The sequence below is a fragment of the Streptomyces sp. NPDC088124 genome (assembly GCF_040685895.1).
GTDB lineage: Bacteria > Actinomycetota > Actinomycetes > Streptomycetales > Streptomycetaceae > Streptomyces.
In genome coordinates this window covers 1-57,671 of the sequence record NZ_JBFBJB010000035.1, presented here as the reverse complement: position 1 = coordinate 57,671, position 57,671 = coordinate 1, and the positions used below count along the sequence as shown (strand labels likewise).

The following is a 57,671-nucleotide window of genomic DNA, read 5'->3' as shown; positions in this document are numbered from 1 at the left end:
GGGGGTCGAACTCGCGGGCGGATTCGAGCGGTCGGGGCTCCGGGGGCTGCCGACCGGGTCGGTCCGCAGGGGCGTGGGCGGGGCGGGGCGCCCGTCGGCGCGGTCGGCGGGCGAGTCGTCCCCGTGCGCGGGCTCGGGGTCCTCCGGCAGTGGGTGCCACGGGCGGGGGTCCGGGTCCGGCCCAGGGTCCGGTACGGGAGCCGTGGCGGTGGCGGCGTCCGGCAACAGGTACCGGTCGTCCGCCCGGGCCGGGCCGGGCACGGCTCCGTCGACGATGCGCAGGACACCGAAGTCGCGCAGCGTCAGCAGCCCCCGTACGACGGCGAGTTCGGGCAGGTGGCAGCGGACCGTCAGGCCCTGGGCCGCCGGCAGCTCCTCGATCTCCATCCGCCGGCCGGGCGTCGCGCACAGGCCGCCGGCCAGCAGGACGGTGTCCACGACCGTTCCCGGCGTGGTCAGTTGCTCCGTCACGGCGGCCAGGGCCCGTTCCCGCAGCGGCACCACGGCCCGCTCGAAGCCGGCGCGGTCCAGGGTCAGCCGGTGCCGGCCCCCTGCCTGGTCCACGACGGTCTCCGTGACGGCGTCCGACCTGCCCAGCGCGCGCCGCAGAGCCTCCGCCGCCCGGCGCGCGTCCACCCCGTCCGGCAGTCGGCCGGCGAGACCGGCGGCGAGTGCCGCGTCCCAGTCGTCGCCGCCCAGCGGATGGCTGCGAGTCCGGACGACACGCACCGTGAGGTCGGGTGTGATGGCGAGGGTGGTCAGGTCCAGCGTCGTCGCCCCCTGATCACACACCAGCACCGTACGGTCCACGCCCTCGGAGACCGCGCCGTAGTGCAGCGCCACGGCCACCGGGTCCGGCACCACGCGGAGGACGTCCAGCCCGGCGCTCTCGGCCGCGCGCCGCAGTTCGTCTTCCCGCCCGCCGGACGCGGGAAGCCCGAGGACCGCCTCCCGGTCGGGTTCGGCCCCGGTGGCGGCCGTGCCGTCCGGGCGGTCCGGGGCGGGGCCGAACAGCAGAGGCAGCGCCCTCCGCGGATCAAGGACGCCGTCCGTGCCGTCGAGCCCGGTCGCGGTCACGACCGGGCCGCCGTCGGGGCCGATCCGTCCGATCCGTCCGAATCGGTGCCCGAGATCGATGCCGATCATGCTTCCCCGCCCCTCTCCCGCGCGGTCGGCGCGGTCCCTTCGGCCGTGACCCACGCCGTGCCGTCGGCCGTGACGCCGGCCCGGATCCGGGTGCCCGGGACCGGCCGGTGCTCCAGCAGGTGGCGTACGACGGCCGCGCGCACCCGTTCGAGTTCGTTGCGGATCTGCCGTCCGCCGTACGCCTGGTGCTCGGGGTCCGACATCCGCTCGGTGATCCACGGGTGGAGGGTGTCCGTGTCGTGGACCAGCTCGACCCGGTGCCGTTCCCGCACCGACTCGCTGAGCTGGCCCAGCAGCCGGTCGGCGATCCGGACGATGTGCTCGCGGCGCAGCATGTCGAAGACGACCACGCCGGGCTTGAGCCGTCCGTAGATCTCCGGCCTGCCGATCTGCCGGAATTTCTCCTCCACCGCCCTGGTGAAGTGTGCCTCCAGCGCGGCGTAGGGGAACTCGTCGTCGTGCTCGCTCAGCAGGTCCTGTACCGCTTCGGCGCCCGTGTTGGAGGTGAAGATGATCAGGCACTGGGAGAAGTACGCGGTCTGACCGCGTCCGTCGGTGAGCCGCCCGTCCTCCAGGATCTGCAGGAACTTGTCCAGGACCTTGGGGTGCGCCTTCTCGATCTCGTCGAAGAGCAGCACGCTGAACGGCCGTTCCTGCACCCTGCGCGTCAGCTCGCCGCCCTGCTCGTAGCCGATGTAGCCCGGTGGCGCGCCCGCGAGGCGCTCGGCAGCGTGCTCCTGCTGGTACTCACTCATGTCGAACCGGGCGTAGGCGCCCTGATCACCGAACATCAACTCGGCTACGGACTTTGCGAGTTCGGTCTTGCCGACGCCGGTGGGTCCGACGAAGAAGAACGCGCCCCGGGGCCGGGCGGTGCCCGAGTTGCCGAAGTCGACGCCGACGAAGGCGGCCTGGAGGGCCGACGCCACGGCGTCCACGGCCGTGGACTGGCCGACCACCCGGGCCCCGAGCACACCGGCGGCGCCCGCGACGGTCTCCCGGTCGAGCTGGGTCCAGGGGTCGACGCTCACGTTGAGCCGGTGCTGCTCCAGCAGCTTGTCCGGCTTGCCCAGGGGCACCTTGCGCAGCCACGAGGTCCGGGCGAGGGCCTCGATGTCCCAGCCCGCCATACCGTCGGTCGCGCCGACCAGGCCCTCCAGATCCGCACGCGACGCGTCCTGGTCACCGTTGAAGTGCCGTCGCAACCAGGTCAGCCAGAGGCGCCGCTCGCTGGGGTCCGGCGGGCCGATGTGCAGGGCGGCGATCCGCGGGTCCTCCAGGTGGAACCAGCCGGGCAGCCGTCCGACGTCACCCACCGCGCAGAGAACGGCGTTGCGGGCGTGCGGGGCCGGTCCGGTGGCGGTGTGCGGGGACACGGCGTCCGTCATCGCGGCGCGCAGCCGCAGATAGCCCAGGTCCGCGTCGGGCCGGCCGGGCGGGAAGTGGTGGTCGACGTCCTCGAAGACGAAGGCCGTGGCCGCGTCGGGCGAGGCGACGAGGCGGTGCACGGTGGCGACGACGTCGTCGAAGGTACGGGGCCGCCCCGGTGTCCGCGGGGCCAGCAGGCGGTCCCGGCCACGCTGCCGCTCGTCACCGCGCCGGGAATGGGCCGTACGGGGCGCTTGGTCACCCGGCGCTTCCGCCGGGTCGGGTGTCACCCCGCGGTGTCCCCCGGACAGGCCGGACGGGCCGTCGGGCGGAGTGGCCGGCGCGGTGGTACCGCGGGAGCCGTCGGGTGGGGTGACCGGCGGCGTGGTGGCGCCGCGCGTGCCATCGGCGGCGGGAGGACCGGAGTTCAGGCGGTCGAAGCGTTCGGCATGGCCGGGCAGCGGGAAGGTGAGCCCGCCGACCGGGTCCCACCAGCCGACCACGTCCGCGCCGCGCGTCTCCAGCGTTCCGGCGACGACCTGGCGGAAGGACGCGGGCCGGTCCTCGAACCACCAGCGGTCCCTGATCTGCCCGTTCAGGATCACCTGGCGCCCGCGCCGCAGCTCCCAGCCGAGGGAAACGGCCCACAGCGGCATCATGCCGTCCGCGGCGGCCGGCTCGCCGTCCCGGGCCGTGTCACCCGAGTGTGCCGGGCGTGCGGCCGGCCCCGCGGCCGTGCCGCCGACGCCGTTCGCCCGCTTCCCCCAGTCGACCGTGCTCACCGCGTCCACCGCCACTCCTCCGTGCCCGGCACCTTCTTGGCCTCCCGGGACGGGGGCTTGCCCTGCCAGGTGAGTTCACCGGGGACGAAACCGTCCTGCCCGCCGACCACCTCGTGCACCCGGTCCAGGAGGTCCTCCGTGCGGTCGCAGACCGCGCCCTCGGGCGCGGGCTCCAGGGTCACGTCGGGCTCGCCGTCCACGTGGTAGACGAGTACGGGTGTGCCGCCGGTGTCCGTGGCGATGGTCGTCTCGTAGCTCGCGCCGCTGGGCCGCTCGAAGCGCAGGACGAGTCGCTCGCCGTGGTCCTCGCCGCCGAGGAAGGCGAACCCCTCGCCGAACATGGCGTCCTGCAGTGCCTGCCCGAGATCCATCCGGCGGGTATGGGCCAATTGCAGTTCGTCCAGCCGGGCCTCCGCCTCCGGGAGCAGTTCCTCCAGGGCCGCGACCGCGGTGAGGGCCTCGTCCGCCGCGCCCGCTCCGAGCCGCGCGGTGACGGTGCGCAGAGCCTCCTCGATGCGTCCGGCGAGTTCCGGGTCGGCGAGTTCGCGGGCCTCGTCCGCCGCGTCGCCCGCGGACCGCCGGACGATGTCGAGCCGGTCGGCCGCCTCGCCGAGCGCCGCCGCCCGGCGTTCTTCCTCGGCCGCCAGGCGCTCGCGCTCCGCCTCCTCGGCCACGGCACGTTCGTCGTCACGTGCCTCGTCCGCGGCCCGCGCCTCGCGCACCTCCCGGTCACGGCGCAGTCCGTCCTCGACGCGCTGCGCGGCGGTCGCCGCATGCCGGGTCAGCGCGTGCTCCACCGTGCCGAGCAGCGCCTCGAAACGGGTTCGGTCGTCCGGTCCGGACAGGGCGCGCAGCCGGTCGAGCAGTTCCACGCACCGCTGCCGGCCCTCCGGGTCCTGCGTCGCCGCGTCCGGCCCCAGCTCCGCGAGCCGTCGCTCGCAGCCGGCCAGGACGGTGCCGGGGCCGGTGTCCCGCTCGCGGTCGTCTCCTCGCCTGCTCAACAGGACGACGCGCCCGCGCAGTTCCTCGATCGGCCCGCCGAGCTGCTCCGCGCCTCCGACCCTGCCCCGCAGCTGCTCCTCCAGCATGTTCAGTTCGCCGACGAGTGCACCGTCATCGGACGCCCGAACCCGGCCGAGCAGGTCGCGTACCTCGTCGAGGCGGCGCGCGTCGGCACCGGCCTGCTCCCGGCCCAGGCCCGTGGCGTGGGCCTGCCGTTCGGTGGCCCGGCGGGCCTCCCGCCCGGCCTTCGCGCGCTCGGCCACGGCCCTGGCCCGCTCCCGGCGGGCGGCCGCCTCCCGAGCCCGTCTGGCGGCGAGTTCGGCGCGCGCCCTGGCCCGCTGCTCCTCCCGTCGGCGGCGTGCCTCCCGCTGCTCGCGGCGCCGTTGCTCCTCGCGCCGCCGGTAGGCGGGGGCGACCGTGACGGTGCTGTACTTCGGTGATCCGCTCATGTGTCCCTCCGTGCCTGGGTGCGCAGCACGAAGCCCCGCCCCGCGAGTTGTTCCTCGAAGCCCTTCCGGAACCCGGGGGTCGGCGGCACCCCGGCCCAGGAGAGCGATCCATCGGCCTCCAGCGAGAGTTCGACACCCGCGCTGAGGTCGGGCTCGGACGCCAGGTGCGCGTAGCGGCCGGTGAGGGCGACGATGCGCTGGTTGGCCGAGCCGCGCCAGCGCAGACTGCCGTGGCGTGCGGCCACGTAGGGTCCGTCGACGAGGAGGTCGAGGCGCCGCAGCAGGGCGCGCCGGTCCGGGCCGCCCTCGCGCAGGGCCTCGTACCGGTGTCCGGAGTACGCCATGGCGCTGAGGCCGGGCCGGCGCGCGCGCACGGCGTCGAGCAGCGCCACCAGGGCCGCGGCCTGGCTGAAGGGTTCGCCGCCGGAGAGAGTGACGCCCTCCACACCGGGAAGCCCGCAGAGCCAGTCGGCGAGTTCGTCCACGGCGGAGGCAGTGCCGCCCTCGAAGGGCAGCGTCTCGGCCGCCACGCAGCCGCGGCAGCGCAGCGGGCAACCCTGGACCCAGATCACGGCACGGGTCCCCGGGCCGAGGACGGTGCAGTGGTCGAGCCTGCGGGCCACGGAGAGCAACGGCGCCTCGGACACCTCCGTCGCCCCGGCCTCTCCCGTCCCCTCCGGCTCGTCCATCGCTCCGGTTATCCCCGTCCCCTCCGGCTCCCCCATCGCTCCGGTTATCTCCGTCACCCCGGCCTCCTCCATCGCCCCGGTCACCCGCGTCACTCCGGCCTCCCCCATCTCCCCGGCCGCCTCGGTCCTGCCGCGTTCGCCTCCGCCGTCGCCGACCGGGCCGCGGTCTTCGTCCCGCCGGACCGTTCGGCCAGATCGCACCAGGGGCACCAGGGCCGCTCCACCGTGTGCACGTGCAGCGCGTTCGCCGCACAGGTCCGCAGCCGTCCCGGGGCCGTCTCGGAGGCCAGTGCCTCTACCCAGGCCTCCGCCGTGGGACGGGTTCCGCCGAAGGCGGCGCGCAGGAGATCCATGAGCCGCCGGGGCAGCAGGTCGAGAGGTGGTACAGCACGGGGCAGCAGCACGGACGTACGGTCGAGGAGGCGGCACCGCCCGTGCAGGACGTTGTCGTCGTAGGAGAGGTAGGCGCCGCCCTCCGCGGGGTGCCCGGCGAAGGGGTGGAGTCCGCCCATCAGTAACTGGTGGACGAGGACGGCGAGCACGAAGTCGTCGGAACTCCGGTCCGGTGGGGTGCCGGCGGGCGCGCCGATCCGTTCGGGTGCGGTGTAGCCGGCGGTGCTCATCCGCCCGGGGAACAGCTCACCGCCGTCCGTGAACTGCCAGGAGTCCACGTCCGCCATGCCGATCTCACCCCGGCCGTCCACCCAGAGGTTGTCGGGCTTGAGGTCGCCCACCACATAGCCCTCGGTGTGCAGATCGGCGAGGAGGCGGGCGAGGGAGCGGGCGACGGACAGCGCGGTCGCCCAGGTCGCGCGGGGCAGCGGGGCCTGGCGGGCGAACGGAGTGAGCAGGTGGGCGAACGGCCGGTGGGCGTGGCGCATGTCGGTCATCACATAGCCGTCGATCCCGTCGGCGCCCGGGCTTGCGGTGCGTACTCCGACCATCGGCCAGGCGACTCTCGGCGGCGTCACGGAGAGCAGCCGCACCGTGCGCGGCTCGCGGCGCTGCCGGACCAGCCGGGCTACACGGCGACGGTAGGCCGCGGGGTCGGGCGGGTCGAGGACGAGCTTGGCCACCAGCGGGCGGGTGTCGTCGACGCCGTACACAACGCCTTCCGAGCCGCTGCCGATCCGCTCGGTCAGGCGCCACTCGCGTCCGGTGCCGGACACCACCGTGAGAGCCATCGTCACTCCCCGTCGACCAGGGCGCACAGCACGGTCAGGTCGTCGCCGGTGCGTGCGGCCCCCGGTCCGGAGAGCAGGGCACGCAGGGGCTCGGCGTCGCCCCCGTTGGCGCGGAGGGTGGCGGCGAGCCCGCAGAAGAACCGTGCGGACGGCAACGGTCCCGCCTCCGGGGGAAGTCCGCGCACCGAGGGATGGTCGAGGGTCAGCGCGGCGCAGCCGTCGGTGGCCAGGACGACTCCGCTGAGCTCCGGCTCCCACACCACGAACGAGCGCACGCGCAGCGCGGCGCCGGGCGAGGAGAGGAAGACGGGCCCGGGGCTCCCGGACCCGGGCGGCGGCAGGACGAGATGGCACTGCTCGGTCCCGGAATCGCGACCGGTGTCCGCACCGGCAGGGGCTCGGCGCCCGGGACCGTCACCGGCACCCGCGCCGTCGGTCTCGCGGGTGAGCACCGTGCCGAAGCAGTCACCGACCGAGACGAACGCCACCCACGGGAACCGGACGACCGCCGCGGCCAGGGTGGCGGCGAGGGCGCCGACGTCGGCGTGCGGCGCGTGCGGGGCGTCCGCCGGGTGTGCCGGAACCGTCGTCTCCAGCAGGGCCGTCACCGTCCGCAGGTACTCCGCGACCACCCGGGCGCCGGCCGCGGCGGTCCATCGTGTCCATGTCTCCGGGGAGTCCCCGGAGACCGGCACGTCTTCGGCCAGGACGCGGCAGGCCGTGTCGACGGCGATGTGCGCGCCGAGCGCGCTGCGCTCCCGGCCACCGGCGCCGTCCGCGACGGCGAGCACCGTCGCGGCTCCCGGTCCGACCGCCTTCAGGGCGCCCGGGCCGACCGCCTTGAAGGCATCCTGGCAGCCCTGCCCCGCCGCCAGGTGCCCGGTGCCCTGCACGGCCGCCCCCGCGACGATCATTGGTACTTCTCCTCAAGCTGTCGCAACCTCCGCTGCCGTTCCGCCAGGTCGGCCACCTGGCCATGGATCTCGTCGGCGGCCTGGACCGCGCCGATCCGGTCCGAGCTCTGGAACAGCAGGTCGAGGATCTGTCCGAAGTCCAGGCCCTCCAGCATCAGTGCGGCCTTCGGCGCGAGGACGCGGAGCAGTTCCAGGTCGGCGCCGCGCACCCCGATGGCCTGGAGGACGCACTCGCCCCGCTCCTCACCACGGCGCACCTTCTCGGCCGTACCGGCCAGGGCGGCGGGCTCCATCCGCCGTCCGTCGGCGTCGCTCGGAGCGCCGTCCGTCAGCACCCACAGGAACGGCCGCCGCACCTGGACACGCCGGGCCTGCAGCGCCCGGTAGCGCTCCCCGGCGAGGGTGAGCGCGGTCTCCACGGCCTCCGTCATACGGGTGAGCCCGGCGGCCTCAAGCCGAGGCGGGCGCATCCGGTCCACCGGTACGAAGAGCCGGTCGGCCGTGGCCTCCCCGACCGGCACCAGCACCTCCCGTACGGGGTCGAAGACCCGCACCTGTGAGTCGAAGCCGATCAGGCAGACCTCCACCCGCGCGCGCAGCCTCGGCTCCGCCCTGACCCCGTCGAACCAGCGCTCGAGCGCGTCGTTGAGCTCGTCGATGCGCGGACTGTGGGCGGGGCGCCCCATGGAGGCGGAGGTATCGAGGAGCAGGACGACGGGCTGCCGTTCGTCGTAGCCCTCCGCAAGCCCCAAGCCGTACTCACTCATCGCCGGGCCCCCCGTCCTCACGGATCGCCGGCCCACCCGTCCTCGGGCGTCCCCGGTCCACCCGTCCTCGCTCCCCCGGGGTGGTCCCGTGCGCGACGAGAGTCCGCCCCTCGGCGTCCAGGCCCACGACGACCTCCGTTCCCGGTGCCATCCCCGGGATGTCCGTGCCCATGCGCAGCAGCACGCCCTCGACCAGTACGTAGGCGTCGGGCGCCGGCCAGGTGACGATCCGGCCCCGCGCCCCGAGAGCCCACTCCCGCATCCCGGGCCTCGTCACGGGCGGACCGGCCGGGAAATCTCCGACCGGAGCGGTTCGAGAAGCTCGTTCGCCCGGTCCACTCCGGCGTCGGAGCCGAGATCCGCGATCCCGCCGTCCAGCAGTACTTCCAGCGGCTTGCCGTCGCAGCCACCGCAGTCACCGAACCGGTCGTGGAAGAGCACCAGGGCGTGCTGGGGCCGGTTGCGCCGGGACTGCCAGACGAGGCCCACGATGTCGGGCGTCTGTGCGCGGATCTCGCTCGCCCACCGCCTGGCCTGCGGATAGTTGCGCTCGTCCTCCAGGAGCGTGGAGTCCTGGCAGACGGCGGCCAGGTCCCGTTCCCCGATGAGCGAGACCAGGCTCAGGTCACACCTGGTCCGCAGGGCGCTCAACGACCGCCCCCGTACGGTGATCCAGGGGATGTAGCGCATGCTGTACCGGGGGTCGAAGGGCCGCGACCGCAGCACGCTCTCGGCGAGGGCCGTGGTCGGGTCGGCCGCCAGGTACAGGGAGTGGTACGGATCCAGCGCCGTGCCGTCGAAGCGGCTGCCCGCGCGGTGGTCGTGGACGTCCGCGAGGGTCGGGTTGAACTGGTCCGGCGCGTACGTGGACTTGTGCACCCGCCACAGTTCCGTGCCCGCCGGGACCACTTGCCGGTTGGGGGACAGCTCCAGCGGTGTCATGGGGAAGAAGCTGTTCATCAGTCTCCCTCCGCCAGTGCCGTGGCCGCGCCCACCAGTTCCCGGTCGGGCAGCCTGCCGAGGAGCGACGCGGGGGTTCCGCCCAGCCAGCTGTTCCCGCTGAGCCACCAGGCGGCGGCGCCCCAGGGGTCGATGTCGGCGAGGAGTACGCGGTTGACCTCGAGGACCACCGCGCAGGGGCTGCCGTCTCCCGTACCGAACTGGAACTCCGGGTAGCGGTCGCCGCCCCCGGCGTCCGTCAGTCTGATCAGCTCGGGGGGTGGTGCCGTGTCGCCGCACCGTGCCCGCGCTTCGTCGCCGGAGAGGGCCGGCGCCCTCAGGAGCTGGTCCTGCGCGCTGTCGCCGTCGGCACCTCCGGCCACGGTGCCGGGAGACGGCTCCGGGATCACCAGACGCGCCATCAGTTCCCGTGCTCCCGCCACGGCGGACGGGCCGGGCGGCGCCGCGACCAGGCGTACGGAGTCCAGCGCGGCGCGCACCGGATGGTCCAGCGGCAGCGGCAGCAGCGCCAGGCGTACACCCTGCAGTGCCCGGCGGACCGCCCTCGTGTCGTCGGGCGCCGCGTCGGCGAGGGCGGCCAGTCTGGCGAGCAGCAGCGCGTACTGCTCGTCGTCGAGCGCGTCCCTGACGGTGTCCCGGTACTCGCCGATCAGGGCGAGCAGCCGTTCCGTTCCACCGCGGCTCGCGCCCGTACCGTCGTCGTTCACGTGTTCCCCCCTTCTGTCGGGCCGTGTGTCGTACCGTCCGTCATGGTCCGTGTCCTCGCTTCCTTCGGGCCCGGATGTCCCTGGTGGACGAAGGCCGCCCACAGCGGGACGCGGTCGAGTCCGGGGCGTTCCATCTCCCGCAGCAGCTCGCCGCCGAGCGAGCCCGGGTTCTCGCGGTGCGGGTCGAGCATCCACAGCTGCGCCGCCCGGAGCGCGTCGACGGGGCTGAGCCCGTCAACGGTCAGGTGGTGGTGGAAGACCGCCATCAGCAGCGCCGAGGCGCTGTCCACCGTCGTCCAGCGCGATCCGACCACATCCCGCGCTCCGGCGGAGACGAAGGCCGTGGTGAGCGTCAGTGCCTCGTCGTGGTCACGGTTGCTCAGGTCTGTCTCGCAGGCACTCAGCACGACCAGCGGGCCGTCCGGCGCACCGTCCGCCGGGCCGTGCCGCGGGTCCGTGCGGTCGAGCAACCGGGTCACCGTCAGCGAGCCGGGACCCGGTGCGGCGTCCGTCACGGCCTCGGCGGCGGAGGCGCCCCCGGCGCCGTCGGGGGCGGCGAGACTCAGGGCCGAGACCGTGGGCCGCGTGCCCGCCGATCCGTGCGTGGCCACGTGGAGCAGCGAGGCTCCGCCCGCGAGCCGCGCGAGGATCTCGTCGGGCGTCGCGGCGGTCAGCCTCTCCTTGGGCTCGTCGAAGACCTCCCCGCACAGCAGTGCCCGCGGGTAGAAGGCGTCCCGCAAGGCTCTGACCTCGACGTCGGCGTGGACCAGGTCCATGGTCGGGTCGGCCACCAGGACGGGGGCGGCCGCCGGGTCGCGCGGCGCGCGCCGCACCGTGCGCAGGAACTGGCCGCCGGACGCGGCGTAGCTGATGACCGCCGTCTCACACAGATGACGGGGCGCGTCGCCCGGGGAGCGCGCGGCGTGCCAGGGAACGATACCGAGGCGTCCGCAGGGCACCAGGACGGCCCGCAGCGGCCGGCCGTCGATGCCTCCGGCGGCCAGGAGCCGCTCCTCCAGACCGGCGAGGACCGGGCCGAGCGCCTGGAACGCCCAGTCGCACAGTGTCCCGAGGGCGTCCTCCCAGGCCCGCTCGGCGGCCGGGTCGCGGTCCGGGCCGTGGCCGCGGGCGTCCGCCGCGTCGATGTAGCGTTCCAGCGGACCGCTCCCGGCCTCGGACAGCAGAGGCAGCGCGCCCACTCCGGCGCCGAGGTCGCGCCCGACCGCGAGCACCATCCCGGGCATCTCGCCCTCGCCGGGGATCAGATAGACGAGGACGTCCGCGCCGGACTCGGCGACGGCGTCCGCGAGTTCGGCGAGCGTGGGGGTGGCGAGCGGGCCGCCGTCCCCCTGCCGCCGACCGAGGGCTTCGAGGGCCCGGCGGCGCAGCGAACTGGGCAGTTCGCGGGGCACGCCCGCTTCCTCGGCAGGCCCGGCGCCACGCGAGCCGGCCGCCCGCCAGGCCTCGGCGAGTTCGTGGTGTCCGGCCGCGGCGAGCAGTTCGGGCACGGCCGACGAGGTGGCGGCCGCCTGCAGCACCAGGGCCCGGCCCAGTTCCAGAGCGGCCAAGGCCTCGTGCACCCGCCCGAGCGTGAGCGCCCAGCGGGCGGCCCGCAGGCTGCGGCTCGCCCCGGAGCGGGCCGCCAGCAGTCCGTGCTCCGCCCCGGCCTGCAGGAGGACGTCGGCGGCGAGCGCGGCCAGGGCCTCCTGGGCGGCGTCCACGCAGGCGGTGTCCTCCGTGTCCTCCCTCTGCACCCGGCGCAGGTGGTACGCCTCGGCCAGGCGCCACAGCGCGTCGGCGGCGATCCGCTGTCCCCTGCCCTGCCGGACCTCTGCGCGGATCCGCTCCAGCACATGGATCAGGGCGCCGAGGGTGGCCGGGTCCCGGCTGTGGGAGAGGCGCATGCCCAGGGAGGCCGCGTGGGCGTCGAGTTCCTCCGCCGAGGCGCCCTCGGGAGGCTCGGGCGGGAGATCCCCGGACACCGCCACCCGTTCGCCGGCGAGGCCCGCGCGGAGCAGGCCGAGGTCCGGCATCGACACATCGGGCAGGGACGGTCCGCCGGCGAACGGCAGCCCGCTGTCCTTGGCACCGGTGATGCCCTGCTCGGTGTACGGCAGGGAGCGCAGGACCATCTCCGTGTCGCCGGTGACGGCGCCGAGCCGGCCGTAGGCGGCGCCGAGGCAGGAGAGCACCGCGAAGCGGTACGGGTGGTCCTCGGACACGCTCCGCTCCAGCGCCTCGGCCTCCTCGACCAGTTCGCGGAGCCGTTCGGCGTCCTCCGTCTCCCCGGCTTCGAGAACCCGGCTGAACGTGGCGAACGCGCGGCCCAGCACGGATGGGTCGCCCGTCCCCGGGGGCGGCGACTCGGCGATTCCCTCCATGTGCGCCACGACCGTGTCGAGGTGGGCCCGGCCCGCCGCCCGGTCCTGGAAGGTGCCGCCGACGGCGGGGCTGACGGCGAGCAGCAGCGCTCTCAGGCTCTCCGTCGCGGACGTCGCGTCCAGGCCGGGCAGCGGCGTGTCCTGGACCGAACCCAGCCGGGCGAGCAGTCGGTCGAGCCCTTCGGGGCCGCCTTGCCTCAGCACGTGGTCGAGCCCGGCGGTGGTTTCGGCGACACCCCCCAGCGCGGCGGCGAGCCGGCGCATGTCATCGAGGCCGAGCGGGGGCCGCGGGGGCGGGGATTCACCGGTGCCGGGCTCTCCTCCTCGCCCGTCCGCCCCATCCGCCCCGTTCCCCCCGGCCGCCGGCCCGCCCGGTTCGCCCACGCCGGAGGTGCGCGCACCGGAGGTGCCCGCGGGTGGCGTCGAAGGAGTGCCGTGGGAGCCGAACAGGTGCTTCGTCAGGTGCCGTATCCGGTCGGCCGCCGGTGTTCCGGCGGGCGCCATGCCCGTCAGCAGGCCGGCGAGCCCGGCACCGGCGGGCAGGTCGAGCAGGCCCCGTATCCGGCGCAACTCGTCGAGGAACGCGGGCGGCAGCGGCAGTTCCGTCACCTCGGCCGTCAGCGCCTCGGCCTCCGCCGCCGCGGCCGCCGTCCCGGCGGGGCCCATCCGTACGACCCACTCCAGGAGGGCGGAGAGGTCGGGGAGCGCCCCGGGCGCGACCTGCCCCGGCCACAGCGGCACCACATGCGGCAGCAGGAACAGCGCCGCCCACCGCCGGTCCTCGTCGCTCACCGCCGCGCCCAGCGGCGTCCGCCGGTCCCGTGCCTCCCGCAGCAGCCGCTCCGCGCGCTCCCGGTCGGCCGGCGCACCGCCCCCCACGGTGTGTCGCAGCGTCAGCGCCCCTGCCAGCCACACGCTCACCGCAGCGCGCGGGCCGGGATCGTCGTGCAGGAGACGGACCAGGCCGTCGAGTTCGGCGACGGCCGCGTCGTGGTCCGGCGGCGGCAACGCACCGGTCACCACGCCCGGCACCAACCGCCTCGCCCGCCCCATCGCGTCCGCCGCCCACGCACGCAGGCCCAGCACACCGCCGGTCTCCTCGTCGCCCATCGGCACCTGCCTCCCCCGCTCGCTCACCTCGATCACGTACGGGCATCGGCCCACCCCACCGGCCACCGCACCGCCGATCCGTACTATGCCGACCCGTCTCGCCCCCGGTGGCCGTTCCGCCCGTATTCCGTGCTCAACGCCCGGAATCCGCCCGGGACACGCCCAGATCGGCTCGCATCTCCCGCCGCATCTCCCGCAACCGCTCCCACAGCGCGTCGATCCCCGCCTGCACGGCTGCGGGCCCGTCCCCCTGTCTCGGGGCTCCGTCGTCCAGCCGCCGGACCATGCCGTACACCGTGCCCAGGCCGTGGCTGACGCGGCCCGCGTGCTCCAGCACCCGCTGCGGCAACCGCATCTGGGCCTCCGCGTACACGTCCCGGTACCGGTCCCGCGCCTCGGTCAGCCGCTGCCGTACGGAACCCAGCTCCTCGGCACGTCCCAGTGCGTGCAACTGGTCGGTGAGCGCGGCCAGATACTGCCGGCCCGCGGTGTTGAGCGCCACGTAGCAGGCCCACCGTTCCTGGACCTCACCGCGCTGTTCCCGCAGCCGCTCCACGCGCTCCTGCTCGCGCCGCCGACCGCGGTCCGCCGCGCGCTGGGTCAGCAACGCGGACAGCAGCGTTCCGACGACTCCGACGACCGCGGCCACCGGAGCGGTCACGCCACCGAGGTCCACCTCTCCTCCAGCCTTCGGCCACTTCAGCCGATGCTCCGCGCGCTCCGCCCTTCCCGCACACCACCATCGAAGCAGCGGGGCCCCTCCGGGGTGAACACCCGGCCCGGACGACGCCCTGTGTTCGCCCCGCCTCCGACCACCCTGGCATCGGGACGCCCAGGACTCCACACCGCGCCCCGGGGCGTCGCCTGGCCGATTTCCGGTCGTCTCACGGAAGTCGGCGCGTGCGCCGTACCGGAGAACCGGCCGACGAGCCATCATGAGCCCACGGGAGCCGGCGGGTACGGAACCACCCGCGGGGAACAGGGGGACACACGAGCATGGTGAGCGACGAGGCAGGCGGAGGCGTCCGGGGACTGCGGCTCTGGGCCGCCGACGCGATCAGGCGGGCGGCCCCATTGATCTCCGGGACGCACGACGGGACGGTGTCCGCGGGGGACTTCGACGGCCCGGTGGCCGAACTGACGGGCCTGCGGGACCTCCTGGATCACGACCGCGAACTGCTGGGCGTGGTCACCCTGCGCCTCGGCGCCCTGCTCGCCGTCCGGTACACCACCGGGAACGGCACCCTGGAGGACCGCGAGCGCGCGCAACGCCTGCTGAACGAGGCGCGGGACCCCTCGACGCCGTCCGGCGAGGCGGTGACGGAGCAGGACAGGCAGTGGGCGGCGATGCTCCTGCTCACGGTGACGGACCTGTCTGTACCGCTCGGCACGCCGAGTGCCGCCCCGGACTTCTGGCCCATCTTCGACCAGGCGATCAAACCGGGCGCGGGCGTGCCGAAGGAAGAGGCGGCAAGGCTGGCCGCGCTGGCCGAGGAGGCCGCCCGGCTGCCGGTGCCACCGGAGGTGCGGAAGAAGCTCGGGCAGACCGGGGAACTGCTGTCGTACGTGTCACGCTCGGGCCTCTCCGACCCGCGGACGCTGCTGGACATGCTGCCCGCGGACCTTCCGTTCACCGACCACCTCCGGTTGCTTCTGGAACTGTCGAAGGACATGCCCGAAAACCCGGAGACCGCTGGAAACCCCGCTCCCCCCGCCTCTCCTGGAAGCCCCGCGGCCCCCGCCTCTCCGGAACCCGCCGCGGCCCCCACGCCTCCGGAGCCCCCCGCGGTCTCGTCGGCGACCACCCCCGCCCCGGAGTCGGACACCACCGCGCTCGGCTCCTGGCTGACCGCGCTGCTCGGGCCCATGGACGCCCTGCGCACCGGCGACCCGGAGCAGGTCAGCCAGGCGCTGCGGCGGCTCGGCACGAACCTGGACCGGCTGCCGGAAGGCCACGACGAAGCCCCCGAGATCGAGAACCTGATGCGGCTCATGCTGCAGGTGGGTCGGCCACTGGGCGGCAGCCACCAGGACACGGACGTGGCCCGCGGCCACGCGCGGCGGGTCACCGAGCACTTCGAGCAGCAGGCGGCCGCCGACCCCGGCGCCTCCGGACTCCTCATCGGAAACCAGGCACTGAACCTGCTCGCCCGGGTGACCGAGGCGGAGGAGGCGGAGTCCGGGGAGGACCTCGCGGCGCTGGTGGACGAACTGGAATCCTTGGAGCGGTCCGTCCCGGCAGACCACCCGTTCCTCCCGGTGGTGCGGCTCGCGCTCGGCAACGCGCTGACCAGCCTCGGCGCGCACACTCGGGACACCGGAACGCTCCTGCGCGGCTTCGCCCACCAGGAAGAGACCCTGGCCTCCATGACCGCCGCCTCCTACGGCGTCCCCGACACGCTGTTCACGGCGCTCAGGGACGGGCTGCTCACCGCACGGGCCGTCGTGGGCGGGACACCGGAAACATTGCCCGGGTACACATCTCCCCCCGCGGACGCCTCCGCGGAGACCCGCTTTCTCTCCGCTCTGGCGGCGACGCTGCGGCACTCCGTCACCAAGGATCCGGCCGATCTGGACGCAGCCATCGGGGAACTGGAGCGGGTCCGCGACCACGTCCGCCAGGGACGTTCCCCGCAGATCGCCGCCCCCGCGCTCTGGCAGCTCGCGGAGAACCACCGCCTCCGTCTGGACCGCACCCGGGACCCGGCGGACCGGGACGCCGCCACGGACGCGGCGCTGGAGTCCCTCCAGGCTCTCGCTGGTGACGTCGTACTCCAGGCCGGCCCCGACCACGGTCTGCTGACCGCCCGGTCCGGAGCCGACCGCGGCATCCGGGCCGCCGTGTGGGCCGCCTCCCAGGGCCGCGCCGAGGAGGCGGTGACCGCGCTGGAGCTGGGCCGGGCGCTGGTGCTGCAAGCGGCGTCCACCTCGCGGGCCGTTCCGGACCTGCTGGAGTCCGGGGGCCACCACGACCTCGCCCGGGAGTGGCGGGCCACGGGCGCCGCCGGTGACGGGGAGCCCGGTGTGCTCCCGCGCGAACTGCCCAGTTCCCTGCGGCGCCGCGCCTTGGTGGCGCTCGGTCACAGGGATCCGGGCGGCGCGCTGTTCCGGACGCCCACGGTGGAGGAGCTCAAGGCCGGGGTCGCGGCGGGCGAGGCGGACGCGCTGGTCTATCTGCTGGCCGGCGAGGACACCACGCCGGGCATGGCGATCGTGGTGGGCCCGGACACCGGCACAGGTGTACGGGCGCTGCCCCTGCTCTCCGGCGAGCACAGCGGCCCTCTGGAGCGCTATGTCGACGCGGCCGCCCGGCACCAGTCCCTGCCCCGCGACGCAACCGCCGAGCAGGAGTGGGAGGAAGCCCTCGCCGAGCTGTGCGACTGGGCGACCGGAGCGGTGATCGTGCCCGTCATGAGCGGCGTCGCCGAACGGCTCGCCGCCAATGGGGAGCGGCGCAGGGACCGTTCGGGCCCGCCGAGGATCGTGCTGGTGCCGTGCGGGCGTCTCGGCATCGTCCCGTGGCACGCGGCACGATTGCCCGCCGGGGCACCGCACACGTACGCGTGCCAGGCGATGGTGTTCAGCTACGCGGCATCCGGCCGGCAGTTCCTCGACACGGTCCACCGCGCCCGGCGCGCCCCCGCCGCCGATCCGGTGCTGGTGGCGGATCCCAGCATGAGTCTGCCGCACGTCGAGCTGGAGGTCGCGGCGCTCCACCGGTCGCTGTATCCGGGAGCACGGCTGTACGGGGACCTGTACGACCTCCCCGTCGAACCGGAGGCCCCCGGAACCCCGGACGACCTGCTCGACGTGCTCGCCGGTACACCCTCCGTGCTCCATGTCGCCTGCCACGGCTCCGCCGGTACGAGCCCGACGGCGTCGGCGCTGCAACTGGCGTACCCGGAGGACGGTTCCGAAGCGGCACCGGACGGGGCCGGGCCCGGCACGGGACCGGACGCCGGCCTGCTCACCGTCTCCCGGCTCCTCGGCCGCCAGCCGGCCGGAGCGGACGCCGACGACGGACCGTTGGTCGTGCTCAGTGCCTGCCAGACGGACCTGAGCACCCGCGATCACGACGAGGCGCTCACCCTGACGACCGCCTTCGTGACGAGCGGCGCGCGCGACGTGGTGGGTTCCCGGTGGGCCACCCGTGACTCCGCCTCGGCTCTCATGATGGCCGTGTTCCACCATTACGTGTCCGTCGAGAACCGCAGCCCGGTCGACGCGCTCAGAGCGGCGCAGATGTGGATGCTCGACCCGCACCGCGAGAACCCGGGATCGCTCGGCAGCGACCTGCTCGACGAACTGAACAAGGGCCCGCGACTGAACCACCCGGCCGACTGGGCGCCCTTCATCCACCAGGGCCACCCGGGTCCCGCCACGACCGGCGCCTTCTCGGACAGCGGCGAAGGTCGGCAGCCCGTTTGAGATGGCCCAGAAGGAGATCTCCGCCCGGCCGGGGAACCAACCCCGCTGATTCTCCACGCAGTTGGCGGCATCTCGGCCCACCGCGCTGCCCGGGGCTCGCGGGCGCGCCCGACCGTGCCCCCTCGGCCGTCAGCTGCCGAGCGCGGTACGCGGGATTCGCCCGACAGCTGTCGGATACCGGGCCTGAGGTGACCGCCGGCTGCCCCGGCGGTCCTCAGCCCTGACTCGGCCGGCCGTACTCCTGTGCCATCGGGCCCGCGAAGTCGTACAGGATGACCTGTTCATCGCCGACCACCCAGGCATCGTGACCGGGCGGGCAGACGAAGACGTCCCCGGGCCCGATCTCACACTCGGCGCCGTCGTTCATCCGGAGGCCCATCCTGCCCTGGACCACGAAGCCGTTGTGCTGGACCTCGCAGCTCTCCGTGCCGGCGAGCGGCCCCAGGGACTCGGTCCAGTGCCAGCCGGGCTCGAAGGTGGCCACGGCGAAGTCCAGCCCCGTCAGGTGGAGAACTTCGAGGTGACCCCGCGGAAAGTCGCGCCTCTCATCTGCCTTGTCGATCGTCTTGACTTCCATCATTGCCGTCATGAGGGATCCCTCCAACCGCCCCCCTTGTCCTTCCATGGTGCTGCCGCCGGAGGGCCGGTCGCCACCCGTGGCGGCAAAGGTCCCGGAAAGCGGCCGGGCGCACGGGAAGCACCGCCCGCGTCACCGTGGTACCGGCCGTCCCCCACCACCGGCCATGAACCTTCAACTCCCGGGCAGTGTTTCCGTCCCGGGACGGGAACGGGTCTTGCCCCTTTCGCGTTCCGTGTGCGATCTTTGAGGCATTCCCGCCATGGAAACGTTTCCACGAGGAGGTGGAGCCGGTGACCACGATCAAGGACGTCGCGGCACGGGCCGGGGTATCGCTGGGTACCGCGTCCCGGGTGCTCAGCGGCAGCAGCCAGACCTCGCCCGACTCCCGGTCCCGCGTTCTTGCCGCCGCGACCGAGCTGGGCTACATCGCCAACGGACCCGCCCGGTCCCTGCGGCGTTCCCGTACCGACGTACTGGGGCTGCTCGTCTCGGACATCCGCAACCCGTTCTTCTCCGAACTCGCGCACGCCGCGGAACAGGAGGCGCGGCACCACGGCTACACCGTGCTGCTGGCCAACGCGAACGAGGACGCCGGACAGGCCGACGCGTACCTGCGGACCTTCGCCTCGCAGCGCATCGACGGCCTGCTGTTCTCCCCGCAGGGCACGGTCTCGCCACAGCTCGCGGCCACCCTTGCCTCCGGGCTGCCGCTCGTCTTCCTCAACCGTACGGTCGAGGGCGTCGACGCCCCGCTGTACGGCACCGACAACGCGGAGGGCGTCGGCCATGTCCTGGCCTGGCTGCGGCAGCGCGGACATCACGACGTGGCGTTCATCGGCGGCCCCGACACGATCTCCACGGGCGCGGAACGCCGCGCCGCCTACCTCGCCGGGCGTGAGAAGCACGGGATCAGCACCGACGACAGGCTGCTCGACGCCGGTGACTTCCTGGCCGAGGGCGCGGCCGAGGCCATGTGCCGGGTCATCGACCGGGGCGTCCCCTTCACGGCCGTCTTCGGCGCGAACGGCCTGACCACCCTCGGGGCCGTGCGCGCGCTGCGCGAGCGGCTCGGTGCGGAGCAGGCCGCCCGCGTCGAGGTCGTCTCCTTCGACGACCTCGACTGGTTCGAGTTCGCGTCACCGCCCATCAGCGCGGTCCGCAACGACGCGTCGTCGATCGGCCGCCTCGGCGTGCGCGGGCTGGTCGACCTCCTCGCCGGCCGACCGGCATCCGGGCAGCGCATCGCCACCTCCTTCGCCGACCGGTCACGGGGAGGCGTCCGATGAGCACGCGCGTCGTCGTGGACGGCGCCGGCAGAGACGAAACCCCCTTCGAAAGGATCAGCCGATGAGAGTAGCCCTCGGAGCGGACCACGCCGGGTACCCGCTCAAGGCGGCCGTGCGCCGGGCGATCGAGGACCTCGGCCACGAGATCGTCGACTGCGGCACCGACAGCTCCGACCCGGTCGACTTTCCCGACATCACCCGGGCCACCTGCGACCCGGTGCTCGCCGGAACCGCGGACCGGGCCGTGCTCGTGTGCGGCACCGGTCAGGGCGCCGTCATGGCCGCGAACAAACTGCCCGGCATCCGCTGCGGTCTGGCTCACGAGCCCTACTCCGCCCACCAGGCCGTCGAGCACGACGACGCCAACGCCATCGCCATGGGCGCCTGGCTCGTACCGCACGCGCTCGTGCCGGACATCGTCCGCGAGTTCCTCGCCGCCACCTTCGACGACGACGAGGACACCCGCCGCAGAGTCACCAAGCTCAACGCGCTCGACACACTGACACCGCCGGCCTGACACCGCCCGCGGGCGAGGTCCCGCGCGTCCCCCTCCGTACGACGGCTCCGAACGCCGCCGTGCGTCGCCCCGGCATACCCGGAACCACCGGAGAGGAAGCCCGGCGCTGCCCCGCCGGCCCGGGACTCCCGCATCACGCACCCGCGGTCCGGAGACCACCTGCAAGGAGAATCCCCATGTCCACCAGCACCGTTGCCGGACGGCCAAGCGCGCTCGGCACGAAGGACCGCGTCAAGACCGCGGTCGCCGCGGCCGTCGGCACCAGCGTCGAGAACTACGACTTCATCGCCTACGGAACCGCGTCCGCGCTCTACTTCGGAGCCGTCTTCTTCCCCGAGAGCGACCGGTTCGTCGGCACACTCCTGTCGTTCGCCACCCTCGCGGTCGGCTTCGTCATGCGCCCGCTCGGCGGCGCGATCGGCGGCTACTTCGCCGACCGGCTCGGCCGCAAACCCGTCCTGGTCGCCGCCATGATCGTCATGGGCGCCGCGACCTTCCTCATCGGTGTGCTGCCGACCTACGAGCAGGCCGGTGTGGTCGCGCCGATCCTGCTCGTGGCGATCCGCATGATCCAGGGCCTGGCGTTCGGCGCCGAATGGGGCGGGGCGATCACCATGGCCTACGAACACGCCCCGTGGCACCGCCGCGGGATGTTCGCCGCCATCCCTCAGTCGGGCAACCCGCTCGGCATCGCGCTCGCCAGCGGCGTGTTCGCCTGGAGTGCCACACTCGACGGCGACTGGCAGTGGCGAACTCCCTTCCTGCTCAGCGCCGTTCTCGTCATCGTCGCGCTGATCGTGCGCTCCCGGCTCTCCGAATCCCCCGAGTTCCAGGAGGCCCGGGCCAGCGGCAAGACCGAGAAGAATCCCCTTCTCGCGACCCTCCGCGACGACTGGCGGAGCATCCTGCGGGTGATCGCCCTGCGCGTCGTCGAATCCTTCGCCTACTACTCCACCGCAACCTACCTGCTCAACTACATCACCGAGCGCAACCCCGATCTGCGCCCCGTCGCTCTCGGCGCCATCACGGCCGCCAGTATCCTGGCCATCGCGGTCACCTTCCTGGCCGGCGCGCTCACCGACCGCATCGGACGGCGTCCCCTCTACATCGCGGGCTGCACGGCGGCGATCCTCTTCGCGTTCCCGATGTACCTGCTCACCAACACCGGCCATCCGATACCGGTCGTGGCCGTGTTCATCATCGGAATCGGGCTCATCCACGCCTCGCTCACGGGGACACAGGGATCCCTGCTGACCGAGCAGTTCCGCACCGCCACCCGCACCTCGGGAGCCTCGCTCGGCTACCAACTCGCCGCGGCCATCGGCGGCTTCGCACCTCTGCTCGCCGCCGCCCTGGTGGGCGCCTTCGGCTGGCCGGGCGCCGCCCTGCTCTACCTCGGCGCCGCCGTGATCGGCCTCGTCGGAATTCTCGCCACCAAGGAGACCTGGGGCCGCGACGAGCGCGAGCGCGTACTCGCCCTCGTCGCCGAGGAACGCCGCACCTGACCTCACATCGCTCGGCAAGGTGCCGGTCGGGGGCCTGCCCCCGCGGCGATCTCGGCGGGCGGGGGACCGTGTTCCGGGCGGAGCCGTACCGTGTGGTCCATGAAGTCTGTCACCGTGTCGATCGACGTACCGCAGACACCCGAGCAGGTCCCCGACTTCCTCGACGTCATGGCTCATCACGAGCGGTTCACCGACCACTACCTCACCAACTGGCGCTACAGCGGCCCCGGTCGCGGCATCGGATCGTGCGCCACGGTCACCGCCGCGCTGGGCGGTACGACGACCGACGTCACCATCGAGGTCGTCGAGGCCGATCCGCCGCGGCGCATCGCCGAACGCAACGTCAGTGCGGGCGGCCGGCGCCTGGCGCACGGCACGTACACCATCGAGCCGCTGCGGACCGGCGGGAGCCATGTGTCGTTCACGTACGCCTGGACGCGCGCCCCTCTCGCCGACCGTCTGCTGGCGCCCGTCGTCCGGGCCGCGATGCGGCGCGCCAACCGTACGGTCGTGCAACGCCTGGCCGCCGAGCTGGCCCGCCACGCGTCCGCGTAGGACGACGACGGCCTGCATTCCCCTGTGATGCAGGCCGTCGTCGCGCCGGACCCGTCGCTCCCGGCGTTCCCCCCGGCCGACCGGTGACTGGCGGCGTTGAACCGCGGCGTGGGTAACGCTAGAAGCGTCATATCCCTGCGGCAACGGTGCACGGTGCGCAGAGGCCGGCCCAGGGGTGTGCACGGTGCTCAATCAGTCCACGGGGTGGGCCCGGGTGATGTGAAGGGCGTGGACGACGTCAGGGATGCCCGAACCGGTGGTGAGCAGGTCGCGGCCGAGCAGGCCCTCGGCGGCCCGCAGATGGGCCCTGACCGTGTTGCGGCTGACACCGAGGCGCCCGGCGGCGCGCTGGGCGTCGGTGTTCGCGTCGATCCAGGTCCACAGGGTGGTACGCAGGTCCCGGCGAGAGGTGTCCTGAAGGGGGTGCAGAAATGCCCGCGCCCAGGTGCGCGCCGGGTGAGTGCCGAGCACGTCGTCCAGCGCCGGGGCCGGCAGCGGCTCCCGGTCGGCGATCTCACCGGCGGACCGCGTGGCGGTCAGGGCGAAGGCCAGGTCGAGTACGGCACGGGTGCGGACATCTCCCAGGTCCAGCCCGAGAGTTGTCTCCACCCGCTTGAGATGGCTGGCGACCGTGTTGCGGCTGATGTCCAGCAGTCGGGCCACGGCGGAGCGCGGGAACGTCACGGCGAGGCGTGTGATGTCGAGAGTCGGCTTCGGCACGGAGTCCAGTGGCAGCAGGAAGGTACTCGCCCAGGCGAGGGCGGCCCGGCGGGGCAGCAGCCGCACCAGGTGCGCCTGGCCGAGGTAGGCGGCCACCCGGTCGGGCGTGGTGCGCGCGGCGGCCAGGGCATGCAGGGCCTGGCCGTACGCCTCGGCCGTCGAGTCGAGCGGGTACGGGCCGCTGATGCCCAGCGCGTACGCGGAGTTCTCGCGCACCAGCCGGCGCAGCACGGTGCCCTGATCGTGTGGACCGCCGGTCTCCGCGTCCTCGGTGACCAGGCAGATGAGGTGCTCCTTGAACGCCGGGCAGTGTGCCATCAGGCCCGTACCGTGATAGCCCGAGCGGTCCTGATGGAGCTGGACGAGCCGGTCCCGGTCCTCTGTCGGACAGTGCAGCAGATAGACGCGCAGCCGGTCGGCGTCCAGGAGTGCCGGGACCGCACCCGTCGTCATGCGGCGGGCCAGGGTGAGGTCTCCCGCCAACAGGGCGCTCAGCACCGCGAATCGCAGCTGCCGCGCCTTGTACTGGTAGCCGTGGAACGTCGTGTCGGCGTCCCGCGCCTGGCCCAGCAGGGCTATGACGCTCGCCGCGTGCGAGATCAGCGACGCCGCGTCCCGCGTCGGCGTGGAGGTGCCGGCCACCACCAGCACGGGGCGCGGGCTCCGCGTCCCGAGTGCTTCGAGACGTACGTGAAGCGATCCGCTCTCGGTGGCGGCCGCCGCCGCCCGCCCGCCGGAGAGCCGTGCGAGCAGCGGCTCGATCGAGCCCGGCAGCCCGTGGGGGAAGCCCTCGGTGGAGGCCTGCACCACGCCCGTACCCGCCACCAGAGCGACCTCCGTGCGGGTCTGCCGGCCGAGCCAGTCCACGACCGCTCGCGGCTCCAGCCCGGTTCCCCGGGTCATCTGGCGTCGCACCTCACGCAACAGCTCGTCGAGCCGTCCCGCGCTCCCCTGACCATCCACCGCCGTACTCCATCCTGCCCCGTCACGCGTCACCACCGCACCTGACGCCGATGCGTGGCCCGTACAGGATCTCGCGGCGGAGGTGACGGTAGGGCAGCGGGCGGCGGCAGCTGTGTACTGCCGCCCGGCCGCGCGGCAGTACACACAGGTGGTGTGGATCAGTGTCCGGCCCGGCCGGCCTCCTCCTCCGCGACGTGGGCGATCACCTGGGCGATCTCCGCCTCGTCCAGCACCAGCCGGAACCGGTTCGCCAGGGTGTCGAATACGTTCACGAACGAACGTCGGCACTCCTGCAGCAGCCCGTCGGCCGTCTCCGCGTCGACATCGAGACGGCCGGCCAGCAGACCGGCCACGGCCCGGCGCGCGACCGGATTGCCGAGGGCGGCGGCGGGAGCGGTGTCGCGGCGCAGCGGCTTCCACCGGGGCACGTCGGTGTGGGCCACCACGGTGACGGTGTGCGGCAGGTCCCGCGAGGACGTACCGACGAGGAGGCGCACGGGGCCGTCGGACAGCACTCGGCGGGCCCGGGTGACGTCCCAGTGGGCGAGGTCGTCGGCGGCGACGGGGATCGTGACCGTACGTTCTTCGCCCGGGGAGAGTTCGACGCGGGCGAACCCGACGAGCTCCCGCGGGCCCGACCGCACCCGGGGGTGCTCGGCCCGGGCGTAGATCTGCACCACCTCGGCGCCGGTGCGGGATCCGGTGTTGCGCACCCGCACGGACACGGCGACGGTATCCTCGTCCGAGAGCGTGGCCCGGTCGGCGGTGACGTCCGACAGCGCGAACGTCGTGTACGACAGCCCGAAGCCGAAGGGGAACAGCGGGGCGATGTCCCGCTCGTCGTAGCCCCGGTAGCCGACGAGGGAGCCTTCGACGTAGACGTGCCGGCCGCCTTCGCCGGGATAGCCGAGGAACGCGGGGATGTCGGCGACCCGCCGCGGGAAGGTCGTCGTGAGCTTGCCGGCGGGCGCGTGTTCGCCGTAGAGCAGCGACGCCACCGCCGAGCCCATCCCCTGTCCGGCGTAGAAGGGGACGAGGACCGCGTCGACATCGGGGAGCCAGGGCATGGTGACGGCGTCCGGGACGGTGAGGACGACGACGGTGCGCGGCGCGACCGCCGCCACCGCCGCGATGAGTTCGTCGTAGCCCTCCTCCAGCGCGAGGTCGGCGCGGTCCGCGTTCTCGCCGTCGGAGTTCTGCGGGGTGTGGGCGAACACGATGGCGACACCGCACGTCGCCGCCGCCGCGGTGGCCTCGTCCAGCGCGGCCTGTCGCTCGGTCCCGGTGTGCTCGCCGGCCGGGACTCCGGCGAGGTGGCGGACGGGGCCGCCGGTCCGCCGTCCGATCTCCGTCAGCGGGATGTCCACCCGGGTCGGCGTCATACGGGCGCTGCCGAAGCCCTGGATCACGGGCTCGGTCGCTCCCGTACCGAGGACGAGTACGTCCGTGGTGGCGTCCGCGTCAAGAGGTAGCACGCCGTTGTTGGCCAGCAGCACGGTGCCGGCGCGTGCGATACGGGTGGCGAGCGCGTGGTGGGCGTCGGTGTCGAACGGGGCCGGCTCGCCGGCGTGGGCGGTGACCCGGTCGACCAGTCGCAGGACCCGGCCCGCGGAGCGGTCGAGGGCGGCGCCGGGCACCGCCCCGGACTCCACGGCCGCGCGGAGGCGGGCGGTGCGCTGGGCGCTCTCCGGCATGTCGAGGTCGTTGCCGGCGAGCACGGACGCGGGCCGGTCGGTGATGCCGTGCCAGTCCGACACGACCAGTCCTTCGTAGCCCCACTCGTCCCGCAGCACCTGGGTGAGCAGCCACGGATGCTGGGCCGCCTGCAGGCCGTTCAGCCGGTTGTAGGAACTCATCACCATCCACGGCTCGGCGTCCCGTACCACCCGTTCGAACGCCCGCAGGTAGATGTCGCGCAGGGCGCGCTCGTCGATCACGGAGTCCATCGAGGTGCGCTCGATCTCGGAGTTGTTGGCGGCGAAGTGCTTGATGCACGCTCCGACACCGCGCTCCTGCAGTCCCCGCGTCACAGCGGTGACCATGACGCCGGTGAGCAGCGGATCCTCCGAGTAGTACTCGGAGGTCCGGCCCGCCAGCGGCGTCCTGCGGATGTTCATGCCGGGTCCGAGCAGGACTCCGACCCCGAACGAGCGGCACTCGGCGGCGAACGCGTTGCCGAGTTCCCGCGCCAGCCGCGGGTCCCAGGACGTGCCCACCGTGGACGCGGTCGGGAAGCACGTGGCGGGCTCGGGGCCGCGCTGGACGGGAGCCGCTTCGCCGCGGCGCGTGACCAGACTGATGAAGTCGGCGAAGTCGGCTGCCGCGCCGGGTCCGTCCGCCGCCTGTTCCCGGGAGAACCGCAGCCCGTTGGGGCCGTCGGCCAGGACGATCGAGGCCACGTCGAGTCGCGGGACGGAGTTCGTACGCCACATGCCGTTGCCCGAAACAAGCTGGATCTTCTCGTCCTCGGTGAGCGCGGCGAGCCGCTCGTCGGTCGGCGGCACGGGCTGGTTCTCGGGCTGCACTGCGGGGTCTCCTACAGGTCGTGCGCCGGCCGGGGAACCGGCCGGAGGGGAAGGGGTCACCGGCCCGGCGTGGCGAGGGGGAACTCGGCCCGGTAGGCGGCGCGGCGCTCGCCCTGCCGTTGCGGGTGGGCGACCGGGGCGGCCATGAGCAGACGGCGGGTATAGGGATCGCGTGGTGCGCCGGTCACGTCGCGCACATCGCCGAATTCGAGCAGGCGACCGCGGAAGAGCACGGCCACCCTGTGCGAGATGGCGCGGATCACGCCGAGGTCGTGCGAGGTGAACAGCAGCGCGACACCGGTCTGTTCCTGGATCTCCACCAGCAGGTCGAGGATGCGGGCCTGGGTCGAGAGATCCAGTGCGCTGACGATCTCGTCGCAGACGATCAGCTTCGGCCGCCGGACCAGCGCGCGGGCGATCGCGATGCGCTGGCGCTGTCCGCCGCTGAACTCCGCGGGATAGCGGTCGAGGGCGTCCGCGGGCAGCTTCACCTGGTCCAGGAGGGTACGGAGATCCCGTTCGGCCTCGGCCGGCCGTGCGCCCGCGGCGAGGACCGGCTCCAGCACGATGTCGCGGACCGTCATCGCGGGGTTGAGCGAACCCTGCGGGTCCTGGAACACCACCTGAAGGTCACCGGCGAGCCGGCGCCGGGCGGCGCCGGTCAGGCCGCTGATCACGCGGCCGTCGAGCCGGACCTCGCCCGCGGCGAGCGGCGCGAGCCCCAGAATGGCACGCCCCAGCGTGGACTTGCCGGAACCGGACTCGCCCACCAGCCCGACGGTCTCGCCGGGGCGGACCGTGAGGGACACGTCGTCCAGCACGCGCGTGTGACGGCGTCCGCCGCCGCGGACCCGGTACTCGACGGTCGCCCCGCGTACCTCCAGGAGCAGCCCGTCATCCACCGCGCCGTCCCGCTGTGTCTCGTTCACGAGCGCACTCCTTCCGCCTGCGTCACCGGGCTGGTGTACCGGCGCGGCTCGGCCTCGTCGAGGGAGGCGTCGAGCAGCTCCCGTGTGTAGTCGTGCTGCGGATCGGCGAACAGGGTCCGTGTGTCTCCGTCCTCGACGACGGTTCCGCCGCGCATGACGACGACCCGGTCGCAGATGTCGGCGACGACCCCGAAGTTGTGGGTGACGAGCAGCAGACCCATGTCGCGCTCGCGCTGCAGGTCGCGCAGCAGGTCCAGGATGTCGGCCTGCACGGTGACGTCGAGCGCCGTCGTCGGCTCGTCGGCGACGATCAGATCCGGGTCGGTGGACACCGCGCCCGCGATGAGCACGCGCTGTGCCATCCCTCCCGATATCTGGTGCGGATACAGGGTGAACACCCGCTCCGGCGCCGGGATGCCGACCCGCGCCAGCAGTTCCAGCGCCCGCTCGCGGGCCTGCGCCCGGTTCAGGCCCAGTACCCGCCGCATGGGTAGGGTCAGCTGGGAACCGACGGTGCACAACGGGTCGAGGTTGCTCATCGGCTCCTGCGGCACATAGGCGATGCGCCGTCCTCGCAGCCCGACGAGGGTGTCCGGTGTCGTCCGCTCCCCGTCGAACGCGATCCGGTCGGCGCTGACGACCGCCTGCGGCGGCAGCAGCCCCAGCACGGAGAACACGCACTGGCTCTTTCCCGATCCGGACTCCCCCACGAGACCGAGCACCTCGCCGCGCCGGACCGCGAACGAGACACCGTCGACGACGGTGCGCATCCCGTCACCGCTCGGATAGGCGACGGTGAGCCCGGAGACATCGAGGAGGGCGTCGGCGACCGGCTCGGCGGCGGATTCGCCGCCGGTCGCGGCGGTCGGTGCGGACACGGCGCGGGCGCGCTTCCTCCGGGACACCGTGGCGCTCGGTACGAGGGCGTCGCGCACGGCGTTGCCCAGCAGGGCGAAGGACCCGACCGTGAGGGTGAGGAGCAGGCCCGGCCAGACCACGCTCAGCGGGGTCCGGAAGATCTCGACGAACGCGTCCTGGACCATGGAACCCCAGGTCACGGAATTGACGCTGCCGAGACCGAGGAATTCGAGGCTGGCCTGGATACCGATGGCGGTGGCCGTGATGTCGGCGAGCATCACGATGATCGGGCCGCGGATGACCACGAGAATGTGCCGGAACACGATGCGCAGCGGGGAGACGCCGGAGACCTGCGCGGCCTCGACATAGGCCTCGTTCTTCACCTCCAGCGCCAGGGCTCTCACCAGGCGGTAGAGGAACGGCGAGATCAGGACTCCGAACACCGTCATCGAGACCGGCACGTTGGGTCCGATCGCGCCGTACAGGGCGATCAGCACGATCAGGCTCGGGATCGCCAGCAGTGTCTCGGACACCCAGGTCAGCAGGCTGTCCGTCCAGCGCCCGAGGTAGGCCGCCAGCAGACCGGTCACGATGCCCACGAGCGCGGCCACCACGACGACCACGACGGCGCCGACCAGGGTGGCCCGGCCACCCCAGATCAGCCGGCTCAGCACATCGCGGCCGGCGCTGTCGCCGCCGAGCAGATAGGTGGCGTTCGGAGTGGAGTTGACCTGGGAGAGGGCGGGCGTCGTCGGATCGTGGGGGGCGATCCAGGGAGCCAGCACGCTCACGGCGATGACGGCGAGCAGCACGATGGCGCTGCCGACACCCAGCGGATTGGACAGGAAGCGGCGGAACGCTCCGGGGCGGGGCTGCCCGGTGGTGGCCGCGGTGGTCTCGATGCTCACGACAGACGAACCTTCGGGTTGAGCCACGCCTGTACGAGGTCGAAGACCAGGTACACGACGAAGATGATGGCGACGGTCGTGACGACCACGCCCATGAGGACGGGGATGTCCCCGCTGGTCGCCGCGCCGGTCGCCAGCGAACCGACACCGGGCACGGCGAAGACCTTCTCGATGACGACGACACCGCCGAACAGCGCCACCACCTTCATCGAGAGCAGCGACAGCCACGGCGGGGCCGCGTTGCGCAGGACGTGACGGAACAGGACCTCGGTCTCGGACAGCCCGCGCGAGCGCAGCGTACGGACGTAGGGTTTGTCCAGCTCGTCGGAGACGGCGCCGCGGACCATCGAGGTGATCCGGAGTTCGCCCAGCACGATGGCGGCTGTCGGCAGGACGATGCCGAGCGCCCACGCGCCGACGCCGTCGCTGAGGGGGGCGTAGCCGGTGGCCGGGAAGAACCTCAGGTTGATGGCGAGTGCGATTACGAGCATCAGCGCGAGCCAGAACTTCGGGACCGCGCTCAGGGTCTCGGTGACGAGTTGCAGCGTCCGGTCCACCACACCGCCCCGGCGGACCGCGGCGAGGACACCCAGCACCGCGCTGACGACGGCCAGTACCACCATCGAGCAGATCATCAGTGTGAGGGTGACGGGCAGCCGGTTGCCGATCGCCTGGGTGACCGGCTCCGAGGTGAAGTACGACGTGCCGAGATCGCCGGTGACGGCGTGCGCGACCCAGTCGCCGAACTGTTCCCAGACCGGCCGGTCCAGGCCCAGCTCGGCGGTGCGCGCGGCGATCTGCTGTTCGGTGGCCTGCTCACCGACCAGCGATCGGACGACCGTGTGGCTGCTGCCGAACACAGCGAAGAACGTGGCGCTCGTGACGAGCGCGAGCAGGGCGACGCCGAAGGCGAGGCGCCTGCAGAGGTAGCGGATCACAGATCATGTCCTTGCGTTCGGGTGACCGGTCGAGCCATGACGCCTCACCGTGCCGGGGCGTAGGAACGCAGCGGCGGTCCGGCGACACCCGGCTCGGGTTCCACCGTGGTCCCCGGAGCCGTGGCGTAGATCAGGTCGCGGTGGTACCAGGGGGCGAACCACGCGTTCTCGACGAGCCAGGCGTTGGCCTTCCTGAACGCCGCCACCTGCTCCTGCCCGCTCGTGGTACGCGCGGTCTCCATGAGCCGGCTGAACGCGGGATCGGAGCTCTTGAAGACGTTGAGCGCGTTGTCGTACGCGATGCCGAGTCCGTCCCAGGCCGACGTGGGTGCCTGCTGTCCCAGGATGAGAATCGGGTATTCGCCGCTGAATTGAGCGTCGACGGCCGTCTCGTCGGGCAGGGAGCGCCAGTCGACACCGATATTGATCGATGCAAGGGCCTGTTCGACGAAGGGCTGGTACATGCGGTAGCGCGAGTAGTCCATCATCGGAATCCGGAAGCCCTTGCTCCAGCCGGCCTCCGCCATCAGTTTCCGTGCCCGCTCGACGTCGTAGCGGTAGGAGTTGTCGAGCGCCGGGTCGTAGGCCGGGCTCTTGCTTCCGACGATCTGTTCGCTGACCGCGCCCTGTCCCAGGTCGAGGGCGTCGAGCATGCCCTGCCGGTCGAAGACGATGTTGATCGCCTGCCGGACCCGTACATCGGCGAGCGCCGGCGCGACGCGGCCCTTGCGGTCCAGGATGGCCAGTCCGACCCAGTCGACCCGGTTGGGATGGACCGTGACACCGCTGCGCCTGGCGTAGTCCATCACGTCGACGTTCAGCCGGGTGCCGTCGATCTGCCCCGTCGTCAGCGCGTTCAGCCTGGCGCTCACATCGGACAGGACCCGCATCTCGATCTTGTCGTAGGGCCACGCCCGGCTGTTCCAGTAGTCGGGATTGCGGGTGAAGACGTACCGGTCGCCGCGCACCGTGCGGCCGCGGTCGAGCAGATACGGGCCGGTCCCGACCGGCTCCGTCGCGAGGGACGCGCGGCCGAGGGCGGACGGCGCGGCCATCGCGCCGAGCGAACCGCTGAGGCTGTTCAGCAGGGTCGGGTCGGGCCGGCTGAGCCGGATGTCCACGTGCCGGGTGTCGGCCACGGTCACATCGGCGATGGAGCTGGAAAGGTAGTGGTCGTGGCCGGTACCCGCCCGGAAGTGCTTGATGTTGGCGGCCACCGCGGCGGCGTCGAACACCGTACCGTCGGTGAACTTCACACCGTCACGCAGTGTGAGGGACAGCGTCGTCTTCCTGGAGTCGTACGACCACGCGGTGGCCAGGTTCGGCGCCAGTGAACTGTCGGAACGGCGCAGCAGCAATGTGTCGTACACGGGAGACCACAGCTGGGGGAATTCGCCGTCGAACCGCAGTTCCGCCGGGTCGTAGGAGGCGATGTCCACCACCGTGCCCAGGGTCAGCGACGAGGAATCGCGCACTCGGCCCGCTCCGTCCGACGTGCATCCCGCCAGCAGAAGCATCACCGCCAGGAGCGCGGCAGTGGCCGCGCCTCGTTTCCTGTACTTCATTGATCTCTCCCGGTGCCAGGACGGTGTGTTCGGCCCACGTTCGCCAAAGTGTCACGCCCGTTTCTCGGAACATTGAAAGGGGAATTCGACAATCGATCAAGCCGAGTTTTTCGATGATGGGCATCTGTTTGTCAGATGCAGAGGGATCACACCGAAGCCGTCCCGGAGAAAACACACCGCATGGCACCGCGGAGATGCTTTCACAAGGCGAAAAGGCCACGGCGAGAGGTCCGGGTGGACCGCCCTCTCGCATGAGCCGCCGGGCCCGGGGCCCGGCGGGCACGGGAACGGTCCTGCCGGGACGGGGCGGCCCGGCAGGCACCGGAACGGCCCTGACATCGTCCGGGCCGTTCCCGGCACGCGACCTGCCCCAGGGGCCACATCGGCGATCGCTCCCGTCGTACGGCCGCTCAGAGGTCGCGCGGATACCTCTTATCCGCCCGGCGCGCCGCGGTCCACCCCGGTCCAGGCCAGCGCGACCGCCCCGTCGAGCAGTGCTCGCCGGGCGGTGCCGCCCACGCAGTACGCCGCGAACTCGTGCTGGTGGTTGGTGGCGGGCAGGGAGCCGATGCCGATGTAGGGGTGGATGGCCGGCACCACCTGGGAGACGTTGCCCATGTCGGTGGAGGCGCGGTTCATGCGGACCGCCTGTCCGGGCGGCGCGAACTCCCGGCCCAGGGCAAGGGCGTTGGCCCGGTAGTGCCCGAGGGCGGTCTCGTCCGTACGGAACTCCGCGTACGGTTTGCTCTCCGGCTCGACCGCCAGCTCGCACCCGGTGGCCAGGGCGCCCGCCTCGAAGGCGCGCATGATCCGCGGCTCCAGCTCGGCGAGTTCGGCGAGGGTCTCCGCCCGCACGTACCACCGGCCGGTCGAGCGCTCGGGGATGGCGTTGGGCGCGTCCCCTGCGTGGGTCACCACGCCGTGCACCCGGGCCGAGGCCGGCAGTTGCTGGCGCAGCAGCCCGATGGCGACCTGGGCCACCGTGAAGGCGTCGGCGGCGTTGATCCCGGCCTCCGGGTAGGCCGCGGCGTGCGCGGACTTGCCGGTGTAGGAGATCTTGGAGTGGCTGACGGCGAACGGCCGGGCCTCCACCACGTCGACCGGCGCCGGGTGCACCATCATCGCCAGGTCCACGTCGGCGAAGGCGCCCCGGTCCAGCATCTCGATCTTGCCTCCGCCGCCCTCCTCGGCGGGGGTGCCGTAGACCTCGACGGTGAGGCCGGCGTCGTCGGCGACGGCGGCCAGGCCGAGCGCGGCACCCACCGCGGAGGCCGCGATCAGGTTGTGTCCGCAGGCGTGCCCGAGGCCGGGCAGCGCGTCGTACTCGGCGCACAGGGCGACGCGGGTGGGGCCGCTGCCGAACCGGGCCAGGAACGCCGTCTCCAGGCCCAGGTAGGACGATGTGACGTCGAACCCCGCCCGGTCCAGCAGCTCCGGTACGGCCGCCGCCGCCCGGTACTCCTCCCATGCCGTCTCCGGGTCGGCGTGCAGCCGCTCGGAGAGGCTGATCAGCGCCTCGGCGTGCCGGTCGATCTCGCGCCGGGCGGCCTCCTTCAGCGGCGCCGTCACAGGTCGCCCGGTACGCCGTACGACGGCGCGGAGGAGGGATCGAGCCCGCGGCGCACGTAGTCGTCGCGCTGCGGCAGCCACACGCCGAGCAGTTCGGCGAGCCGGTCGACGGGGTCGTCGGCCCAGTCCACCCGCAGGTCGGTCACCCGCCAGTCCACGTCCGCGACGACCGCCAGGCCCGCCGAGAACACCGGACCCTCCTCACCGCCTGCGTCGACGGCGGCCTTCAGGGCGGTGATCAGCCGTTCCTCCAGCTCCCCCGTGGCCTGCGCGTAGGCATCGAGGAGGACGCCGGGGATGTGCTCGCCGCACAGCATGTTCCCCGCCGCCACCGCGCCGTCCGCCGTGGCCGAGGCGTGCTTGCCCAACGTACGGGAGCCGCTGTGGGCGAACCCGGGGCCGGTGCGGCCCACCACCGTCAGCTGCCGGTATGCGATGGTGTCGGCCGCCTCGGTGACCTCGCTCAGTGCCCGTCCCGCGTCTCCGTGCTCGGCCAGCCGCTCCAGCAGCCTGGTCCCCAGCGTGGGGTCGGTGATGTTCTGCGAGGCCGCGGCACCCACGCCGGGCCGCAGATGGGCCACCCGGGCGGCGACGGCGGGGCTGGACGAGCTGGCGGCGATGCCGAACCGTTCACCGTCGCGTACGACGAGGGAGAACGTCATGCCCGGTCCTCCTCGGGGATCACCGCGATCGCGTCGATCTCGCACAGCCACTCCGGGCGGGCCAGCGCGGAGACGACGATTCCGGTCGAGATGGGATGCACTCCCTTCGTCCAGCGGCCGACGGTGCGGTACACCGCCTCGCGGTAGCGCGGATCGATCAGATAGATGGTGAGCTTGACCAGGTGCTCGATCCGGCTGCCCGCCTCTTCCAGCAGCATCGCGATGTTCGCCATCGCCTGCTCGGCCTGCGCCTCGGCGTCAGCGATGCCGACCGACTCACTGGTGTCGAGGTTCTGGCCGATCTGGCCCCGGACGTACACCGTGCTCCCCGCGACGACGGCCTGGCAGAGGTCGTTGTCGAGGTTCTGCTCGGGATAGGTGTCACGCGTGTTGAACGGCCGGACCCGGGTGTGCCCGCCGACGACGATCGGGGCCCTCACCTCGCGGCCCTCGCTTGCGGAGATCATCAACTGCTCCTCAGTTGTCGGTACCGGTGTAGGAGAGGTAGCCACGCTGCGTCGCTATGTGGTCGGCGACGTACCTGGCGTCGTGCCACACCCCCCAGATGAAGCTCGACCCGCGGCGGGACAGCCAGGGCAGCCCCAGGAAGTAGACGCCGGGCTCGGCGGAGACTCCGCGCCGCTGCTCCGGCCGGCCCTTCTCGTCGAAGACGTCGGCGTCGGCGTCGAGCCAGCCGTAGTCGGCGGCGAAGCCGGTCGCCCAGACGATCGAGGTGACCCCGGCCGCGGCCAGGTCGAGCTCCGACCGCGGGTCGGTCACACACTCCGGGTCCGCCCCGAGGACGTGGGCATCCGGCTCCTCGGGCAGGTCGAGCCCGTTGCGTTCGACGTACGCGTCGGCCGCCCGCAGCAGCTCAAGGTACTTCTCGTCGCCGAGCGCGATGTGCGCGGCGAGGTCCGGCGCGAAGCGCAGTACGCCGTCGTCGTAGGACGCGGTCATGCCCACCAGTTCGATACCGCCGGCGGCGAGGGCGCGGAAGTCCACAGTGTGGCCGCCACGGGCGCCGCTGACCGCGATGGTGACATGGTCGGCACCCTGCGGAGGCGTCCCGGCGTCCCAGCGCCCGAGCACACCGAGCCACCAGCAGAAGTCGCGTCCGCGGTACTGACGGGGAGGACGGTCGTGCGGCCCGACGGAGAGGAAGACGCGGCGACCGGAGCGGCGCAGCTCGTCGGCGATCTGGACGCCCGAGGAGCCGGCGCCGACCACGAGGACGGCGCCACCGGGCAGTTGGTCCGGGTTGCGGTAGCCGCTGGAGTGCGTCTGCACGGGTACGGCGCCGTCCGGGACGATGGGCGGGAACACGGGCCGCTGGAACGGACCGGTCGCGGCCACGACGAACCGCGCGTCGATCGAACCCTCCGACGTCTCGACCCGGAAGCCGGGCCGGCCGTCGTGTCTGCGCACCGAGGTCACCTCGACACCGCACCGGACCGGGGCGCCGATCTTCTCGGCGTACGCGACGAAGTAGTCGGCGACCTGCTCCTTCGAGGCGAAGGCGTCGGGGGCGACGTCGGGGAACTCCAGTCCGGGGAACCGGTCGTGCCACGCGGGCCCGTTCGCGACCAAGGAGTCCCACCGCTCCGTACGCCAGCGCTCCGCGATGCGGTGCCGTTCCAGGACCACGTGGGGTATGCCGTGGGCCCCCAGGTGCTCGCTCATCGCCACGCCGGCCTGCCCCGCCCCGACGACGACGACTTCGGTTTCTTCACTCGGCATGTATGCCTCCACTCCAGCGATAGTCCATCTCGGTGTCGTGTCGACCTCGCTACCGCAGGAGACATCCTTGGACAGGCCCATAACCCCTGTCCAACAGATGTTTTTGTTTCATGTCATCTGTTTCACAGATGACCGAGGTTCGGGGCGACCGGCACCCGGCCGGTGGTTCCGGGAGGTCAGCGGCTCTCGTGCGCGGCCCGCCGCGCGGAAGCGATGAAGGCCCGCGCCCGACGTGTCAGCCGGACGCCCTTCACGGACGCCAGGACGATCGGCAACGGCTCGAAGCGCTCTTCGAGTTCGAGGGTGACCACCTCCCCGCCGTCGTAGGTGAGGGAGTGGGCCGGCCGCTGGTTGAGCACCGACCAGCCCATGCCGCTCCCGACCATCGCGCGTACCGTCTCGAACCCACTGCTCCGGTGCCGCACCTGCGGCCGGACTCCCGCGGACTGCACAAGTTGCTCCAGGTACCTCCCGCTGTGCGGGAGGTCGAGCAGGACCATCGGCTCGTCCGCGAGCTCCCGCAGCGAGATCCGGGTACGCCGCGCCAGCCGGTGGCCGCTGGAGACAAGTGCGTACGGGGCCACCGACTTGACCTCGACGTGCTCGATGTCGTCGTCGAGGTCGTAGGCGTACATGAGGGCGAGCTCGCATTTTCCGCTGCGCAGGCTCTGCTTCAGGGCGGCGTGCTCTGCCTCGATCACCGAGATCCGGATCTCCGGATGCTGGGCCTCGCACGCGCGGACGAGGCGGGGCAGCTCGAAGGGTCCCAGGGTGGAGAAGCAACCGATGGACAGGTCGCCCGTCAGCACCTCGCCGGCGTTTCTGGCCATCTCGACCAGCTCGGCCGTGTGCTCCAGATAGCTGCGCAGCTCGCGCTGGAAGTCCTCACCGGCCGCGGTCAGGGTCAGGCCGCGGGCGTGGTGACGCAGCAGCAGTTGGACACCGAGCTCTTTCTCCAGTTGGGCAACGGCTGTGGACACGGCCGACTGGGAGACATTGAGCTGCCGGGACGCCGCGGTCATGCTGCCGAGTTCGGCCGCCGCGGCGAAGTAGCGCAATTGCACCAAGGTGAAGCCCACATTGGGGATGCTGCTCATGGTTACCCGCTCTCGATGCCCAGGTCGGCGTCAGGACCTGCCTCCACTGTGTCGACGGCAGTCTGCCCGATCGGCGGCGTGGGAGCGGCGGAGCGCCCCCGGCCGTCCCGCCCCGGACGAGGGTCAGGCCCTGGGTACGGGAGCCGAGCCGACCCAACGGCGATAAGCGTCCACGTCCACATTGCTGCCGCACACGATGGTGACCACGTGCCGGCCGGCGAACCGGTCACGGTCTTCGAGCACCGCCGCGACACCGAGCGCGGCCGACGGTTCGACGACGAGGCCGGCGTGGTCGAGGAGCAGCCGCATACCGGCGATGATCGACGACTCCTGGACCAGGACGGCGTCGTCGGCGACCAGGAGGAGGTCGTCCAGGACGGCCGGGATGGGACACCGGCCGGCGACACCGTCCGCGATGGTGTCGGTCGTGTCGGTGGTCACGACATGCCTGCGGCGCCACGAGTGGGTCATCGCCGGTGCGCCCAGCGGCTGGACGCAGATCACCTCGACGTCCGGCGCCAGGGTCTTCACGACATGCCCCACGCCGGTGGCCAGTGCCCCGCCGCCGAGAGCGATCAGGACGGTGTCGAACTGCGGTGCGGTGTCCACCAGTTCCAGGCCGATGGTCGCCGCGCCCTCGCAGGTCTCGATGTCCAGGCTGTCCTCGACCAGCCGGATGCCGTCGTATCGTGCGATGGCCGCCGCCCGCTCGCGAGCCGCTTCGTGATCGCCGTCCACCAGCTCCAGCCGGGCGTCCCAGGCGCGGATACGATCCAGCTTGGCCCGGGTCGCGGAGCGGGACGCCACGACGGTGACGTCGAGCCCCCGGCCGCGACCGGACCACGCGAGGGCCTGGCCCAGGTTGCCCGCGCTCGCGCACACCACGGCACGCGCGGCACCGCCGGCGAGCAGGCTCGCGACCACCTCGGTGCCGCGGGCCTTGAAGCTGCGGACCGGGTTCGCCGTTTCGAGCTTGATGCTCACCGCGCACCCGAGGCCGGGCTCCAGCGCCTCGCAGCGGTACAGCGGAGTGTCGAGAAAGACCGGGTCGATGACCCGGCGGGCCGCCCGGATCCGAGCTGTGTCGAGACGCGTCTCCTGCACGGCACCGCAGCGTAGCGCCACTGATGCTGTTTGTCCTCGGCGATTCCCGGGAGTTGCGGAGCGGGCGTCGGGGTGCGCTACGCCATGTCCCCGTCGGCCCACGCACGATCGGCAACGTCGCCAAAGCAGCTCCGCGCCGCGAGTATCTCCCCCGGTGCAGCTCAGGCGGGAAGTTCCGTGACGCCGAGGGCGAAGTCCCAGCCCCCCACCCCGTGACGGGCGAGGCCCATCGTGAGCACACCCGCTCCCTCCAGCCAGTGCGCCATTTCCAGGCCACCGGCGTCCATCGGGCGCAGCCCGAGGCTCTTGATGAACACCTCCACGGCCACCTTGGCCTGTGCGTTGTCGCCGGCGATGAAGACATCGGGCCGGCCGTTCTCCAGGACATGACGGAAGACGGTGTTGAATCCCTTCACCACGCCGGCACCGGCCGGGGCCACCTTGGCGACTTCCTGCGCGACCGAGGTGACCTCGCGGTGGGCCAGACCGTCGAGCGTGGAATTGAAGGGGTTGCTGATGTCGACGATGACCTTGCCCGCGAGGGCGTCTCCGTAGTGGGCGACGGCCGGAACGACGCCGTCGGACAACAGGGCCACGATGACGATGTCCCCGGCCGGAACGGCGCCCCACTCTCCCGTCGTGGCGCCGCCGCCGAGAGCCTTGGCCAGGTCGGCGGACTTGGCGTGATCGCGGCCCATGACCTCGACGGTGTTGCCGCCCGCCACCGCCAGCGCGCCGATGGTACGGGCCATGTTCCCCGTGCCGATGATGCTGATGCTGCTCATGAGGTGTGCTCTCTTCCTTGTTCTCGAACTTTTGCTTTGTTCAGCACGCGAACTCGGGCGCGCGCAGCACTTCAACGCGGTGCGAACGTCCGCACTCGGGGCCGGCCCCTTGGCCCGTGGACTGCGTTCCAGCGGGTATGCCCGCACATGCCGGTGCGTCCGTTCAGATCACCGTGGTGCCGCCGTCGGTGGTCAGTTCCAGCCCGTTCACATAGCTTGAGTCGTCCGAGGCGAGGAACAGCGCGACCGTCGCGATCTCCTCGGGGCGGCCCATCGTGCCCCGCGGGATCAGGGACTCGAACTGCCGCTTCGTCTCCTCGTCGAACAACTCCTCCTGCTTGGCCGTGGCGACCTGGCCGGGGGTCAGCACGTTCACCCGGATCCGCCTGTCCCTCAACTCGTTCAGCCACACACGGGCCCAGGCCTGCTGCACGGCTTTGCTCCCCGCATACACACTCCACCCGGGGAAGCCCCTGAGCGAAGCGTTCGACCCGGTCATGAAGATCGATCCACCGTCGTTGAGCAGCGGCAGCGCCTTCTGCACCGTGAACAGCGTGCCGCGCGCGTTCAGCGAGAACGCGCGATCGAACTCCGCCTCGGTGATCTCGCCGAGCTTGCCCTGTTCACCCATACCGGCACTCGCCCACAGCACGTCGATCGAGCCCTTGTCCCGCCTGACCGTCTCGTACAAACGGTCCAGGTCGTCCAGGTCGGCCGCATCACCCTGCACGGCGGTCACGTTCCGGCCGATCACCTTGACGGCGTCATCCAGCGCCTCCTGTCGCCGGCCCGTGATGAAGACATGAGCCCCTTCCTCGACGAACAGCTTCGCGCCGGCCAGCGCCATGCCGGTCGACCCGCCCGTGATCACCGCGACCTTGCCATCGAGCTTTCCCACGACTACTCCTTTGTAAACCGATCTGTGTACTTAAACGTATCCGACGCCCAGTGGGGGCGCAAGCTATGTACACCGATCGGTACCGCACTGGGCTATGATGGAGGCATGACGAAGCTGGAGAAAGGCCCCCAAGGCCAGCGCCGCGGCAGGGGTGCGCGCGAGCGCATCCTCAGCGCATCACAGCAACTGTTCCGCGCTCAGGGCATCAACGGCACCGGCATGGACCAACTCTGCGCGGTGGCCCAGGTATCGAAGCGCACGGCCTACCAGCACTTCACCGGCAAGGACGACCTGGTCGCCGAATACCTGCGCCGATTCGATCCCGACATCATGGCCGGAGTGTTCGACCGCACCGACCTCACGCCCCGCGAACGACTCCTCGCCGCCTTCGAGGTCCCCACATCCGGCCCGGAGGAGCTCACGCCCCTGTGCCCCTACATCGCGGCGACCGTCGAAATCCACGACCCCCAACACCCCGCGTCCCAATACGCACGCGACTACAAGCTCGCCGTCGCCGCGCGGCTCACCGAAACGGCCCGCGAGGCCGGCGCCACCAACCCCGAACAGCTCGGCGAACAACTGGCGCTGCTCCTCGATGGCGCCTCGGCCCGCACCCGAGTCCTCAACACCGAATCCTTCCCCACCGCCGCCGCCATCGCCGCCGTCCTCATCGACAACGCCCTCCCCGCGACAGACCGGGCCCGGGGAAGCGAAAACGCAACGGCCGGGTAGCCCGAGGGTGCGACTCCCTCGGGCTACCCGACCGACGTGAAGGTGTAACTCGCTTCGTCCTGCCAGTGGGGAGGTGTGAGCACGCCGTCGATGACGTAGATCGTGCCGTTGGCGGTCTTGATGTTGCCGCAGGTGACTCCGGCGGTGTTGTTGACCTTGAAGGAGGTGCCGGACCCTGATGTGGTCAGCGTGGAGCCTTCCTTCGTGGTGAACGTTACGTGGGGCAGCTGGTCGGGGGTGATCTTCTGGCCCACCACGTGGTAGGTGAGCTGTTTCTTCAACGCCCCGGTGTTCGCCAGCAGTTTGTCGAGCTGCTCCTTGCCGAGGTTGTTGAAGGCCGCGTTCGTGGGGGCGAACACGGTGATGTCGTGGTCCTTGTTGAGGGTGTCCGTCAGTCCGGCCTTCTCCCGCTCTGGGACACCGCTACGGCTGCTCGCCCCGGCCGACTGAAGGATCCGGGATGTCCGGGGACTTCGATGCCCGTGCCGTGAGGAACGCCTCGGCCTGCCCGTACGCCGCTCAGTCGGCGGTCGGGGTGAAGGAAGAGGCCGACGAGAAGCGCGAGAAGCAGCGAGTTGCCAGCTCGAAGAAGTTGTCCTCCGGGCCGGCAGGTGTCTCCAGCAGGCGTTGCCATATGCCGGTCAGTCGCGCGGTCGGCTCGGGCCTGTTCAGGTAGCCGTCGGCCACTCCGGCGCCGCCGATGTAGATCTCGCCGGCCGTCCTGGGACCGGCCGGCCCCGTGTGTCCAGCACGTGCAGGGTCCAGCCGGGCAGCGCGTCTGATCGCGGACAGCATCCTGGCACCCACCCGCGACCACAGCGCACTCCTCGGCCGCTCCCGCTCCCGCCCAGGACGGTGTTCCCCATGCACAGCACCGTTTCAGCGGTTCTTCAGCGCGTATTGAGAGCCTCTTCCACGCAGCCTGGCTCGGTGGTTTCGCCCCTCGGCGCCGGGCGGCTGCCCGGCCCGTCTGCCGTGCCCCATGTCGGCCGGCCGATCACCCGACCTCGGGTCTTGCCACTGCAGGGTCGTAACCACCGCCTGAAGGAGCACACCTTGGACGCGCCAGTTCCGGCCTCCCGCCGTACTCTGCTCAGACTCGCCGCCGCGGGTGCCGTGGGTGGCACACTCGCCGTCACTCCCCTGCCGGCGTTCGCGGTGTCCCGGTCCGCAGGCGGCCCGCTGCCGCGCACCCTCTCCGTCACCGCCCCGGGCGTGTACCCGGAGGGCGTCGCCTGGGATCCGCGGAGGAAGGCATTCCTCGTCGGGTCGAGCGCGCAGGGCACGATCTCGGTGGTCAGGGCGGACGGTTCGGTGACTTCGCTGGTCGCCCCGTTCGCCCAGGTCTCGGTGCTCGGCATCACGGTGGACGCGGCGCGTAACCGGGTGCTGGCCGCCTATACCGACTACTTCTTCCGGCTGCTCGGCATGGTGGACCCCTCGCGGCCCCCGGTGTCCGGGGTCGGTGTCTTCGACCTGGCCACCGGTGCCGTACAGCACCTGGTCGACCTGTCCGCCGGTCAGCCGGAGCCGCGCGCCAACGACGTCACCGTCGACGAGGACGGCACCATCTACGTCACCGACACCGGGGTCGACACGGTCAGCGTGGTGAGCCGCGACGGCCAGGTGATCCAGGTGATCCAGGACGACCGCTTCGTCACCTCCGACACGGGGCCGAACGGGATCGTCCACCACCCCGCGGGCTTCCTCCTCATGGCCAAGTACGACGGCGGCCGGCTCTTCCGCATCGACCGCCCCCGGTCGGCGCGGCCGGTGGTCGGCGAAGTCCGCCTCGACCGTGCGCCGATCTCCCTCGACGGTCTCGCGCTGCGCCCGGACGGCTCTCTGGTCGCCGCGGTGAACGACCTGTCGCTGTCCGGTGGACGCGCGGGCAGGGACGCCGTCGTGGTGCTGCGGTCCACCGACAAGTGGCGTACAGCGCGCACGGTGGAGGACCGGTCCTGGCCGACCGAGGACCCCACGACCATCGCCGTGACCCCGTACGGCGACTACGTGGTCAGCGGCGGGCTCCGGGAGATCCTTACCGGAGTCCCCTCCGCCACGCCGGGCCAGTTCCACCTGCGTCGCCGCTGACGGCGCGCCGGCGCGCCGACCGGAGTCCGCGTGCACGACTCTGCGCGCCGCGTTCCGTACACACTGCTCCGTATCCACAGCACATACGGCCCTGCCTGCGGCGTTCGCCGCGTACGGCTCCGTACCCACCTCACCAGCTCAGACCTCCCGGGAGCCACCCATGTCACCCGTTGCCCATGACGCCCCGCCGCCCGAAACGGCCCCGCCCCGCGGCCTGTTCACCGCCCTTGCCCGGCTGACCGGGGCCCGGGCCCGGCTGCTGCTCGTCCTCACCGTGATCCTCCTGGCCGGGGCCGTCGTCCTGGGCAGCGGGGTGGCCGACCGGCTGCGCAGCGGCGGCAGCGGAGGCGTCGTCGACCCCGCCTCCGAGTCCTCGCACGCCGCGGACATCCTGGAGCGGGAGTTCCCCGGCGCCCGCCCCAACCTCGTCCTGTTGGCCCGGGCGGGCAGCGGGGTCGACGACGCCGGCACAGCACGTCAGGGAAGGGAACTCGCCGCCCGCCTCGCCGACGAGAAGGGCATCACCGGGGTCACCTCCTACTGGGACACCGGGGCACCGGCGCTGCGCTCCGAGGACGGCCACGAGGCCCTGGTGGTGGCCCGGCTCACCGGGGACGAACTGGAGGCCGAGCGCACGCTGGAGGAGCGGATCACCGGGCACTTCGACGGACGGCAGGGCGACCTCACCGTCCGGATCGGGGGCAGCGTCGCCGTCCAGTACGAGCAGCAGACCCTCATCAGCGAGGACCTGCTGCGCGCCGAGGCCATCGCGCTGCCGATCACGCTGATCATCCTCATGATCGTGTTCGGCAGCGCCGTCGCCGCCCTGCTTCCGCTGGGCATCGGCATCATCGCGATCCTCGGCACCAACGCGGTGCTGCGCGTCCTGACGTCCTTCACCGACGTCTCCGTCTTCGCCACCAACCTCACCACCGCACTGGGCCTCGGCCTCGCCATCGACTACGCGCTGCTGATCGTGCGCCGCTACCGGGAGGAACTCGCGAACGGCCGGGACATGCCCGGCGCGCTCGCTGTCACCCTCAACACCGCGGGGCGGACCGTGCTGTTCTCGGCCGCCACGGTCGCCGTCTCACTCGCCGCGATGCTGGTCTTCCCGCTGTACTTCCTGCGCTCCCTCGCGTACGCGGGGATCAGCGTGGTGGTCCTGGCGGCCGTGGCGGCCCTGGTCGTCCTGCCCGCGCTGCTCGCCGTCCTGGGCCGCCGGATCGACGCGCTGGACGTCCGCAAGCTGTTCCGGCGCCGCTCCCGCGAGCAGCCTCGGCCCACCGAGGCCGGGGCGGGCTGGGCCCGGCTGGCGCGGTGGGTGATGCGGCGCGCGCCCCTGGTGGCCACCGGCACCCTCGCAGGCCTGCTGCTGCTCGGCGCGCCCTTCCTGAACGTCGACTTCGGCACCGCCGACTACCGGCAGCTCCCCGCGTCGGCCGAGCCCCGGGTGGTGCAGCAGCACATCAAGGACGGCTTCCAGGGCAACCCCACCGGAGTGATCGAGGTCGTCACCAAGCAGGCGTCATCCGCTGAACTCGGCAACTACGCAGAGGAGTTGTCCCGGCTTCCCGGGGTGCTGCGGGTGGACGCCCCGACGGGTCGCTACACCGGGGGCAAGGCCGCCGGGCCCGCGCAGCCCGGCCGCGCCTCCGGCTCCGTCTCGTACCTCACGGTGGTGCCCGCCGCGGAGGCGGTCTCCGACGAGGGCAAGGAGCTGGTACGGGACGTACGGGCGGTGGACGCGGCGTTCCCCACGTACACCTCCGGTACGACCGCGGCCATGATCGACAGCCAGGCGGCCATCGGACGAGGCCTGCCGTGGGCCCTCGGCATCATCGTGCTCGCCACGCTGGTGCTGGTGTTCCTGCTCACCGGCAGTGTGCTGGTGCCGGTCCAGGCGGTGCTGCTCAACGCGCTCAGCCTGACCGCGATGCTCGGGGCGGTGGTGTGGGTCTTCCAGGACGGGAACCTGTCGGGGCTGCTGGGCTTCACCCCGACCGGGAGCATCGAGACGGCGCTGCCTGTGCTGATGTTCTGCCTCGCCTTCGGGCTCTCCATGGACTACGGGGTCTTCCTGCTCTCCCGGATCAAGGAGGAACACGAGCGCGTGCTCGACCACAAGGCCGCCGTGGTGGAGGGCATCCGCAGCACCGGGGGCGTCATCACCGCCGCCGCGCTCGTCCTCTCCGTCGTCATGGTGGCCATCGGCACGTCCCGGATCACCAACACGAAGATGCTCGGGCTGGGGGTCGCCCTGGCGATCCTCATGGACGCGATGGTGATCCGCACACTGCTCGTGCCCGCGGTGCTGACGCTCACCGGCCGGGCGACCTGGTGGGCACCGGGGCCGCTGCGCCGACTGCACGCGCGGTTCGGCATCAGCGAGGGCGGCTCGGAACGTCCTCCCCCCGTGGCGGACGCGACCGGCACGCCGGACGCGCCGGCGGCGAAGCGGGAGGAACCCGCGCCCGCGGTCGGCGCGGTGGGCGGGAAGCCGGCCGGCTGACGTCTGCGGCGAGGCGAGTTCGGGATGCGGGAGGACCTCAACAGGTCCTCCCGCGCTTGCTCCGGCGGGGTGCGCTCGTCCTGGCGGGGCGCAGCGGCTTTGGCACGGCGCAAGTCCTCGTCGTTAGCGTCCGGAGCACCACGTCAGGCGGACGCCGGAGCAACCCGGAGCACCTCTGGGCAAGGGGGTTCGATGACAGCCACTCAACCGTTCAGGCCACGGTCGCGGTCGGTACGCCGCGTCGTGTTGGGAGAAGGGAACGACATGGCCTTCGACACGATCGTCGTCGACTACGGGGGCGTGCTGACGAACCCGCTCGTGGAGACCTTCGCCGCTTTCGCCGAACTGGCCGGGATCGACTCGGGCGCCCTCGCCCAGGCGCTCCTGGCGTCGACTGGACGCCACGGGGAGATGCCGATGGCGGCACTGGAGACCGGCGCGATCACGGAGCGCCGGATGGTGGACCGGATCCTGGCCGAACTCCCCGAGGACGCGGGCCGCGTCCTGGCGGACGGGCGGAGCTTCGGCGAGCTGTGGTTCCGCGGCCGGCGCCCCAACGAGCCGTTCCTGGAGTTCCTGCGCGGCCTGCGCGGCGACGGGTACCGGCTCGCCCTGCTCACCAACAACGTCCGCGAGTGGGAACCGCTGTGGCGCGCCCAGTTCCCCGTCGACGAGCTCTTCGATGTCGTCGTGGACTCACACCGGGAAGGCGTACGCAAGCCCGACCCGGCCATCTACCGGATCCTGCTCGAACGGCTCGGCACCACTCCGCAGCGCTGCCTGTTCGTCGACGACACGGAGGAGAACTGCGTGGCCGCGGCGGAACTCGGCATCCGCTCGGTGCGGTTCGCCGACACCGACAGCGCCGTCCGCGAGATCTCCGCGTTGCTCGACCGCCCCCCGGCCAGGGCCGCCGAGACCGCGAGAGGTGAGCTGAATTGACCGTTCCGGTTCTGGTGGTCGGCGCCGGGCCCACCGGACTCACCGCCGCCGCCGTATTGCGGGACCTCGGCGTGCCCTGCCGCGTCGTCGACCGGCGCCCGGGTCCCGGCATCGCCCCGAAGGGGCTGGTGCTGTGGAGCGGCGCCCTGGAGTGCCTGCACCGCCTCGGCGTCGCCGAGAAGATCGCCGAGACGGCGCTGCCGCTGACCGGGGCGTCGTACTGGTCGAACGGCCGGCGTCTCGCCGGGGCGCGCTTCGGCGGGCTGACGGGTACCGCCTTCCCCGGCCCCCTGTGCGTACCGCAGCCGGTGACCGAGCGGGCGCTGCACGCCCGGCTGACGGAGCTGGGCGGCACCGTCGAGTGGGAGACCGAGGTCACGGCGGTCACCGTGAACCGTGGCGGCACCGCGGAGTCCGCGACAGTGACGCTGTGCTCGGCCCGTGGCGAGGAGACTCTCACGGTGTCCTGGCTGATCGCCGCCGACGGCGCCCGCAGCCTGGTGCGCGACAGCGTCGGCATCCCCTTCGAGGGTCACACCTTCGACCGCATGTTCCTGATCGGGGACGGCCGGCTGGAGGGGGTGCCCGCCGAGGCCGAGGTGCAGCACCACGTCGCACCGGACGGCGTACTGGTCATCGTCCCCCAGCCCGACGGCCACCGCGTCTTCTTCGACATGGAGCCGGACGGGCAGACCGAACCGCCCTCCGAGGAGTTGCTGCAGCGGCTCCTCGACGAACGCGGTCCTGGCGGGCTGCGCCTGCACGGCACCTGGTGGGCCAGCCGCTTCCTTGTGCACGCCAAGGTCGCCCCGCGGTTCCGGGAGGGCCCGGTGCTGCTTGCGGGCGACGCGGTGCACGCCCACACCACCGCGGGCGGCCAGGGACTCAACACGGGTGTCCAGGACGGCTACGACGTGGGCTGGAAACTCGCGAGCGTCGTACGAGGCACTGATCCGGCGCTGCTCGACAGCTTCGAGGCGGAACGCCGCCCGGCGTCCGTCAGGGCGGTCGCGAACGGTGATCAGCAGACCCGGATGTGGCTGCTGCGCAATCCGGCGGCGCGGCTCCTGCGGAACACGGTGCTGCGACTGCTGTCCGCCACCGGCCTGCTGGAGAAGAAGGTGATCCCCCTGCTCGCCCAGCTCGACCTGGACCACTCCGGGAGCCCGGCGGTGGCCGATCTCGACGGTGCCCCGTCCGTACCGCGCGCACTTCGGCTCGGCCGACGCGCCCCCGACCTGGCGCTCGCCCCGGTGCACGGCTCTGAGGCGGAGTCGCTCCACGCGCACCTGTCGGCCGGCCGGCACACCGTGCTGGTTCACGGCGACCTGGCTGCCGGGGAACTCGCCGCGCGAGCCGCGGCGATCGTGGGGAAGCGGGGTGCCGGGGACATCGTGCGGGTGCTGTGGATCCAGCCTGCCGGCACGGCTCCCACCGATCTCCCGCAGGACGGCACCGGGCTCGCCGTGGCGCGGGAGACGGGCGACGCGCTGGGCGGAGCCGGTGCCCCGTGGTGCGCGTATCTGCGGCCCGACGGGGTCGTCGCGGCCCGTTCGGGCCTGGCCGACCTCGACGCGCTCCTCTCCCGGCTCCCGTCCCGGCCGCCTCGCATCACCCGGTACCGGCCGTAGGGCCTTGACGAGGTTCAGCACACCGCTCGTGCTATCTCCCTGGAAGGATCGACCATGACCATCCCCATGTCCGCGTCCCCGTCCCTTTCCTCGCATGCGCCCACGCCGATCCCCATGACCGTACCCGCCTCCACCCCCGCGCCCGCGACGGCCCCCGTGTCACCCGGGAACGACCACGTGGAGCTGAGCTACGACGCGACCGTTCCACGCGCCCTGGTCCACAGAGCCTCGATAGCCGAGGTGTTCGTCACCGACTCGACCGAGACGGGCGAGGACACCTTCGTCGTCGCCGCACAGCTCCCGCGCGCCCATATGATCGGGGAGAGCTTCCCGCTCTACGACTTCAGCCTGATGGTCGAAGTGGTGCGTCAGGCCGGGGTCCTGATCGCCCACCGCCACCTGGAAGTGCAACTGGGCTCCGCGTTCATCTTCCGGAACCTGACGCTCCGTACCACCGCCTTCGCATCACTGCGGATCGGATCGCGACCCGCCAACGCGCGGATCAACGTGAGCGTGCGGACCCGGCGCAACAAGGCCGGCCGTCTGCAGGGGTTCAGCTTCACCGGGGACATCGAGGTCGACGGACAGCCCGCGATGCAGGGAGAGGGCGGGCTGCTGATCCTGTCCAAGTCCGCCTACCAGGCCATGCGCAGCAGACGGCTGTCGCCCGACCGCTCCGGCTTCCTGCTGCCGCGCTTCACGGCGGCCGAGCCCTCCCATGTGGGACGGCGGGACTCCCGGAACGTGTTCGTCACCGAGCCCGTCGCCGACGCGGGACGGTTCAGCTGCCAGTTGGTGGTGGACACCAGCCACCCGCACGTCTTCGACCATCCGCTGGACCATGTGCCGGGCCATCTGCAGATGGAGGCCGCGCGTCAGCTGGCCGTCGCCGCCGTCGCCCGGCTGCACGCCCTGGACCCCTACAGCCTGTCGGTCGCCTCCCTCACCTCCGACTTCGCCGACTACGCGGAGCTCGACCGCATCACCAGGTTGCGAGCGACCGTCGACGGATTCCGCTGGGACGAAGACCTGTGCACCTTCACCACTCCCGTCGTGGTGGAGGCCGTGCAGGAGGACACCGTCACCACGGCCATGCAGCTCGAGGTGGCGCAGTGGGTCTGAATGACTCGGACGCTGGAAACCCGGGTGAGTGTCCGGGGCTGTTCCGGCCCGCGGTGATGCTGTCCGGCCGGTGTCTCGGGGGCGGGTAGACCGATCTTGTGCCCGTGATGTCACGTTGTTCCCTGTACGAGGGCGGTGCCGGCCAGGGGCGCGCGGCGGCTGGCGTACCGGGTTCCACGGGCCCGGGGACCGCGGGTTCCTCCTCTCGGTGCCCGGCGGGGCCAGGCAGTCCGGTCGGGTGAGGTGGGCCCGCGCGATCGCTGCCGACGCGGGGCGGCGGCCCCCGGGCCGGGGGTGCGCGGCGGGTGAGCGGTACGAGTGAGCCGAGGATCGTCCCGCCCCGGCAGCTTGCCGGGGCGCCAGACTTGTGTTCGCCCGCCACGGTGACCGACCGGTTGTACCAGGTGTTCTTGCCCCTCGTGTATGTGTTCCCGGGAGTGAGGCCGAATTCGCTGGTCGGGTAGGCGGAGGTCTGGGCAGTGGCCGCGGGCGCGCCCAGGAGCGTGCATGCGGTGAGTGCGGCGGCACTGAGTACAGCGGCAAGGTGAGTGCGCGTGAGGCCCCCGGGAGTTGCGCCTGTCACGGCTGTCGGTTCAAAAACGCCTCACAGAATGATCTCCGAGCTGATTGGATCCCTCCGGAACTGACGATCCGGGAGTGTGAGGTGGCTCGACCGAAGCCGTGGGAGCACGAAGGCTCCCGACGCAAGCCCCGCCGGCTACCGGAAAAGACACCTGCCATCGCGACACACGACGGGTACGAGCAGCCGCCGGATTCCGGAGTCTCCGTCCGCGCCGCGACCGACGCCTCCCAGGCCGCCCCCGATCTCGACCGGTTCACCGAGGTGTTCGACCACACCGTCGACAACAGCCGCGGCGCCTTCGCCCCCACACACCAGTCCCTGGAAAGCGCAGCCAACTGGTGCACGAACACGGCGCCCCCAACTCCGCCGCCGCGCTGACTTCGTAGGCCATCCGCCTCGAAAGACTGATCGAGGACATCCGTATCCTGCCCGACGAGCTGACGGCCGAACTCACCACAGGAGCCCTCGTCGAAGCCCGGACACAGACAACCCTCCGGCCCCCTCCGACCGACACCAGCACATCCGTGTCGGCCGGGCTCTTCCTGTCGTGTCGGCGCGGTGCCGTCAGCGGGCGTTCGTCGTGGTCGTCTCGGGCCGCGGGACGGGCGGGGCTGATTCGGGGCCGGAGCCCGATTCGGAGTCGACCGGGTCCGGTTGGGCCAGGGAGCCGGCGACGAGGAGGATGCCCAGGATGAGCAGCAGCGGCACGCACATGGCCGCTCGGTAGGAGACGGCTGCCCCCACGGCCCCGACCAGGGGCGGACCGATCAGGAAGCCCACGTAGTTGAAGAGGTTGACGCGGGCCACGGCGGTGTCCACCGCCCCCGGCAGCCGCTGCGCACCGACGACGAAGAGCTGGGGCAGGATCACGGACAGCCCCGCGCCGAGGACGGCGAAACCGAACGCGCCGGTCAGAGGTTCCGGCGCGGCGGCGACGAGGGCGAACCCCACGGCGGAGAGCAGGGCGCCCACCCGCACCACGGCCACCGCTCCCCAGCGCTGCACCCAGCCGTCCCCGAGACTGCGGCCCAGGAGTGTGGCCGCCATGTAGAGGGCGTACGGTACGGTCGCCATCGCCTCCGAGCTGTGCAGCGTGTCCTCAAGGAACTTGGCGCTCCAGTTGCTGGCGGTGGAGTCGGCGATGACAGCCACGGTCATGATCAGGCAGAGCGGCAGCAGCGGTTTCCACGGGACGCCGCGCGGGCGAGCGGGCCGTGGGGAGGAAGGTTGCGCGGACGAAGACTCCGTGGACGGCTGTGCGGCCGGTTCGGCCGCGGCACCGCCGCCGGTCACCGTGCCGGGCCCGTCCGGCTGCCGGGTCAGTCGCGGGCCGACCGACACCGTGAACGGCAGCAGCAGGGTGACCGAACCGGCGAAGAGGACGAGCAGGGAGAGGTGCCAGTTGGCTCCGGCCCAGGCGAGCACGGCACCGAGGATGCCGCCGAGGCTGGCGGAACCGTGGAAGCCCAGCATGATGCTGCGGCCGTAGCCGCGCTGGATCCCGACGCCCGTCATGTTCAGGCTCGCCTCCATGGCGCCCACCAGCAGCCCGAAGGCGCCCAGGCAGGCCATGAGCTGCCAGACCGACTCGCCCGCCCCGACCCCGACCAGGCACAGACAGATCAGGGGCTGGAGGACGCGTACCACCACGGAGGCGGGAACCTTGCGCACCACACGCGAGACGGTGACACTGCCGACGCCGGCCAGAATCGGCACGGCGGCGAGAAACATCGGGAGCGCGGCGTCGCTGAGCCCGTACCGGTCCTGGATCGCCGGGATGCGCGTGACCAGCAGGGCGAAGACCGCCCCGTGGACGAGAAAGACCAGGAGCAGCGCGGACCGGGCCTGTCGCAGCCGTACCGGGATCTCCATGGCACCCCTTCACTGTTCGCTGCCACTCACCCGAGGGCAACTCCGGGCGCGACCATATGGGGCGACGCTGAAGCGCGGCTTAAGCGACGGGCAGGACGACGGTTCTCCGCTACGGCCCGGGCTCCGGAGGGTGCGAGGAACCGCTCGGCGGCCCGCTGACGGCCTTCTCCCCGATGTGACGGGGTGGACGGCCGAGGTGCGGAGGCCGACGTCGATGCCGCTCCTGATGGTGCGGTGCGGCGACCGCGATCCTGGGAGCACACCGGCCCGGACTCACCGCGCACGGGCGGGCCTCACATGACGCGTCGTACCTCGCTGCTCGTGAGCCCGTCCGGGTCGGCGCCGAGGCCGAGCACGATCTCGTCGCCGTCGACCGCGTCGACGGCGAAGTGGAGGGCGACGCGTGAGCAACCGGTGGACGCGAGCCAGTCGAGCAGGGGACGGGAGGAGGCACGCGGTTCGTCCGGGGAGAACGTCTGGATGCTCCACGCGGCGACGTTGGGGAAGTCACCCTCGGTCCACGCGTGCAGGCCGACGAGGGCGGCCCGGTCCGGGGACACGGTGGCGGGGAGCAGTTCCTGGATCGGCGTCGCCGTGGCCGGTGAGGGCGGCGACGGCATCGGCTCCAGCGGCGATCGCGGCGCGGGCCGTGGCGGGTGGTGCCGCTCGTCCGGGCGGCATGCCCGCGCGCGGCGGGCCGCGTCTCGCGAGCCATCCGTGCTTTGTGCTTAAGGTGACGCTCGGAGGTGGAGGATGCGAGTGGGACTGCACGCGCTCGGTATCGGTGACGGTGCCCGCCCCGAGGTGATCCGTGCGGTGGCCACAGCCGCGGAGACGCACGGCTTCGCGAGGCTGTGGTGCGGCGAGCACGTGGTGCTCGTGGACGCGCCCGCGTCTCGCTATCCCTACTCCGCAGACGGCCGGATCGCCGTGCCCGCGGACGCGGACTGGCTGGACCCGCTGCTTGCCCTGGCCTTTGCGGCGGCGGTCACCAGCCGGATCGAACTCGCCACCGGCGTACTCCTGCTCCCTGAGCACAACCCGGTCGTGGTCGCCAAACAGGCCGCCACACTCGACATGCTCTCCGCCGGGCGGTTCAGCCTCGGGGTGGGGGTCGGCTGGTCGGCCGAGGAATTCACAGCGCTCGGAGTCCCCTTCGCCAGGCGCGGGCGGCGCACCGACGATTACGTTGCGGCGATGCGCACCCTCTGGGCCGAGGACCCGGCCTCCTACACAGGGGAGTTCGCCCGCTTCGACGCGATCCGGGTCAACCCCAAACCGCTGCACGGCGGCCGGCTCCCGGTCGTGGTCGGCGGCAACAGCGACACCGCCTTGCACCGGGCGGTCACGCTCGCCGACGGCTGGTACGGCTTCGGCATCCCGGCGGCCGACGTGCCGGCACGTATCGCCGTTCTCGCCGACGAGTGCGCCCGCCGCGGTCGCGCTTTCGACGAGCTCACGGTCGCCGTAGCACTGAGCGACGGCACCCCGGACCACCTCCCCGCACTCGACACAGCGGGCGTCACCGAACTCGTCGTCGTCGGCGCTCCCCCGCCCGCTCCCGACGCGGCGGCCACCTGGGTTGCGGAACTCGCCCAGACCTGGATTCGCCCGGCGGAATAGTGAGGACCGGCCGGGACACCGGCTCGGGTCCGGGACCGCGTGGCTGATCAGTGCCGGCGTGGTGGGCAGCAACGCGGCCATGGGCAGGACAAAGGAGTCCGACACCCAGGACAGCTCCGCCGTCGTCGTGTGCAGGGCCCGTCTCCCTTACGTGATCAGTGGATTCCGGCCGTCACCCTCGGGCACGCACCGATTCACCGCCGGCCACGGGCGTGATCCGCCGGAGGAACGGCACGAGCGTCGAGATCTCTGAGGATTTGCGACACCTGCCCGACGGGCCGGCCGATCGACCGCGAGCGCGGACCCGACCCCGCCGACGCGGCCCTGCGACCGCTGCGAGTCCGGGCCCGACGAGGACGACGGCACCGGAGAGTGACCACGGTTGGGGGCGACGTGCCCGGTCGAGGCCGCGGTCCTCGCCGGGCCGCCCACGCGATGGTGCGGGCGCAAGGGTGCCGGCGCCGGCCGGAGCCGTCAGCTGCTCGGGACGGCGCTGATCAGACCCTTGCCGTTGATCTTGCGGCCCTCTTCCAGGCCGGCGATCAGGGAGACGGCACCTTCCAGGAGAACGGTTTCCCCGATGGACATGCGGATCTCTCCGGCGACGGCCCGGTCGGCGACATGGGCGAGAATCCGGGGGTCGGGCCTGCAGAAGAGGATCTTGTGTCGGCGGACGAACGCGGCGTGCGCGAACTTCGCGGGGGGTGGCGTTGATGTCGAGGTAGACGCCGGTCCTGTCCAGCAACCGCATCGCCGTCCTGACCGGCAGGGAGCCGACTGTGTCATAGACGACGTCGAACGTGCCCTGAAGCTCCCCCTGACCGGCTGGGTCGACGGTGGTGTAGTCGTAGACCCGGTCGACGCCGAGGTCGTGGGCGCGTGGCATCGAGGCGGGACCGCTGGTTCCGATGACGGTGGCGCCGAGGGACTTGGCGAGTTGGACGACTGCCTCGCCGACACCGCCGGTCGCTCCGTTGACGAAGACCCGCTGACCTGTCCGGAGGCGGGCACGGTCGATGAGCCCGGCCGCGGCCATGACCGCCGGAGTGGCCAGCGCGGCGGCCTGCTCGAATGACAGACCGCCGGGCTTGACGGCCAGGTGGGAAGCGGGGACGCCCCCGCCCGACAGCCTGACCAGGATGGCTCGGGGCGCAAGATCACTTGCCGGCAGCGGTCTACGTCGGCCGGGGTGGCTCTCGTCCGGGAGGACCACAGCCATACCGGCGGTGTTTCCCGGTCCTTGGAGAGGCGCTCGACTTTGAGGCGGACCAGGGAGCCTTCGACGATGGGAAGTTCACCGTCGTGCTCCAGCCAGGCGCCGGTCCCGGACGGCCGCCCGGAAGCAGGAACCGCCGTCCCGCATCCCGCTACGACGTCGGCAGGACCGTCAAACGCCCCGAGACCCTCAAGGCCATCGGCAGGCCAGGTAGATCCTGGTATATGCCGACTCTGCGACGCCCGAGGGTAAGGATCAAGCTCACCAGACGATGACACCGCCGCCCTCGGCTTTGGCTCGCACGGAAGCGGCAACGATGTTGTTGAAGCATCCGGTGACGTACTCCGCGCCGTAACCGCTGACTTCACCAAGGTGATCGAGGTACGGGCGTATCGCTTCGCACTCGGCCAGGAAGTCGTCGATCTCCCCCGGCTCGACCTTGAGGTTGTCGCCGTCGAGCCGGGGAAAGAAGCGAGCCCCCAGCGCCCGAACCGCTTCAGAGCCCCACAGCTTGCTGCGCGATCTCTCGAATCCGGCCATGGTCTTGCTGTAGTCGTCGTCGGGATCTTCCAGAAGGGTCCACTCGCCGTTGGCTCCGTATACGTAGGTATCCGCATTGAGGCTCATGCGCTGATTCTCCGGAGCAAGACCGTGCCGCGTCGACTGGATTGCAGGTGCGCGACAGCGCCACGGCTGTCCCACAGGGCAGCTGCTTCGGGACTCTGGTGGCTCTGCATCATGTCCGAAGACAAAGAACAAGGTCAGTGCCTGTTCCTCAACCCCGAGTGTGCCGTTTGCGTCACCAGGAGGCGTCACGCGGTGACATCTCCTGAACGCGACCGTCGGCGCCATGCCCGTGGTATTTACCGCGACAGGCCGTGGGGTGGTGCGGATGCCAGTCGTGCCGCTGGTGGTAGTGGTGCGTGCCGAGGGCAGGCTTCGAAAGCCTGGATCACCAGCCCTGCGAAGCGTCGGGCGGCCTTGACCTGGGTGGCGGTCGATGTGGCGTGGATTCCCTTGTTGGCCATGAGTATGAGAATCAGGTCGTCCAGGACGAAGTCGGACCGCAGGTTCCCAGCTTCCTTGGCTCGCTGTGCCAGTTCGGCGACTGCTTTCACCGTGTACTCACGGCCTGCGGCGACATCCTTCACCCCCGGGTAGGTCGACAGGAAGGCTTCGGTGAAGCCCCGATCGCGGGCGTGCAGCTCACAGATCTTCTCGATCACCAGGCACAGGCCGCGCCACGGATCAGGATCTGCGCACCCCTCGTCGACAATGGCGCGGCATGCCTGCAGCTGGTCCGCGAAGGCATCGGCGACCAGCGTCTGCTTGGTCGGAAAGTGACGGTACAAGGTGGCAGGTCCCACCCCGGCACGCCGCGCGACCTCACGCATCGGCACGTCCAGGCCATCGGTGGAGAACAGCGCTCGGGCTGCGTCGAGGATGCGTTCGCGATTGTCCAGCGCGTCGGAACGCAACGTATGAGGCAAACGGTCGGTCACCACTCTCACTTTACCTAAGCGGACGGGGGCGTCCGTTACCGTCCGAGCCGTAGAAGCTCTCGCGCTTGAGCAGTCCGAAGACCTGGAGACCACATTGAAGGCAATCTCGATCAAGACGTTCGGAAGTCCTGACGGTCTGGCTGTTGTCGACCTGCCGGTACCCGCACCTGCTGCCGGGCAGGTGCTGATCGCCACCGAGACGGTGGGCGTCGGTGGTGTCGACACCCTGATCCGAAGCGGGGCTCTGGCCGCCTACGGCTTCAAGGAGGGCCACATCCCGGGTGGCGAGGTGGCGGGCACCGTGACCGCGGTCGGTGACGGGGTCGACGTGTCGTGGATCGGCCGGCGAGTGTGGGGCTTCACCGGCACCGGCGGAGGCTACGTCGAACAGGCCGTCGCGCCGGTCGAGCAGATTCTCCCCCTGCCCGACTGCCTGTCGGCCGCCGCCGCGGTGACGCTCGGCAGCGCCGGTGCGGTGGCCCACTTCGGGCTTGGTCACGCCCATTTCGCTCCCGGCGAGACGGTCTTGGTGCGTGGCGCGGCCGGCGGTATCGGGATCATGGCAGTGCAGCTCGCGGCTCGCGGTGGTGCCGCCGCGGTGGCGGTCACGACATCGTCATCGGAGCGCGGCGAGCGGCTGCGCCGTCTCGGCGCCACCCACGTGCTGGACCGCTCCGGTGGCGGAGGGGACGCGGCTCCCGCCGGCTATGACGTCATCATCGACGTTGTGGCCGGTGAGGACATGCCGTCGTTCTTCGACCGGCTCAACCCGAACGGCCGCATGGTGGCCGTGGGCGCTGTCGCAGGTCAGCCGCCCGCGGACTTCGGCACGAAGATCATGGCGGCGTTCCAGAAGTCGATGTCCTTCGCCGCTTTCAGCGCAGCTACCGTCACTTCAGCCGACCTGAGCGCCGTACGCAGCAAGCAGTTCGCAGCAGCCGGCCGTGGCGAGATCGAAGCGGTGGTGCACGAGCTGCTGCCGTTGGACGAAGCTGTGCTGGCACACCAGAAGATGGACGCCGGTGAAGTATTCGGCAGGATCGTGCTGACCCCGTAGCCCCGCGCTCGCTCCGTCATGATCACATCCCGGCCCGGCGCGGCGCCTGGTTGCCGCACGCTCTGAGCTTGTCGTCGTTAAACGTCGCGTTCCGAAATACGACTTGCACTTGGTCGCTCTGCTGGACGTTCGCCGGACATGTGGACGGTCCCTGCTTGATCCTGTGCCTTGACCAAGCGCGCACGTGGCTGATCAAACTGTTCGCATCAGGCCATTGGAGACGGGCGATCCTCAGCGACGACCTCCTCGTCGTCACCCAGGCCATCGCCGAATTCCACCACCGCTTCCCGATGCAGGCACCCCTGCGAGGCACCAGCCGCACCTGGCTCAGCACAAGCGGTGAACCGCCGACCACGGCTTCACCTTCGGCGATGTCCGCCCCACCTTCACCGGTAACGAGCTCTGCTCGGGCAGTGCCTGGCTGCACAGCGTCAACTTGACGAGCATCGGCGAGTCCTACCACCCGACGGACGCCGGCCAGTCGGGCGGCTATCTGCCCGTGTTCAGGGACGCCACCTGATGAGGGGCGCCGCCTGATTCAAGGACGCGGCCCGCTCGCCCCGTTCGAGACAAGTGCGTTGGCCGAGAGGGAAGGGGAGGCCCCATTCGTCGGGTCCCCCTTCCCGCACATCACCGAGAGGGGCACCGAGTTGGACTCGGTCCACACCGGTTCGTGGACCTCGGCATTGATCTCCCCGTTGAACGTGCGTTCGGCGGACTCGGTCGTCGCGCTGACGAAGTCCTGCTTGGATCTTCCCGCCTCCGGCCGGGAACGACAGCGTCTTCGTTCGGCCCGCGTGTCCTGCAGCAGCACCGGGGCGTCGTCCGCGGCGGTCAGGTCGACGGGGAAGGCATGTGCGCGCTGGGCACGCAGCGCGGCGGCCTTCCGCTCCGCCGCTTTTGCGATACCCGGGTCCATGCGGAACGGCGGCGCGGCCTGGCGGTGCGCCGCGATCGCGCGGCGCCAGCCGTCCGGAGGCGTCCGGCGCTCCCCCGGCGCGGCGGGTGCGGTCGGCTGCGGGCCGGGGCGGCAGCTGTCCCGGTGGGGCCGGCTCTCACTGGCGCGGCCAACGAGCGAGTGCAGGGCGCGGACGTTCGCGCCTCGATCCGCCCCGGCGCCTCGGCCCTGATCTGCTCGATCAGACCGGGCACCTTCTTGGCCTGCTCCACGGCGAGATCGGCGGTGCCGGCCGC

48 protein-coding genes and 4 pseudogenes (1 of these 52 running past the window's edge) are annotated in these 57,671 nt (G+C 72.0%); 16 read left to right on the top strand and 36 right to left on the bottom strand.

Translation table 11 applies throughout. From position 1 onward, the window contains the following. From AB0P17_RS26960 to AB0P17_RS26905, 12 genes are all read right to left on the bottom strand, one after another. Positions 1–1,146: the 5' portion of an Hsp70 family protein gene (locus tag AB0P17_RS26960; protein ID WP_365814513.1), read on the bottom strand. The gene continues 930 nt to the left of window position 1, outside the view; 1,146 of the gene's 2,076 nt are visible here — the first part of the coding sequence; its start codon is at positions 1,144–1,146; its stop codon lies beyond the left edge, outside the window. Continuing rightward, the gene (locus AB0P17_RS26955) at positions 1,143–3,305 is read right to left on the bottom strand and encodes an AAA family ATPase (protein WP_365814512.1); all 2,163 of its coding nucleotides are present in this window, start codon (positions 3,303–3,305) and stop codon (positions 1,143–1,145) included. Before AB0P17_RS26955 ends, AB0P17_RS26960 begins: the two co-directional genes overlap by 4 nt. After that, positions 3,293–4,747 (bottom strand): hypothetical protein, encoded by a 1,455-nt coding sequence (locus tag AB0P17_RS26950; RefSeq protein WP_365814511.1) that lies wholly within the window; start codon positions 4,745–4,747, stop codon positions 3,293–3,295. Before AB0P17_RS26950 ends, AB0P17_RS26955 begins: the two co-directional genes overlap by 13 nt. Next, complete coding sequence (locus tag AB0P17_RS26945) at positions 4,744–5,529, bottom strand: 4Fe-4S single cluster domain-containing protein (RefSeq protein WP_365814510.1); 786 nt, start codon at positions 5,527–5,529, stop codon at positions 4,744–4,746. Before AB0P17_RS26945 ends, AB0P17_RS26950 begins: the two co-directional genes overlap by 4 nt. After that, positions 5,526–6,620, bottom strand: coding sequence for a hypothetical protein (locus tag AB0P17_RS26940; protein WP_365814509.1), 1,095 nt, complete (start codon positions 6,618–6,620; stop codon positions 5,526–5,528). Before AB0P17_RS26940 ends, AB0P17_RS26945 begins: the two co-directional genes overlap by 4 nt. Before the next feature lie 2 nt (positions 6,621–6,622). Next, positions 6,623–7,534, bottom strand: a complete 912-nt coding sequence (locus AB0P17_RS26935) for a protein phosphatase 2C domain-containing protein (RefSeq protein WP_365814508.1) — start codon at positions 7,532–7,534, stop codon at positions 6,623–6,625. Continuing rightward, complete coding sequence (locus AB0P17_RS26930) at positions 7,531–8,301, bottom strand: hypothetical protein (protein ID WP_365814507.1); 771 nt, start codon at positions 8,299–8,301, stop codon at positions 7,531–7,533. The genes AB0P17_RS26935 and AB0P17_RS26930 overlap by 4 nt, the downstream gene beginning before the upstream one ends. Then, positions 8,294–8,578, bottom strand: coding sequence for a hypothetical protein (locus AB0P17_RS26925; RefSeq protein WP_365814506.1), 285 nt, complete (start codon positions 8,576–8,578; stop codon positions 8,294–8,296). The genes AB0P17_RS26930 and AB0P17_RS26925 overlap by 8 nt, the downstream gene beginning before the upstream one ends. Further along, positions 8,575–9,261, bottom strand: a complete 687-nt coding sequence (locus AB0P17_RS26920; protein ID WP_365814505.1) for an RES family NAD+ phosphorylase — start codon at positions 9,259–9,261, stop codon at positions 8,575–8,577. The genes AB0P17_RS26925 and AB0P17_RS26920 overlap by 4 nt, the downstream gene beginning before the upstream one ends. Continuing rightward, positions 9,261–9,968, bottom strand: a complete 708-nt coding sequence (locus tag AB0P17_RS26915) for a hypothetical protein (protein WP_365814504.1) — start codon at positions 9,966–9,968, stop codon at positions 9,261–9,263. Before AB0P17_RS26915 ends, AB0P17_RS26920 begins: the two co-directional genes overlap by 1 nt. Then, on the bottom strand, positions 9,965–13,459 hold the full coding sequence (locus AB0P17_RS26910; RefSeq protein WP_365814503.1) for a CHAT domain-containing protein: 3,495 nt from the start codon (positions 13,457–13,459) through the stop codon (positions 9,965–9,967). Before AB0P17_RS26910 ends, AB0P17_RS26915 begins: the two co-directional genes overlap by 4 nt. Before the next feature lie 133 nt (positions 13,460–13,592). Further along, the gene (locus tag AB0P17_RS26905) at positions 13,593–14,135 is read right to left on the bottom strand and encodes a hypothetical protein (protein WP_365814502.1); all 543 of its coding nucleotides are present in this window, start codon (positions 14,133–14,135) and stop codon (positions 13,593–13,595) included. Positions 14,136–14,455: 320 nt separating this feature from the next. Between AB0P17_RS26905 and AB0P17_RS26900 the strand changes: the two genes are divergently transcribed. Continuing rightward, positions 14,456–17,887: a CHAT domain-containing protein gene (locus AB0P17_RS26900; RefSeq protein ID WP_365814501.1), complete on the top strand. Its 3,432-nt coding sequence runs from the start codon at positions 14,456–14,458 to the stop codon at positions 17,885–17,887. A gap of 214 nt (positions 17,888–18,101) precedes the next feature. Here the strand turns inward: AB0P17_RS26900 and AB0P17_RS26895 are convergent, their stop codons facing one another. Then, on the bottom strand, positions 18,102–18,467 hold the full coding sequence (locus tag AB0P17_RS26895) for a cupin domain-containing protein (RefSeq protein WP_365814552.1): 366 nt from the start codon (positions 18,465–18,467) through the stop codon (positions 18,102–18,104). A gap of 290 nt (positions 18,468–18,757) precedes the next feature. Here AB0P17_RS26895 and AB0P17_RS26890 point away from each other — a divergent pair, with 290 nt between their 5' ends. The 4 genes from AB0P17_RS26890 (at position 18,758) to AB0P17_RS26875 (ending at position 22,330) form a co-directional block, all read left to right on the top strand. Further along, positions 18,758–19,753, top strand: a complete 996-nt coding sequence (locus AB0P17_RS26890) for a LacI family DNA-binding transcriptional regulator (protein WP_365814500.1) — start codon at positions 18,758–18,760, stop codon at positions 19,751–19,753. Between the two features lie 61 nt (positions 19,754–19,814). Next, positions 19,815–20,270, top strand: a complete 456-nt coding sequence (locus tag AB0P17_RS26885) for an RpiB/LacA/LacB family sugar-phosphate isomerase (protein ID WP_365814499.1) — start codon at positions 19,815–19,817, stop codon at positions 20,268–20,270. A 176-nt stretch (positions 20,271–20,446) separates the two neighbouring features. Next, complete coding sequence (locus tag AB0P17_RS26880; protein WP_365814498.1) at positions 20,447–21,775, top strand: MFS transporter; 1,329 nt, start codon at positions 20,447–20,449, stop codon at positions 21,773–21,775. A gap of 99 nt (positions 21,776–21,874) precedes the next feature. Next, positions 21,875–22,330, top strand: coding sequence for an SRPBCC family protein (locus AB0P17_RS26875; RefSeq protein ID WP_365814497.1), 456 nt, complete (start codon positions 21,875–21,877; stop codon positions 22,328–22,330). 192 nt (positions 22,331–22,522) lie between these two features. Here AB0P17_RS26875 and AB0P17_RS26870 read toward each other — a convergent pair whose 3' ends face one another. The 14 genes from AB0P17_RS26870 to AB0P17_RS26805 form a co-directional block, all read right to left on the bottom strand. Continuing rightward, on the bottom strand, positions 22,523–24,013 hold the full coding sequence (locus AB0P17_RS26870) for a helix-turn-helix domain-containing protein (RefSeq protein WP_365814496.1): 1,491 nt from the start codon (positions 24,011–24,013) through the stop codon (positions 22,523–22,525). Positions 24,014–24,171: 158 nt separating this feature from the next. Beyond that, on the bottom strand, positions 24,172–26,538 hold the full coding sequence (locus tag AB0P17_RS26865; RefSeq protein ID WP_365814495.1) for a glycoside hydrolase family 3 C-terminal domain-containing protein: 2,367 nt from the start codon (positions 26,536–26,538) through the stop codon (positions 24,172–24,174). Between the two features lie 56 nt (positions 26,539–26,594). Continuing rightward, positions 26,595–27,467 carry a dipeptide/oligopeptide/nickel ABC transporter ATP-binding protein gene (locus tag AB0P17_RS26860; protein ID WP_365814494.1) on the bottom strand — a complete coding sequence of 291 codons (873 nt, stop codon included), beginning with the start codon at positions 27,465–27,467 and terminating at the stop codon, positions 26,595–26,597. Further along, positions 27,464–29,233 carry a dipeptide/oligopeptide/nickel ABC transporter permease/ATP-binding protein gene (locus tag AB0P17_RS26855; RefSeq protein ID WP_365814493.1) on the bottom strand — a complete coding sequence of 590 codons (1,770 nt, stop codon included), beginning with the start codon at positions 29,231–29,233 and terminating at the stop codon, positions 27,464–27,466. Before AB0P17_RS26855 ends, AB0P17_RS26860 begins: the two co-directional genes overlap by 4 nt. Then, positions 29,230–30,171 (bottom strand): ABC transporter permease, encoded by a 942-nt coding sequence (locus AB0P17_RS26850; protein ID WP_365814492.1) that lies wholly within the window; start codon positions 30,169–30,171, stop codon positions 29,230–29,232. Before AB0P17_RS26850 ends, AB0P17_RS26855 begins: the two co-directional genes overlap by 4 nt. A gap of 44 nt (positions 30,172–30,215) precedes the next feature. Continuing rightward, positions 30,216–31,646: an ABC transporter substrate-binding protein gene (locus tag AB0P17_RS26845; protein WP_365814491.1), complete on the bottom strand. Its 1,431-nt coding sequence runs from the start codon at positions 31,644–31,646 to the stop codon at positions 30,216–30,218. A gap of 522 nt (positions 31,647–32,168) precedes the next feature. Further along, positions 32,169–33,305, bottom strand: coding sequence for a M20 family metallopeptidase (locus AB0P17_RS26840; protein ID WP_365814490.1), 1,137 nt, complete (start codon positions 33,303–33,305; stop codon positions 32,169–32,171). After that, positions 33,302–33,967, bottom strand: a complete 666-nt coding sequence (locus tag AB0P17_RS26835) for a DUF1028 domain-containing protein (protein WP_365814489.1) — start codon at positions 33,965–33,967, stop codon at positions 33,302–33,304. The genes AB0P17_RS26840 and AB0P17_RS26835 overlap by 4 nt, the downstream gene beginning before the upstream one ends. Then, complete coding sequence (locus tag AB0P17_RS26830) at positions 33,964–34,434, bottom strand: RidA family protein (protein WP_365814488.1); 471 nt, start codon at positions 34,432–34,434, stop codon at positions 33,964–33,966. Before AB0P17_RS26830 ends, AB0P17_RS26835 begins: the two co-directional genes overlap by 4 nt. A gap of 10 nt (positions 34,435–34,444) precedes the next feature. Further along, positions 34,445–35,707: an NAD(P)/FAD-dependent oxidoreductase gene (locus AB0P17_RS26825; RefSeq protein WP_365814487.1), complete on the bottom strand. Its 1,263-nt coding sequence runs from the start codon at positions 35,705–35,707 to the stop codon at positions 34,445–34,447. Between the two features lie 176 nt (positions 35,708–35,883). After that, positions 35,884–36,804 carry a LysR family transcriptional regulator gene (locus AB0P17_RS26820; RefSeq protein WP_365814486.1) on the bottom strand — a complete coding sequence of 307 codons (921 nt, stop codon included), beginning with the start codon at positions 36,802–36,804 and terminating at the stop codon, positions 35,884–35,886. 123 nt (positions 36,805–36,927) lie between these two features. Next, positions 36,928–37,908 carry a pyridoxal-phosphate dependent enzyme gene (locus tag AB0P17_RS26815; protein ID WP_365814485.1) on the bottom strand — a complete coding sequence of 327 codons (981 nt, stop codon included), beginning with the start codon at positions 37,906–37,908 and terminating at the stop codon, positions 36,928–36,930. Positions 37,909–38,069: 161 nt separating this feature from the next. Further along, on the bottom strand, positions 38,070–38,693 hold the full coding sequence (locus AB0P17_RS26810) for an NAD(P)-binding domain-containing protein (protein WP_365814484.1): 624 nt from the start codon (positions 38,691–38,693) through the stop codon (positions 38,070–38,072). A 163-nt stretch (positions 38,694–38,856) separates the two neighbouring features. Beyond that, a complete protein-coding gene (locus AB0P17_RS26805; protein ID WP_365814483.1) occupies positions 38,857–39,591 on the bottom strand; it encodes an SDR family oxidoreductase in 735 nt (244 codons plus the stop codon). 105 nt (positions 39,592–39,696) lie between these two features. Here AB0P17_RS26805 and AB0P17_RS26800 point away from each other — a divergent pair, with 105 nt between their 5' ends. Beyond that, complete coding sequence (locus AB0P17_RS26800; protein ID WP_365814482.1) at positions 39,697–40,323, top strand: TetR/AcrR family transcriptional regulator; 627 nt, start codon at positions 39,697–39,699, stop codon at positions 40,321–40,323. A 23-nt stretch (positions 40,324–40,346) separates the two neighbouring features. Here the strand turns inward: AB0P17_RS26800 and AB0P17_RS26795 are convergent, their stop codons facing one another. Both AB0P17_RS26795 and AB0P17_RS26790 read right to left on the bottom strand, forming a co-directional pair. Then, entirely contained in the window at positions 40,347–40,718 is a 372-nt protein-coding gene (locus tag AB0P17_RS26795; RefSeq protein WP_365814551.1) for a fasciclin domain-containing protein, read from the bottom strand. A 124-nt stretch (positions 40,719–40,842) separates the two neighbouring features. Beyond that, the gene (locus AB0P17_RS26790; RefSeq protein WP_365814481.1) at positions 40,843–41,118 is read right to left on the bottom strand and encodes a hypothetical protein; all 276 of its coding nucleotides are present in this window, start codon (positions 41,116–41,118) and stop codon (positions 40,843–40,845) included. A gap of 261 nt (positions 41,119–41,379) precedes the next feature. Between AB0P17_RS26790 and AB0P17_RS26785 the strand changes: the two genes are divergently transcribed. From AB0P17_RS26785 to AB0P17_RS26760, 6 genes are all read left to right on the top strand, one after another. Beyond that, positions 41,380–42,417: an SMP-30/gluconolactonase/LRE family protein gene (locus tag AB0P17_RS26785; protein WP_365814480.1), complete on the top strand. Its 1,038-nt coding sequence runs from the start codon at positions 41,380–41,382 to the stop codon at positions 42,415–42,417. Positions 42,418–42,577: 160 nt separating this feature from the next. After that, positions 42,578–44,929, top strand: coding sequence for an MMPL family transporter (locus tag AB0P17_RS26780; RefSeq protein WP_365814479.1), 2,352 nt, complete (start codon positions 42,578–42,580; stop codon positions 44,927–44,929). Between the two features lie 264 nt (positions 44,930–45,193). After that, a complete protein-coding gene (locus AB0P17_RS26775) occupies positions 45,194–45,871 on the top strand; it encodes an HAD family phosphatase (protein WP_365814478.1) in 678 nt (225 codons plus the stop codon). Beyond that, entirely contained in the window at positions 45,868–47,502 is a 1,635-nt protein-coding gene (locus AB0P17_RS26770; RefSeq protein ID WP_365814477.1) for an FAD-dependent monooxygenase, read from the top strand. The genes AB0P17_RS26775 and AB0P17_RS26770 overlap by 4 nt, the downstream gene beginning before the upstream one ends. Before the next feature lie 54 nt (positions 47,503–47,556). Beyond that, complete coding sequence (locus AB0P17_RS26765; protein ID WP_365814476.1) at positions 47,557–48,624, top strand: ScbA/BarX family gamma-butyrolactone biosynthesis protein; 1,068 nt, start codon at positions 47,557–47,559, stop codon at positions 48,622–48,624. 664 nt (positions 48,625–49,288) lie between these two features. Then, positions 49,289–49,585, top strand: a complete 297-nt coding sequence (locus tag AB0P17_RS26760) for a hypothetical protein (protein ID WP_365814475.1) — start codon at positions 49,289–49,291, stop codon at positions 49,583–49,585. Between the two features lie 186 nt (positions 49,586–49,771). On the opposite strand, the gene AB0P17_RS26755 is transcribed toward AB0P17_RS26760, so the two are convergent. Both AB0P17_RS26755 and AB0P17_RS26750 read right to left on the bottom strand, forming a co-directional pair. Continuing rightward, positions 49,772–51,079: an MFS transporter gene (locus AB0P17_RS26755; RefSeq protein WP_365814474.1), complete on the bottom strand. Its 1,308-nt coding sequence runs from the start codon at positions 51,077–51,079 to the stop codon at positions 49,772–49,774. Positions 51,080–51,372: 293 nt separating this feature from the next. Beyond that, the gene (locus tag AB0P17_RS26750) at positions 51,373–51,699 is read right to left on the bottom strand and encodes a hypothetical protein (protein WP_365814473.1); all 327 of its coding nucleotides are present in this window, start codon (positions 51,697–51,699) and stop codon (positions 51,373–51,375) included. Between the two features lie 133 nt (positions 51,700–51,832). Between AB0P17_RS26750 and AB0P17_RS26745 the strand changes: the two genes are divergently transcribed. Continuing rightward, entirely contained in the window at positions 51,833–52,702 is an 870-nt protein-coding gene (locus AB0P17_RS26745) for an LLM class F420-dependent oxidoreductase (RefSeq protein ID WP_365814472.1), read from the top strand. Between the two features lie 784 nt (positions 52,703–53,486). On the opposite strand, the pseudogene AB0P17_RS26740 reads toward AB0P17_RS26745, so the two are convergent. Both AB0P17_RS26740 and AB0P17_RS26735 read right to left on the bottom strand, forming a co-directional pair. Beyond that, a pseudogene (locus AB0P17_RS26740) lies at positions 53,487–53,738 on the bottom strand (zinc-binding dehydrogenase); the annotation flags it as partial. A gap of 134 nt (positions 53,739–53,872) precedes the next feature. Then, positions 53,873–54,019: pseudogene (locus AB0P17_RS26735) on the bottom strand (transposase); the annotation flags it as partial. Here AB0P17_RS26735 and AB0P17_RS26730 point away from each other — a divergent pair. Continuing rightward, positions 54,005–54,193: pseudogene (locus AB0P17_RS26730) on the top strand (hypothetical protein); the annotation flags it as partial. The pseudogenes AB0P17_RS26735 and AB0P17_RS26730 overlap by 15 nt on opposite strands. Here AB0P17_RS26730 and AB0P17_RS26725 read toward each other — a convergent pair. Continuing rightward, on the bottom strand, positions 54,180–54,545 hold the full coding sequence (locus AB0P17_RS26725) for a hypothetical protein (protein WP_365814471.1): 366 nt from the start codon (positions 54,543–54,545) through the stop codon (positions 54,180–54,182). The pseudogene AB0P17_RS26730 and the gene AB0P17_RS26725 sit on opposite strands and share 14 nt — an antisense overlap. A gap of 236 nt (positions 54,546–54,781) precedes the next feature. Continuing rightward, entirely contained in the window at positions 54,782–55,420 is a 639-nt protein-coding gene (locus AB0P17_RS26720; RefSeq protein ID WP_365814470.1) for a helix-turn-helix domain-containing protein, read from the bottom strand. A 94-nt stretch (positions 55,421–55,514) separates the two neighbouring features. Here AB0P17_RS26720 and AB0P17_RS26715 point away from each other — a divergent pair, with 94 nt between their 5' ends. Beyond that, positions 55,515–56,477, top strand: a complete 963-nt coding sequence (locus AB0P17_RS26715; RefSeq protein ID WP_365814469.1) for a zinc-binding dehydrogenase — start codon at positions 55,515–55,517, stop codon at positions 56,475–56,477. A gap of 352 nt (positions 56,478–56,829) precedes the next feature. Next, positions 56,830–56,997 (top strand): annotated as a pseudogene (locus AB0P17_RS26710) (lipase); the annotation flags it as partial. Positions 56,998–57,015: 18 nt separating this feature from the next. On the opposite strand, the gene AB0P17_RS26705 reads toward AB0P17_RS26710, so the two are convergent. Then, positions 57,016–57,396 (bottom strand): hypothetical protein, encoded by a 381-nt coding sequence (locus AB0P17_RS26705; RefSeq protein WP_365814554.1) that lies wholly within the window; start codon positions 57,394–57,396, stop codon positions 57,016–57,018. Positions 57,397–57,671: the final 275 nt, after the last annotated feature.

Excerpts from the sequence above, each read along its gene's own strand:
- AB0P17_RS26950 (WP_365814511.1), bottom strand. The coding sequence starts at position 4,747 with ATGAGCGGATCACCGAAGTACAGCACCGTCACGGTCGCCCCCGCCTAC.
- AB0P17_RS26940 (WP_365814509.1), bottom strand. The coding sequence starts at position 6,620 with ATGGCTCTCACGGTGGTGTCCGGCACCGGACGCGAGTGGCGCCTGACC.
- AB0P17_RS26935 (WP_365814508.1), bottom strand. The coding sequence starts at position 7,534 with ATGATCGTCGCGGGGGCGGCCGTGCAGGGCACCGGGCACCTGGCGGCG.
- AB0P17_RS26930 (WP_365814507.1), bottom strand. The coding sequence starts at position 8,301 with ATGAGTGAGTACGGCTTGGGGCTTGCGGAGGGCTACGACGAACGGCAG.
- AB0P17_RS26920 (WP_365814505.1), bottom strand. The coding sequence starts at position 9,261 with ATGAACAGCTTCTTCCCCATGACACCGCTGGAGCTGTCCCCCAACCGG.
- AB0P17_RS26910 (WP_365814503.1), bottom strand. The coding sequence starts at position 13,459 with ATGGGCGACGAGGAGACCGGCGGTGTGCTGGGCCTGCGTGCGTGGGCG.
- AB0P17_RS26900 (WP_365814501.1), top strand. The coding sequence starts at position 14,456 with ATGGTGAGCGACGAGGCAGGCGGAGGCGTCCGGGGACTGCGGCTCTGG.
- AB0P17_RS26895 (WP_365814552.1), bottom strand. The coding sequence starts at position 18,467 with ATGATGGAAGTCAAGACGATCGACAAGGCAGATGAGAGGCGCGACTTT.
- AB0P17_RS26885 (WP_365814499.1), top strand. The coding sequence starts at position 19,815 with ATGAGAGTAGCCCTCGGAGCGGACCACGCCGGGTACCCGCTCAAGGCG.
- AB0P17_RS26880 (WP_365814498.1), top strand. The coding sequence starts at position 20,447 with ATGTCCACCAGCACCGTTGCCGGACGGCCAAGCGCGCTCGGCACGAAG.
- AB0P17_RS26875 (WP_365814497.1), top strand. The coding sequence starts at position 21,875 with ATGAAGTCTGTCACCGTGTCGATCGACGTACCGCAGACACCCGAGCAG.
- AB0P17_RS26835 (WP_365814489.1), bottom strand. The coding sequence starts at position 33,967 with ATGACGTTCTCCCTCGTCGTACGCGACGGTGAACGGTTCGGCATCGCC.
- AB0P17_RS26830 (WP_365814488.1), bottom strand. The coding sequence starts at position 34,434 with ATGATCTCCGCAAGCGAGGGCCGCGAGGTGAGGGCCCCGATCGTCGTC.
- AB0P17_RS26825 (WP_365814487.1), bottom strand. The coding sequence starts at position 35,707 with ATGCCGAGTGAAGAAACCGAAGTCGTCGTCGTCGGGGCGGGGCAGGCC.
- AB0P17_RS26820 (WP_365814486.1), bottom strand. The coding sequence starts at position 36,804 with ATGAGCAGCATCCCCAATGTGGGCTTCACCTTGGTGCAATTGCGCTAC.
- AB0P17_RS26810 (WP_365814484.1), bottom strand. The coding sequence starts at position 38,693 with ATGAGCAGCATCAGCATCATCGGCACGGGGAACATGGCCCGTACCATC.
- AB0P17_RS26800 (WP_365814482.1), top strand. The coding sequence starts at position 39,697 with ATGACGAAGCTGGAGAAAGGCCCCCAAGGCCAGCGCCGCGGCAGGGGT.
- AB0P17_RS26790 (WP_365814481.1), bottom strand. The coding sequence starts at position 41,118 with ATGCTGTCCGCGATCAGACGCGCTGCCCGGCTGGACCCTGCACGTGCT.
- AB0P17_RS26780 (WP_365814479.1), top strand. The coding sequence starts at position 42,578 with ATGTCACCCGTTGCCCATGACGCCCCGCCGCCCGAAACGGCCCCGCCC.
- AB0P17_RS26775 (WP_365814478.1), top strand. The coding sequence starts at position 45,194 with ATGGCCTTCGACACGATCGTCGTCGACTACGGGGGCGTGCTGACGAAC.
- AB0P17_RS26765 (WP_365814476.1), top strand. The coding sequence starts at position 47,557 with ATGACCATCCCCATGTCCGCGTCCCCGTCCCTTTCCTCGCATGCGCCC.
- AB0P17_RS26755 (WP_365814474.1), bottom strand. The coding sequence starts at position 51,079 with ATGGAGATCCCGGTACGGCTGCGACAGGCCCGGTCCGCGCTGCTCCTG.
- AB0P17_RS26750 (WP_365814473.1), bottom strand. The coding sequence starts at position 51,699 with ATGCCGTCGCCGCCCTCACCGGCCACGGCGACGCCGATCCAGGAACTG.
- AB0P17_RS26745 (WP_365814472.1), top strand. The coding sequence starts at position 51,833 with ATGCGAGTGGGACTGCACGCGCTCGGTATCGGTGACGGTGCCCGCCCC.
- AB0P17_RS26725 (WP_365814471.1), bottom strand. The coding sequence starts at position 54,545 with ATGAGCCTCAATGCGGATACCTACGTATACGGAGCCAACGGCGAGTGG.
- AB0P17_RS26705 (WP_365814554.1), bottom strand. The coding sequence starts at position 57,396 with ATGGACCCGGGTATCGCAAAAGCGGCGGAGCGGAAGGCCGCCGCGCTG.